General features: G+C 75.1%; 50 protein-coding genes and 1 riboswitch. Of the genes, 32 read left to right on the plus strand and 18 right to left on the minus strand.

The features are described from left to right. Window positions 1–336: 336 nt before the first annotated feature. From LPA27_RS01990 to LPA27_RS02000, 3 genes are read left to right on the plus strand one after another with little or no spacing between them, the layout of a single operon-like run. Window positions 337–2,727 carry a glycosyltransferase gene (locus LPA27_RS01990; protein WP_228941316.1) on the plus strand — a complete coding sequence of 797 codons (2,391 nt, stop codon included), beginning with the start codon at window positions 337–339 and terminating at the stop codon, window positions 2,725–2,727. Next, window positions 2,724–4,310 carry a flippase gene (locus LPA27_RS01995; RefSeq protein ID WP_228941317.1) on the plus strand — a complete coding sequence of 529 codons (1,587 nt, stop codon included), beginning with the start codon at window positions 2,724–2,726 and terminating at the stop codon, window positions 4,308–4,310. Before LPA27_RS01990 ends, LPA27_RS01995 begins: the two co-directional genes overlap by 4 nt. Further along, window positions 4,307–5,530 carry a phosphotransferase gene (locus tag LPA27_RS02000; protein ID WP_228941318.1) on the plus strand — a complete coding sequence of 408 codons (1,224 nt, stop codon included), beginning with the start codon at window positions 4,307–4,309 and terminating at the stop codon, window positions 5,528–5,530. Before LPA27_RS01995 ends, LPA27_RS02000 begins: the two co-directional genes overlap by 4 nt. Before the next feature lie 111 nt (window positions 5,531–5,641). Here the strand turns inward: LPA27_RS02000 and LPA27_RS02005 are convergent, their stop codons facing one another. After that, window positions 5,642–6,688, minus strand: a complete 1,047-nt coding sequence (locus LPA27_RS02005; protein WP_056862243.1) for a GNAT family N-acetyltransferase — start codon at window positions 6,686–6,688, stop codon at window positions 5,642–5,644. Between the two features lie 141 nt (window positions 6,689–6,829). Here LPA27_RS02005 and LPA27_RS02010 point away from each other — a divergent pair, with 141 nt between their 5' ends. The 4 genes from LPA27_RS02010 to LPA27_RS02025 all read left to right on the plus strand — a co-directional run bounded on the left by LPA27_RS02010 (window position 6,830) and on the right by LPA27_RS02025 (window position 11,478). Beyond that, window positions 6,830–7,858: a GNAT family N-acetyltransferase gene (locus LPA27_RS02010; RefSeq protein ID WP_228941319.1), complete on the plus strand. Its 1,029-nt coding sequence runs from the start codon at window positions 6,830–6,832 to the stop codon at window positions 7,856–7,858. A gap of 149 nt (window positions 7,859–8,007) precedes the next feature. After that, window positions 8,008–9,156, plus strand: a complete 1,149-nt coding sequence (locus LPA27_RS02015; protein WP_056904701.1) for an acyl-CoA dehydrogenase family protein — start codon at window positions 8,008–8,010, stop codon at window positions 9,154–9,156. A gap of 205 nt (window positions 9,157–9,361) precedes the next feature. Beyond that, window positions 9,362–10,927, plus strand: coding sequence for a S28 family serine protease (locus tag LPA27_RS02020; RefSeq protein WP_228941320.1), 1,566 nt, complete (start codon window positions 9,362–9,364; stop codon window positions 10,925–10,927). Beyond that, entirely contained in the window at window positions 10,924–11,478 is a 555-nt protein-coding gene (locus LPA27_RS02025; protein WP_228941321.1) for a GNAT family N-acetyltransferase, read from the plus strand. Before LPA27_RS02020 ends, LPA27_RS02025 begins: the two co-directional genes overlap by 4 nt. Window positions 11,479–11,958: 480 nt before the next feature. On the opposite strand, the gene LPA27_RS02030 is transcribed toward LPA27_RS02025, so the two are convergent. Beyond that, window positions 11,959–14,238 (minus strand): protein kinase domain-containing protein, encoded by a 2,280-nt coding sequence (locus LPA27_RS02030; RefSeq protein ID WP_228941322.1) that lies wholly within the window; start codon window positions 14,236–14,238, stop codon window positions 11,959–11,961. Between the two features lie 48 nt (window positions 14,239–14,286). On the opposite strand from LPA27_RS02030, the gene LPA27_RS02035 reads away from it, so the two are divergent. After that, window positions 14,287–14,757, plus strand: coding sequence for a DinB family protein (locus tag LPA27_RS02035; protein ID WP_228941323.1), 471 nt, complete (start codon window positions 14,287–14,289; stop codon window positions 14,755–14,757). 25 nt (window positions 14,758–14,782) lie between these two features. Here the strand turns inward: LPA27_RS02035 and LPA27_RS02040 are convergent, their stop codons facing one another. Further along, on the minus strand, window positions 14,783–16,963 hold the full coding sequence (locus LPA27_RS02040; protein WP_228941324.1) for a PAS domain-containing sensor histidine kinase: 2,181 nt from the start codon (window positions 16,961–16,963) through the stop codon (window positions 14,783–14,785). Between the two features lie 228 nt (window positions 16,964–17,191). After that, a complete protein-coding gene (locus tag LPA27_RS02045; protein WP_228941325.1) occupies window positions 17,192–17,575 on the minus strand; it encodes a helix-turn-helix domain-containing protein in 384 nt (127 codons plus the stop codon). Window positions 17,576–17,776: 201 nt separating this feature from the next. Between LPA27_RS02045 and LPA27_RS02050 the strand changes: the two genes are divergently transcribed. After that, window positions 17,777–18,328 carry a phosphate-starvation-inducible PsiE family protein gene (locus tag LPA27_RS02050; RefSeq protein WP_228941326.1) on the plus strand — a complete coding sequence of 184 codons (552 nt, stop codon included), beginning with the start codon at window positions 17,777–17,779 and terminating at the stop codon, window positions 18,326–18,328. A gap of 30 nt (window positions 18,329–18,358) precedes the next feature. Here the strand turns inward: LPA27_RS02050 and ychF are convergent, their stop codons facing one another. Continuing rightward, a complete protein-coding gene (gene ychF, locus LPA27_RS02055; RefSeq protein WP_193662169.1) occupies window positions 18,359–19,435 on the minus strand; it encodes a redox-regulated ATPase YchF in 1,077 nt (358 codons plus the stop codon). Between the two features lie 141 nt (window positions 19,436–19,576). Next, on the minus strand, window positions 19,577–20,077 hold the full coding sequence (locus LPA27_RS02060; RefSeq protein WP_056904709.1) for a pyridoxamine 5'-phosphate oxidase family protein: 501 nt from the start codon (window positions 20,075–20,077) through the stop codon (window positions 19,577–19,579). 220 nt (window positions 20,078–20,297) lie between these two features. Here LPA27_RS02060 and LPA27_RS02065 point away from each other — a divergent pair, with 220 nt between their 5' ends. From LPA27_RS02065 to LPA27_RS02095, 7 genes are all read left to right on the plus strand, one after another. Then, the gene (locus LPA27_RS02065; protein WP_228941327.1) at window positions 20,298–22,043 is read left to right on the plus strand and encodes a PHA/PHB synthase family protein; all 1,746 of its coding nucleotides are present in this window, start codon (window positions 20,298–20,300) and stop codon (window positions 22,041–22,043) included. Then, complete coding sequence (gene phaZ / locus LPA27_RS02070; protein ID WP_228941328.1) at window positions 22,040–22,939, plus strand: poly(3-hydroxyalkanoate) depolymerase; 900 nt, start codon at window positions 22,040–22,042, stop codon at window positions 22,937–22,939. Before LPA27_RS02065 ends, phaZ begins: the two co-directional genes overlap by 4 nt. Next, on the plus strand, window positions 22,936–24,258 hold the full coding sequence (locus LPA27_RS02075; protein WP_228941329.1) for an acyl-CoA dehydrogenase family protein: 1,323 nt from the start codon (window positions 22,936–22,938) through the stop codon (window positions 24,256–24,258). The genes phaZ and LPA27_RS02075 overlap by 4 nt, the downstream gene beginning before the upstream one ends. Window positions 24,259–24,421: 163 nt before the next feature. Further along, entirely contained in the window at window positions 24,422–25,636 is a 1,215-nt protein-coding gene (locus LPA27_RS02080) for a cysteine desulfurase-like protein (RefSeq protein ID WP_228941330.1), read from the plus strand. Window positions 25,637–25,765: 129 nt separating this feature from the next. After that, window positions 25,766–26,536 carry an exodeoxyribonuclease III gene (locus LPA27_RS02085; RefSeq protein WP_228941331.1) on the plus strand — a complete coding sequence of 257 codons (771 nt, stop codon included), beginning with the start codon at window positions 25,766–25,768 and terminating at the stop codon, window positions 26,534–26,536. A 462-nt stretch (window positions 26,537–26,998) separates the two neighbouring features. Then, complete coding sequence (locus tag LPA27_RS02090; protein ID WP_228941332.1) at window positions 26,999–28,075, plus strand: DNA recombination protein RmuC; 1,077 nt, start codon at window positions 26,999–27,001, stop codon at window positions 28,073–28,075. Between the two features lie 45 nt (window positions 28,076–28,120). After that, window positions 28,121–28,630 carry a DUF6542 domain-containing protein gene (locus tag LPA27_RS02095; RefSeq protein ID WP_228941333.1) on the plus strand — a complete coding sequence of 170 codons (510 nt, stop codon included), beginning with the start codon at window positions 28,121–28,123 and terminating at the stop codon, window positions 28,628–28,630. On the opposite strand, the gene LPA27_RS02100 is transcribed toward LPA27_RS02095, so the two are convergent. Beyond that, window positions 28,590–29,210 (minus strand): L-threonylcarbamoyladenylate synthase, encoded by a 621-nt coding sequence (locus tag LPA27_RS02100; protein ID WP_228941334.1) that lies wholly within the window; start codon window positions 29,208–29,210, stop codon window positions 28,590–28,592. The two genes, LPA27_RS02095 and LPA27_RS02100, sit on opposite strands and share 41 nt — an antisense overlap. 147 nt (window positions 29,211–29,357) lie before the next feature. Between LPA27_RS02100 and LPA27_RS02105 the strand changes: the two genes are divergently transcribed. After that, entirely contained in the window at window positions 29,358–30,413 is a 1,056-nt protein-coding gene (locus tag LPA27_RS02105; protein WP_228941335.1) for a glycosyltransferase family 2 protein, read from the plus strand. Between the two features lie 26 nt (window positions 30,414–30,439). After that, the gene (locus tag LPA27_RS02110) at window positions 30,440–30,919 is read left to right on the plus strand and encodes a GtrA family protein (protein WP_228941336.1); all 480 of its coding nucleotides are present in this window, start codon (window positions 30,440–30,442) and stop codon (window positions 30,917–30,919) included. Window position 30,920: 1 nt separating this feature from the next. Here LPA27_RS02110 and LPA27_RS02115 read toward each other — a convergent pair whose 3' ends face one another. Continuing rightward, window positions 30,921–31,973 (minus strand): phosphotransferase, encoded by a 1,053-nt coding sequence (locus tag LPA27_RS02115; protein ID WP_228941337.1) that lies wholly within the window; start codon window positions 31,971–31,973, stop codon window positions 30,921–30,923. A 41-nt stretch (window positions 31,974–32,014) separates the two neighbouring features. Next, window positions 32,015–33,019 carry a 4-hydroxy-3-methylbut-2-enyl diphosphate reductase gene (locus tag LPA27_RS02120; protein WP_056904715.1) on the minus strand — a complete coding sequence of 335 codons (1,005 nt, stop codon included), beginning with the start codon at window positions 33,017–33,019 and terminating at the stop codon, window positions 32,015–32,017. Window positions 33,020–33,167: 148 nt separating this feature from the next. Between LPA27_RS02120 and xseA the strand changes: the two genes are divergently transcribed. Both xseA and LPA27_RS02130 read left to right on the plus strand, forming a co-directional pair. After that, on the plus strand, window positions 33,168–34,433 hold the full coding sequence (gene xseA / locus LPA27_RS02125) for an exodeoxyribonuclease VII large subunit (RefSeq protein ID WP_228941338.1): 1,266 nt from the start codon (window positions 33,168–33,170) through the stop codon (window positions 34,431–34,433). Continuing rightward, window positions 34,426–34,644 (plus strand): exodeoxyribonuclease VII small subunit, encoded by a 219-nt coding sequence (locus tag LPA27_RS02130; RefSeq protein ID WP_056862222.1) that lies wholly within the window; start codon window positions 34,426–34,428, stop codon window positions 34,642–34,644. The genes xseA and LPA27_RS02130 overlap by 8 nt, the downstream gene beginning before the upstream one ends. A 37-nt stretch (window positions 34,645–34,681) precedes the next feature. Here the strand turns inward: LPA27_RS02130 and LPA27_RS02135 are convergent, their stop codons facing one another. Continuing rightward, on the minus strand, window positions 34,682–35,350 hold the full coding sequence (locus LPA27_RS02135; protein ID WP_228941339.1) for a DUF4245 family protein: 669 nt from the start codon (window positions 35,348–35,350) through the stop codon (window positions 34,682–34,684). Between the two features lie 59 nt (window positions 35,351–35,409). Here LPA27_RS02135 and LPA27_RS02140 point away from each other — a divergent pair, with 59 nt between their 5' ends. From LPA27_RS02140 to glpX, 6 genes are all read left to right on the plus strand, one after another. Further along, window positions 35,410–36,747 (plus strand): SLC13 family permease, encoded by a 1,338-nt coding sequence (locus tag LPA27_RS02140; RefSeq protein WP_228941340.1) that lies wholly within the window; start codon window positions 35,410–35,412, stop codon window positions 36,745–36,747. 222 nt (window positions 36,748–36,969) lie between these two features. Next, complete coding sequence (locus LPA27_RS02145; RefSeq protein WP_416383222.1) at window positions 36,970–37,386, plus strand: TOBE domain-containing protein; 417 nt, start codon at window positions 36,970–36,972, stop codon at window positions 37,384–37,386. Between the two features lie 67 nt (window positions 37,387–37,453). Further along, a complete protein-coding gene (gene modA, locus LPA27_RS02150) occupies window positions 37,454–38,290 on the plus strand; it encodes a molybdate ABC transporter substrate-binding protein (RefSeq protein ID WP_228941342.1) in 837 nt (278 codons plus the stop codon). Continuing rightward, entirely contained in the window at window positions 38,287–39,114 is an 828-nt protein-coding gene (locus LPA27_RS02155; protein ID WP_228941343.1) for an ABC transporter permease, read from the plus strand. The genes modA and LPA27_RS02155 overlap by 4 nt, the downstream gene beginning before the upstream one ends. Further along, window positions 39,096–40,145 (plus strand): ABC transporter ATP-binding protein, encoded by a 1,050-nt coding sequence (locus LPA27_RS02160; protein ID WP_228941344.1) that lies wholly within the window; start codon window positions 39,096–39,098, stop codon window positions 40,143–40,145. Before LPA27_RS02155 ends, LPA27_RS02160 begins: the two co-directional genes overlap by 19 nt. Beyond that, window positions 40,142–41,179 carry a class II fructose-bisphosphatase gene (glpX, locus tag LPA27_RS02165; RefSeq protein ID WP_056904721.1) on the plus strand — a complete coding sequence of 346 codons (1,038 nt, stop codon included), beginning with the start codon at window positions 40,142–40,144 and terminating at the stop codon, window positions 41,177–41,179. The genes LPA27_RS02160 and glpX overlap by 4 nt, the downstream gene beginning before the upstream one ends. Before the next feature lie 189 nt (window positions 41,180–41,368). Here the strand turns inward: glpX and LPA27_RS02170 are convergent, their stop codons facing one another. Continuing rightward, entirely contained in the window at window positions 41,369–42,223 is an 855-nt protein-coding gene (locus tag LPA27_RS02170) for an alpha/beta hydrolase (protein WP_228941345.1), read from the minus strand. Window positions 42,224–42,320: 97 nt separating this feature from the next. On the opposite strand from LPA27_RS02170, the gene LPA27_RS02175 reads away from it, so the two are divergent. The 5 genes from LPA27_RS02175 to LPA27_RS02195 all read left to right on the plus strand — a co-directional run bounded on the left by LPA27_RS02175 (window position 42,321) and on the right by LPA27_RS02195 (window position 47,797). Then, entirely contained in the window at window positions 42,321–43,271 is a 951-nt protein-coding gene (locus LPA27_RS02175; protein WP_228941346.1) for an alpha/beta fold hydrolase, read from the plus strand. 126 nt (window positions 43,272–43,397) lie between these two features. Continuing rightward, on the plus strand, window positions 43,398–44,774 hold the full coding sequence (locus LPA27_RS02180; RefSeq protein WP_228941347.1) for an extracellular solute-binding protein: 1,377 nt from the start codon (window positions 43,398–43,400) through the stop codon (window positions 44,772–44,774). Further along, window positions 44,771–45,745, plus strand: coding sequence for a carbohydrate ABC transporter permease (locus LPA27_RS02185; RefSeq protein ID WP_228941348.1), 975 nt, complete (start codon window positions 44,771–44,773; stop codon window positions 45,743–45,745). Before LPA27_RS02180 ends, LPA27_RS02185 begins: the two co-directional genes overlap by 4 nt. Before the next feature lie 5 nt (window positions 45,746–45,750). Next, entirely contained in the window at window positions 45,751–46,584 is an 834-nt protein-coding gene (locus LPA27_RS02190) for a carbohydrate ABC transporter permease (RefSeq protein ID WP_228941349.1), read from the plus strand. Window positions 46,585–46,591: 7 nt separating this feature from the next. Then, window positions 46,592–47,797 carry an ABC transporter ATP-binding protein gene (locus tag LPA27_RS02195; protein WP_056862212.1) on the plus strand — a complete coding sequence of 402 codons (1,206 nt, stop codon included), beginning with the start codon at window positions 46,592–46,594 and terminating at the stop codon, window positions 47,795–47,797. Between the two features lie 78 nt (window positions 47,798–47,875). Here LPA27_RS02195 and LPA27_RS02200 read toward each other — a convergent pair whose 3' ends face one another. From LPA27_RS02200 to thiS, 5 genes are all read right to left on the minus strand, one after another. After that, window positions 47,876–48,958: an ABC transporter ATP-binding protein gene (locus tag LPA27_RS02200; RefSeq protein ID WP_228941350.1), complete on the minus strand. Its 1,083-nt coding sequence runs from the start codon at window positions 48,956–48,958 to the stop codon at window positions 47,876–47,878. Window positions 48,959–49,056: 98 nt separating this feature from the next. Then, window positions 49,057–50,790: a phosphomethylpyrimidine synthase ThiC gene (gene thiC / locus LPA27_RS02205; protein WP_228941351.1), complete on the minus strand. Its 1,734-nt coding sequence runs from the start codon at window positions 50,788–50,790 to the stop codon at window positions 49,057–49,059. Window positions 50,791–50,961: 171 nt separating this feature from the next. Continuing rightward, complete coding sequence (locus LPA27_RS02210) at window positions 50,962–51,744, minus strand: thiamine phosphate synthase (protein ID WP_228941352.1); 783 nt, start codon at window positions 51,742–51,744, stop codon at window positions 50,962–50,964. Continuing rightward, entirely contained in the window at window positions 51,741–52,523 is a 783-nt protein-coding gene (locus tag LPA27_RS02215; RefSeq protein WP_228941353.1) for a thiazole synthase, read from the minus strand. Before LPA27_RS02215 ends, LPA27_RS02210 begins: the two co-directional genes overlap by 4 nt. Continuing rightward, window positions 52,520–53,995, minus strand: a complete 1,476-nt coding sequence (gene thiS / locus LPA27_RS02220) for a sulfur carrier protein ThiS (RefSeq protein ID WP_228941354.1) — start codon at window positions 53,993–53,995, stop codon at window positions 52,520–52,522. Before thiS ends, LPA27_RS02215 begins: the two co-directional genes overlap by 4 nt. Before the next feature lie 124 nt (window positions 53,996–54,119). Then, window positions 54,120–54,229, minus strand: a riboswitch (TPP riboswitch). Window positions 54,230–54,325: 96 nt separating this feature from the next. On the opposite strand from thiS, the gene LPA27_RS02225 reads away from it, so the two are divergent. Then, window positions 54,326–56,026 carry a fumarate hydratase gene (locus LPA27_RS02225; RefSeq protein ID WP_200918912.1) on the plus strand — a complete coding sequence of 567 codons (1,701 nt, stop codon included), beginning with the start codon at window positions 54,326–54,328 and terminating at the stop codon, window positions 56,024–56,026. 69 nt (window positions 56,027–56,095) lie between these two features. Here LPA27_RS02225 and LPA27_RS02230 read toward each other — a convergent pair whose 3' ends face one another. Together LPA27_RS02230 and LPA27_RS02235 are read right to left on the minus strand one after the other, a co-directional pair. Beyond that, a complete protein-coding gene (locus LPA27_RS02230) occupies window positions 56,096–56,404 on the minus strand; it encodes a hypothetical protein (RefSeq protein WP_056862204.1) in 309 nt (102 codons plus the stop codon). 125 nt (window positions 56,405–56,529) lie between these two features. Further along, on the minus strand, window positions 56,530–56,982 hold the full coding sequence (locus LPA27_RS02235; RefSeq protein WP_228941355.1) for a DoxX family protein: 453 nt from the start codon (window positions 56,980–56,982) through the stop codon (window positions 56,530–56,532). Window positions 56,983–56,998 lie beyond the last annotated feature (16 nt).

The raw sequence follows: 56,998 nt of genomic DNA on the forward strand, positions 1-56,998 counted from the left end.
TGGAAGTAGGTGGGGCTCCTGGTTGCCGTCGCAGCCGAAGCCGACCGTGCGGAAGCCGGGCCCGGAGGGTGTCCTCGCCCTTGAGGAAGCGGTGCGGTTCAGCAACCCACGCGACCTGGCCGGCGTCGTGCGACCCGTCGAGCCGCGGCGCCCGACGCCCCCCGCCCCCGACCTGCCGGCGAACGACCCCGGTGCCCGCCCCGAGCACGTCCGCGCCGGCAGCACCCGCGACACTGGAGCCGGTCAGGTCGACCTCGACCCGGCCCACCGCACGACCCGCACCCCCCTCCCGCCGCACCAGCCCACCCGCGCCCCGCGCAGCACGGAGGACTCCCGATGACCAGCACCAGCACCGGCCCGACCGACCCGCTCGGGTCCGACGCCGGGTCGCGCGGCGGGCCGTCCGCCGAGCCGGTCACCGGAGCGGCCGCCGAGCCGGCCGCCGGGCCGGCCGCGACGACTGGCGCCGCCGACCGTCCGGCCACTCCCCCGCTGCGGTGCGTGGTGGTGACGCCCTACGCGACCCTCGGCGGCTCGGAGCGCTGGCTGCTCGCGCTGCTCGACGGCGCTGCCGCCCGCCTCGACGCCGAGGTGTGGCTGCTCGAGGACGGACCGCTGCGCACCGAGCTCGAGCGGCGCGACGTCCCGACCCTGGTGCTGCCCACCGGCGCCGACGCCCGCTCGTTGGCCGCCCGCGGCGCCGACCTGGCGCGCCGCCTGCGCGCCGGCGACGCCGACGTGCTCCTCGCCAACGGCGTGAAGGCCGCGGCCGCCGCCGTGCCCGCCGCCCGGCTGGTGGGCGTGCCCGTGGTGTGGGCCAAGCACGACTTCTCCTTCGACTCCACCCTGGCCCGCCCCCTCGGTGCGCTCGCCGACGCCGTGCTCGCCACCTCGGCCGCCGTCGCCGCGGCCACGGGCCGTGACGACGTCGCCCTGGTGCCGCCGCCGCGCCCGGCCCGCGAGCCCGCCTCGCGGCTGGAGGCCCAGGCCTTCTGGTCGGCCGCGGGTGCGCCGGTGCCGGCCGACGCCCCGGCCGCCGGGCGCCGCACCCTCGCGATGCTGACCCGCCTGGTGGCCTACAAGGGCGTCGACACCGCCATCGCGGCGCTGGCCGAGCCCGCCGCCGCCGGCTGGGACCTCCTCGTCGTCGGACCCGACGACCCCTCCGAGCCCGGTGAGCGCGCCCGCCTCGAGGCCCTCGCCGCCGACCTCGGCGTGGCCGGACGGGTGCGGCTCGTGCCCGAGGTCGACGACGCGGGCCACTGGCTGGCCGCCGTCGACGCCGTCGCCGTGCTCACCCGCACCGCCGGGGCCTTCGGTCGCGAGGGCTACTCCCTCGTCGCGCTCGAGGCCCTCGCCGCCGGCGTGCCGCTGCTCGGGGGCCGCGGCAACCCCGAGGTCGAGCGGATGGCCACCGCCGCGGGCCGGGTCGTGGCCACCGGTGACCCCGCGACACCCGACGGGGCGCGGGCCGTCACCGACGTGGCCCGGGGCCTCGCCGAGCTGGGCGACCCCGACGTACGCCGCGCGACGCGGCTGGGCGCCGAGCGCCTCCACGCCGCCCACCCCGACGCCGCCACCTGCACCGCCCTCACCGTGGGCCTGCTGGCCGAGACCGCCGGACGCCCCGGCGCCGGCCTGGCCCCGGCCGAGCCGGTCACGGTGCTCACCTGCTTCAAGGACGAGGCCGGACACGTCGACGGCGTGGTCGCCCGCGTGGTCGAGCAGCTCGGCCCCGACGACGAGTACCTCCTCGTCGACGACCACTCCACCGACGGCACGAGCGAGGAGCTGGCCGCCTGGGCGCGCCGCGAGCCCCGCATCCGCGTGCTGCCCGGTCCCGGGGTCAACCTCTCCGCGGCGCGCAACCACGGCTTCGCCCACGCCACCCACGCGGTCGTCGCGTGCACCGACGCCGGCGTCGAGCCCGCCCCCGGGTGGCTCGACGCGCTGCGGACGCCCTTCGCGGAGCGGCTGCCCGCCGCGCCGAGCGGCGCAGCGGCAGCGGCCGACCAGGGCGGCCCCGCCAGCCCCCTCGGCCCCGACGCGGTGGCCCTCAGCGGCCGGGGCGTCGACCTCGTGGTCGGCGTCTACGAGGTCGACGGCGGCGACCCCTGGCGCGACGCCGCGCGGCTCGCGCTCTTCCCCGCGGTGGCCGAGGCACGACGGCGCACCCCGCTCGTGCGGATGGCCGGCACGCTGACCGGTCGCCGCTTCGACGCCGCCCGCCTCGACGGACGCTCCATGGCCTGCACCGTCGAGGCCTGGAAGCGGGCCGGCGGCTTCGACGAGTCCCTCTACTCCTCCGAGGACGCGGTCTTCGGCTCGGCGGTGCGCGCCGCCGGCGGGCGCAGCGTGCTCGCCCTCGACGCGTGCGTGACCTGGGCCCAGTCGGGCCGGATCGGCGAGACGGCCGCGATGTACCGCAAGTACGGCGAGTGGGGCGGGCGCGCCGGCTCCTGGCCGCTGGTCAGCCGCGACCTCGTGCGCGGCTCGGCCTACCTCGTCGCCCCCGTGCTCGCCGTGCGCGGCGGCGCCGCGACCCGCGCGCTGCTGGCCCTGGGGGCACTGGGCTACCTCGCGGTGCCGCTCAGCCGCGCCCGGGCCGAGCACGCCGACCCCGCCACGGTGGCCCTGATGCCCCTCGCGCTCGCCCTCAAGGACGTCGCCAAGGCCGTGGGCTGCGCCCGGGGCAGCCTCGGCCGGCTGCGAGGGGACCGCGCGTGACCTCACCGCACCCGCCGGCCCCCGCGAGCGGCCCGGCCGGCCCCGACGAGCCCCCGGCAGACACCTCGGGCGACACCCCGACCGACACCCCGGCCGAGACCCCGACCGACACCTCGGGTGACACCCCGTCACCGACCTCGGGCGTCGGCGAGCTCAGCCGCCGGGCGGCCCTCAACACCGCCGTGCGCAGCGTGGCCGAGATCCTCGGCAAGGTGGCGACCCTGGCCTGGACGGTCGCGGCCGCCCGCACCCTGAGCACCGAGGACTTCGGTGCCATCTCCTACGCCCTGACCCTCATGCTGCTGCTCAGCTCCGTCGCGGCGTGGGGCTTCGACGCCGGCCTGGTGCGCCGCGGCGCCGCCGAGCCCGACTCCCTGCCCCGGCTCTTCCGCGCCACCCAGGTCGAGAAGACCGGGCTCGGGCTGGTCGTCTTCTCCGTCGCCTCCCTGGTGGCGGTGCAGTCACGCGCCGACACCGGCACCTGGGTGGTGATCGTGCTCATGGTGCTGGCCGGCTTCCCCGAGATGTGGAGCCAGAGCGCCCGCGGTGCGGCCGCCGTGCGGCAGAGCGCCGCGGCGGTCTCCAGCGCCCTGGTCGTGCAGCGGCTGGTCACCGCCGTGGTCATCGTCGCCGCCCTGGCCCTCGGCCTCGGACCGGTCGGCGTGGCGTCGGGCTTCCTCGTCGGCACCCTCGCGGGCTGGGGCGCGCACGTGCTCGCCGTACGCCGCCTCGACCTGCACACCCGCACCCGCGAGCTGACCCGCGAGGACCTCGCCGCGGCGGCCTCGGGCACCTTCCTGCTCGGGGTCTCCAGCCTCGTGCTGATGCTGCTCTTCCGCCTCGACGCCGTGCTGCTGGCCGCGCTCAAGGGCGACGAGGCGGTGGCGGTCTACTCGGTGGCCTACCGGCTACTCGAGACGGTCCTCTTCGTCACCCACGCCATCAACCAGGCCGTGCTGCCCGTGCTCAGCTCGACCTCCTCGACCCTGCGCCGCCGCAACGCCTTCGAGCGGGGCGTGGCCGTGGCCGGCTTCGTCTACCTGCCCTTCGCCGTGGTCTGCGTCGTCGAGGGCGAGCGGGTGCTGCGGCTGCTCTTCGGGGCGCCCTACGGCGAGGCCGCGGCCCCCGTGCTGGCCTGGCTGGCGCCCGCGCCGATGCTCTTCGCGATCGCCTTCTTCGGCAACTCCCTCATGCTGGCCCAGCAGCGCAACCGGCTGCTGCTGGCCTCCTCCGTGCTCGCCCTGGTCGTCAACACCGGGCTCAACCTGGCCCTCATCCCGGCCTACAGCGGGGTCGGCGCCGCGATCGCCACCAGCGTGGCCTACCTCGCCCAGAGCCTGCTGGTCGTCTACGTCGTGCGCGACCTGGAGGACCGCCCCCGCCTGCTCCAGCCGCTGACCTCGGCCGCCCTGGGCGGCGTCGTGCTCCTCGGCGTGCTGCTGGCCCTCGACCTGCCCGTGGTGGTCGAGCTCGCCCTCGGCGGCGTGGTCTACCTCGCGGTGTGGGCGCTGGTCTCGCGGCGCCTGGCCCCCGACCAGTACGCCATGGTCGCCGGCGTCGCCCGGCGGGTCGCGCGCCGGTGAGCGGCCGCTACGCGCGGGTCCGCCGGCCGCGGCGGGCCCTGGTCTCGACCGACCTGCCCTGGCCGGCGCTCTTCCTCGGCGAGCAGCTCTCCCACGCCCTCAACCACGGCCTGCCCGCGCACCGGCGCAGCGGGCCGCTCGCCGCCGCGGTCGGACGCCGCGGCCTGCCCGCCCCCGCCGTCGCCTCCCTGGTCGCCCGGCTGCCGCACCGCCCCGCCCCGGCCACCGACGCCGTGCTCGACGCGGTGCGCGAGGCCTGGCCGACCCTCGTCGCGGCCGCCGGTGGCGCCGGTGGCGGCGGTGGCGACGGTGGCGACGGGGAGCCCCGCCCCGGACGTCTCGCCGGCGACGCGCCCGCGCGGCTGGCCGCGCTCGAGGTCGACCGCTCGGGGCGCCGCTTCGTCTTCGTCTTCACCGACGACCCCCACCCGCTGCTGGTGCTCAAGTCGCCCGACGCGACGGCCGACGGCGCCGTCGAGGCCGAGGCCCTCACCCGCGCCGCCGCGCTCGGTCTCGCGCCCCGCTGCCTGGGCCGCATCGCCGGGCTGGAGGCCCAGGAGGGGCTCGCGGGCCGGCCGCTGTGGGTGCGGCCACCCGGGCGTCCCGGCTGGAGCGGCGCCTACGCCGACGCCTACGCCTCGCTGGGCTCCGGCCTGGAGCGGCTCGCCTCCGCCACCGCGGTGCCCGGCGGGCCCGACCGGCTGCTCGCCGACGCCCAGCCCGCCCTGCCGCTGGTGCGCTCCCCCCGCACCCGCCTGCTGGTCGAGGCGGCGCTGCGCGACGTACGCCGCCTCACCCACCGCAGCCTCCAGCACCACGACCTCTCGGCGCAGAACTGGCTGGTGCGCGACGACGCGCTGGTCGGGCTCGTCGACTGGGACACCGCGATGCTCGACGGCGTGCCCGGCCACGACGCCCTGCACGCCGCGGTGTCGCTGCTCGAGCACGGCGTCGGCCTGCGCTCCCGCTCGCCCGAGCGGGTGCTGAGCACCTTCACCCGCGCCTGGCACGAGGAGCCGCTGCTCGCCCAGGCCCGGCGCGCCCACCGTGCCTGCCTGGTCGCCGCCACCGGCTCCGAGGCCCTCGCCGACCGTCTCGCCGAGCCGCTCCAGCTGGCCTTCTTCGCCCGCCGGCTGGGCTGGGTCGCCGTCGGCGACGGCCACGCCGCCCTCGACGTCGACACCGCCGAGCGCATGCTCGACCACGTCGCCCGCGGCTGAGGGTGCGCCGCCCGCGCCCCGTCTTACTGACCGTTGCGACCACTGGCTGACAGTCCTGACGGTCGGCCAGTGGTCGCAACGATCAGTAGGACGCCCGGCCGAGCGGGCCCCTCAGCGGGCGGCGGCCGGCTCCGACACCGCGGCCCGCTCCTCGGCGGCGACCTCGCGGTGGTGGCGGCGCACGAGGGCGGCGCGCACGGCCACCCGGCCCCGGGCGGTGCGGGCGTGGGCGATGCTCTCGATCATCGGCTCGCGGGTGGCGAAGCGACCCTTGTAGCCCTCGTCGCCGCGCAGGAAGCGGAACTCGCGCAGCCCCGACTCCAGGGCGGCGCGGATGATGCGCACCATGAGCACGAAGCCGACCGACTCGTGGTCGTGGTCGGGGTCGCGGCCCAGCTGGTAGCAGTACGACGCTCCCGCGAACTCGAAGACCAGCGCCGTGGCCACCGGTCGGCCCGCGATCTCCAGGAACCACAGCCGCAGCCAGCCCTGGGCCAGGGCGGCGCGGGCGAAGGCCGCGGTGAAGCCGCCCTGCCGCTCGTCGAGCAGCGGGCTCTCGCCCTCCCAGCGGCGCGCGTGCAGGTCGAAGAGCGTGGCCAGGTCGGCCTCGATGGTCTCCGCGGTGGCCAGCCGGTAGGTGACGTCGTGGGCGTCCTCCAGCTTGGCGGTCTTGCGGCGCATCTGGGCGCGCAGGTTGCGGCTGCGCGAGGCGAGGAAGGACTCCCAGTCGTCGTGCTCCACGAGGTCGACCACCGGGCTGACCTCGCTGCTGACCTGACGCCCGCCGAGCGGCTGCCACCACGGCTCGTCGAGCGGCATGTCCTGGAGCAGCACCACGTCGGCGCGGACCCGTCCGCCCTCGAGGGCCTCGCGCAGCAGCGCCTGGGCGCGCGGGCGGTGCTCGGGGGCGCAGACGGGGCCGAGCTGGTCGGCCGGGCCGTGGCCGATGAAGCGGGCCTGGCGCAGCACCCGGCCGGTGACCACCAGCGGCAGCACCACCGTGGGGTCGGCGAGGTCGTCGCACAGCACGTCGGCCTGCGCGCCGTCGCCGTAGAAGTCCCACCAGCACGACGCCCAGGTGTGGGTGGCGAAGAGGTTGCCGGCGTCGTGCGCCAGACGGTTCCACGCGGCCGGGGAGGGGCCGGCGGTCAGAGGCATGCGCGGAGTCTAGGGTCCGTGCGACCCCACCGTGGGTCGTTGCGCCTTTACCCGGACCACCGGGGTGAGGTGCGCCCCGCACGGGCGGCGGGCGCTCCACCCGCGGCCCGACCGGCCGCGGCTCCTGCCTAGGCTTGCCCGATGCGCACGGCAGCGGCACCCGACCTCGGCGCGGTGCGCCAGCTGCAGGGAGCGGCCACCTCGGTGGTGCAGGACGCCGAGTGGCTCGAGAGCTGCGCCGCCGTCTTCGCCGAGCCCCGCCGCACCCGCGTCGTCGCCGTCGACGGCGCGGTGGCCGTGCTCGCCCACGGCGGGCCCCGCGCCCCGTGGTGGGAGGTGCCCGGCGCGGTCGAGGTCACCGAGCCCGTCGACGTGCTCGCCGCCGACGCCGACGCCGCGGCCCGGCTCGCCGAGGCCCTCGCCGCGCAGGCGCTGCCGCTGATGCTGCGACGGGTGCCGCGCGACTCCCCCGTCGTCGACGCGCTCGAGCGGGCCTACGGACCCCGCGCCGTGCGGGTGCGGCGCGACGGGCCCGGCACGCCGTACGTCGACCTCGCGGGGCTGGACGCGCCCGACGCGGTGCTCAACCCCGGGCGCCGCTCCGACCTGCGCCGGGCCCGCCGCCGCGCCGAGGCCCTCGGGCCGGTCGGCGCGCAGGTGCACGCGCCCGGGCCCGGGGAGGTCGACGCACTGCTCGACGCCGCCCTGGCCGTGGAGCTGCGCAGCTGGAAGGGCCCGGCGGGCACCGCCCTGCTGCGCGACCCGGTGCGCGAGGGGTTCTACCGCCGCTACGCCCGGGCCGCGGCCGGCGCCGGCGTGCTGCGCGTGGCGCTGCTGCACGTGGGCGACGACCTCGCCGCGATGCAGCTGGCCGTGGAGCGCCACGGGGCGCTGTGGCTGCTGAAGATCGGCTACGACGAGGCCTTCGCCCGGGTCTCCCCGGGCCAGCTGCTCCTGGCCGAGGTGATCGGCTGGAGCCTGGGGCGCGGCCTGGACCGCGTCGAGATGCTCGGCCAGGAGGAGGCGTGGACACGGGTGTGGACCCCCCGCGTGCGTCCCCACGTGCAGCTCGGCCTCTTCCCGCGCTCAACGCGCGGACTGGCCGCGCTCGGGGTCGGCGTGGCCCAGCAGACCCGGCGTCGGGTCTCCGACCGGCTCGCCCGCGGCTGAGCCGCCGGGTCGTCGAAGGGCGCCGCGGGCGGTGTCGCGACGCGTGCGACACGGCGTCGGGCGAACCTCGGCGTACCTCTTGAACTGTGACAGTACCGCTGTCACAGTAGGGCGTGCAGGCACCGTCCCGACCCCCGAGAGGCCGCCCCATGAGCACCGCCAGCTCCATCTACGAGACCGAGCACGACGACTTCCGCGCCATGGTGCGCTCCTTCATGGAGAAGGAGGTCGTGCCCTTCCACGAGCAGTGGGAGAAGGACGGCCAGGTCAGCCGCGAGGTGTGGACCAAGGCCGGCGCGCAGGGCCTGCTCTGCTTCGACGTCGACGAGCAGTACGGCGGCATGGGCATCCAGGACTTCCGCTACAACATGATCGTCGCGGAGGAGATCTCCAAGGTCGGCGCGAGCGGGCTCGGCTTCCCCGTGCACACCGACATCATCGTGCCCTACATCTCCTCCCTCGGCACCGAGGAGCAGAAGCAGCGCTGGCTGCCCGGCCTGGTCAGCGGCGAGCTGATCTCCTCGGTCGCGATGACCGAGCCCGGCGCCGGCTCCGACCTGCAGGGCATCAAGACCTCCGCGGTCGACAAGGGCGACCACTACGTGCTCAACGGGTCGAAGACCTTCATCTCCAACGGCATCATGAGCGACCTGGTCATCGTCGTCGCCCGCACCGACCCCGACGCCGGCCACCAGGGCATCAGCCTGCTCGTCGTCGAGCGCGGCATGGAGGGCTTTGAGCGCGGCCGCAACCTCGACAAGATGGGCCTCAAGGCCCAGGACACCGCCGAGCTGTTCTTCGACAACGTCATCGTGCCGAAGGAGAACCTGCTGGGCGAGGAGGGCCAGGGGTTCATCTACCTCATGGTCAACCTGCCCCAGGAGCGGATCTCCATCGCCGCCATCGCCGTCGCCGCCTGCGAGCACGTGCTCGACCTGTGCCTGTCCTACGCCAAGGAGCGCGAGGCCTTCGGCCGCCCGATCGGGAAGTTCCAGCACAACCGCTTCCTGCTGGCCGAGATGGCCACCGAGGTCCACATCGCGCGCGTCTTCGTCAACGACTGCGTCATGCGGCTCAACGCCGGCGACGTCGACACCTCGCTGGCCTCGATGGCCAAGTGGTGGACCACCGAGCTGCAGAAGAAGCTGGTCGACCAGGGCGTGCAGCTGCACGGCGGCTACGGCTACATGATGGAGTACCCCATCGCCAAGGCCTACGTCGACAGCCGCATCCAGACCATCTACGGCGGCACCACCGAGATCCAGAAGGAGATCGTCGGCCGCTCCCTCGGCATCTGAGCCACGCACGCCGGCGACGGCGGTCGAGGAGCGAGCGCCAGCGAGCGGCCCGGTGGTCGAGGAGCGAGCGCCAGCGAGCGGCCCGGTGGTCGAGGAGCGAGCGCCAGCGAGTGTCTCGAGACCACCCACGCCGGCGACGGCCCCGTCACGACGGGGGTGTCGCCGGCGTCTGCTTGGGTGGAGCTCCACGTCTCGGAGGTCCCCCGTGTCCCTCGCTCCTCCCCGCGCCCCACGCCGCTCCCGGCGCCCCGGCGCCGCCCTCGGCGTCGGTCTCGTCGGTCCCGTCGCCGGTGTAGTCGCCGGTGTGGTCGTCTCCGGCCTGCTGCTCGGCGGTCTGCTGCCGGCCGGCCCGGGGGTCGCGGCCGCCCCGTCGACGGCCTCGGCGACGGCGGCCGACCGCCCGGCCCACGCGTCCGCCGAGGTCCGCCGGGCCCCGCGGCACAGCCTGGAGGAGCGGATCGACCGGCTGCCGCACGTCGTGGGCGTGAGCCGGCGCGGGCCGCGCGTGCTCGACGTACGGTTCCGCCAGCCGGTGGACCACACCGTGCGCGGCGGTCCGACCTTCGTGCAGCGGGTCGTGGTCACCCACCGCGGCGTGGGTAGGCCCACCGTCGTGACGACCAGCGGCTACTCGCTGCCCGGGCCCGACCCGACCGAGCCCACGCGCCTGGTCGACGGCAACCAGGTCGGCTTCGAGCACCGCTTCTTCGGGCGCTCGCGCCCCACCGACCTCAGCCCCGAGTCGTGGCGGACCTACCTCACCCTCGAGCAGGCCGCCGCCGACGAGCACCGCATCATCGCCTCGCTGCGCCGGCTCTACCCGCGCCCGTGGCTGAGCACGGGCGTCTCCAAGGGCGGCATGGCCGCGGTCTACCACCGCAGGTCCTACCCCGACGACGTCGCCGGCACGATCCCCTACAGCGCCCCCGACGACGTCGTCGACACCGACGACGCCTACAGCGACTTCCTGGACCGGGTCGGCACGAGCGCGGCCTGCCGCGACCGGCTCGTGGCCCTGCAGCGGGCGGTGCTGGTGCAGCGCGAGGCGCTGGCGCCCCGGTTGGCCGACCTCGGCCCCACGAAGATCCTGGGCGGGCCCGACCGGGCGCTGGAGTTCCTCGCCACCGACCTCGCCTTCGGCTTCTGGGCCTACCGCGGGCAGGAGGCCTGCCCGACGCTGCCGCGCGACCCGGGGGCGCTGGCACCTCGACGGCTGTGGACCGAGGTCACCGACGTCTCGCCCGCCCTCGCCTACGTCGACCCCGTCCTGCGCACCTACGCGCCCTACTACGTGCAGGCCGCCACGCAGCTCGGCTCGCCGCAGCTCGACGAGACGGCGCTGGCCGACCTGCTGCGCCACCCCGGCGCCAACACCGCCGCCGAGCTCGTGCCGCGTCGACTGCGCCCGCTCGCGCTCGACCCCGACGTCATGCCGGCCGTCGACGCCTGGGTGCGCGAGGAGGCAGAGCGCGTGCTCTTCGTCGACGGCGGGGTCGACCCCTGGCACGCCGAGCCCTTCAGCTGCGGTGACGACCCGGCGGCGGCCAGGGCCCGCGCCTGCCTCACCACGGTCGTGCCCGGCGGCACCCACGGCGCCCCGATCGCCGACCTCCCCGACGCCGAGCGTGACCGGCTGGTGCGCACGATCCGCCGGTGGGCCGGCCTGGCGACCTCGAGTGCCGACCTCGCCCCGCGGGGCTGGGCCGTCGCCGAGGACGGCCCCACCCCTGCCCGTCTGAGGGGTCTCGCCCCGGCGCGGGTCCTGCGGTGAGCACCGGCCCCGAGCTGCGGGTGGCCGCCACCGACGAGCTGGGCGCCGCGGAGCTGACCGCGCTGCGCGCGCTGTGGCACGACGCCTTCGACGGCGACTTCGCCGACACCGACGCCGACCACGCACTCGGCGGCGTGCACGTGCTGGCCCACCTCGACGGGGTCCTGGTCGGCCACGCCAGCGTGGTGCCCCGCAGCATCCTGGTCGGCGAGCGCGACGCGCTCACCGTGTGGGACGCGGGCTACGTCGAGGCCGTCTGCACGCTGGGGCCGGTCCGCGGCCGCGGCGTGGGGCGCGCCGTGATACGCGCCCTGCAGGAGGAGCTGGTCGCCCGCCACGACCTGGGCGTGCTGAGCACCGGGGTGCCGCTGTTCTACGAGTCGCTGGGGTGGCGCTCCTGGCGCGGCCCGTCGTACGTCGTGCGCACGGGCGGGCGCGAGCGCACCCCCGAGGACGACGACGGCCTCATGGTGCTCGTCGTCGACCCCGACCGCCCGCTCGACCTCACCGCGCCCATCGCCTGCGAGGAACGCCCCGGCGACGACTGGTGACGGCATCCGCGCGCGGCGGCCTGCCGTCGTCTGCGCAAGTAGCGCAATTGCGCGCGCCCGACCGCGGCCCCGGCCCCGGCCCCGGCCCCGGCGGAGGTTTGCGCGGTCCGTGCCAGGTGTGGGGCCCGGCGTCTGCGCAAGCAGCGCAATTGCGCGCGACCGACCACGGCCCCCGCAGAGGTTTGCACGGTCCGTGCCAGGTGTGGGGCCCGGCGTCTGCGCAAGCAGCGCAATTGCGCGCGCCCGACCACGGCCCCCGCGGAGGTTTGCACGGTCCGTGCCAGGCGCGGGGCCCGGCGTCTGCGCAAGCAGCGCACTTGCGCGCGACCGACCACGGCCCCCGCAGAGGTTTGCACGGTCCGTGCCAGGTGTGGGGCCCGGCGTCTGCCCGAGCAGCGCAGTTGCGCGCGCAGGACCACGGCCACCGCACGAGTGGGCGCTGTCTACGAGCGCCGGGGCCGCGGGCGGTCGGGGGCCGGGTCAGCCGACGACGGCGTCGCCGACGATCAGCCAGGTGCCGTCGGTGGGCTGCAGGGTGAGTCGGCGCACCTCGCTCTGCTGGCCGCCCCCGGAGGAGTAGGTCAGCGACACGTCGACGGTGCGGCCCGAGCCAGACGTGCCCGTCACGGTGACGGCGTCGATGCTCGACCAGAAGGACGCGTAGTCGTCGTAGCTGCCGACCCGGGCCTGCAGCTGCGGCGACAGGGCCGGCCAGGTCTGGGACGGGTCGCCGGGCAGGGCTGCGTAGTAGGACTGCACGAAGGCGGCCGGGCTGCTGCTCGGGGCCTGGTCCGCGGGCGTCGGCGTCGGGGTCGGCGTCGGCGTGGGAGTCGGGGTCGGAGTCGGCGTGGGGGTCGGCGTGGGCGTCGGGGTCGGCGTGGGGGTCGGAGTCGGAGTCGGCGTGGCCGAGCGGTCCCGCCCGTTGCCGCTGCCGGCGCCGTTGCCGGTGCGGGCGGAGGCCTGCTCGGCGCGCCCGGCCTCGTCGACGCCGTCGTCGCCGACGACCAGTGCGACCGCTCCGCCGGCCAGGGCCAGCACGAGGAGCACGACGGCGGCGAGGAGCCACGGCGCCCGACGCCGCCGCGAGCCGTCGTCCGAGGCCCCGGCCGGGGTCGGCGCCGGCACCGGGACGGGCACCGGGGCCACGGCGGGCACGGTCCTCGTGGCAATCACCTGGGTCGCGATCACCTGTGTGGCGTCGGCCCGAGCGGCGCCGGCGGGCACGGCGCGACCGGCGGCCAGCGCGCGCAGCGACTCCGCCGCCTCGGGCATGCTCGGGCGACGGGTGGGGTCGGGGTCCATCATCTGCTCGATCACGGGGCCCAGGGCCTGCGCGCGCTGCGGCGGCGGGGGCGGGCCGTCGGCGATGCGGGCCAGCACCTCGAGCGCGCTGCCCTCGCCGTAGGCACGGCGGCCCTCGACCGCGGCGTAGAGCGTGGCGCCCAGGGCCCAGACGTCGGCGGCGGGCGTGGGGTCGCCGCCGCGCGCCAGCTCGGGCGCGAAGTAGGCGGGGGTGCCGAGCACCAGACCGGTGCCGGTGAGCTGGTCATCGCCGGCGGTGCGGGCGATGCCGAAGTCGGAGATCTTGGCCGTGCCGTCGGAGGTCACCAGCACGTTGCCGGGCTTGACGTCGCGGTGCATCGTGCCGCGGGCGTGGGCCGCGGCGATGCCGTCGGCCACCTGGGCGCCGATCGCCGCCGCACGCCGGGGCGTCAGCGGACCGTCCTGGTCGACGACCTCGGTGAGGTTGCGCGACGCGACGTACTCCATCACCAGCCACACCTCCCCGCCGTCCTCGACCGCGTCGAGCACCGAGACGACGTTGCGGTGGTTGAGCGCGGCGGCCGAACGGGCCTCCCTCAGCGCCCGGGCGCCGTCGACCGCGACGCCCGGCAGCGCTCCCGCCCTCTTCACCGCGACGTCGCGGCCCAGGGTCTCGTCGTGGCACAGCCAGACCGCGCCCATCCCTCCACGGCCGATCTCGCGCACGATCCGGTAGCGGCCTGCGATGGGGTCCGGCGTCATCTGGCTCCTCCGTCGGGCCCGCGGCCCGGGGTCTGTCGGCGCGGCAGGGGTCTCCCCGACGCGTGGTCGGCCACCCAGTGCACCACAGGCCGCCAAGCACGACGACCACCCCTGAGGGTGCCGCCTTACGGTGTACGTCACATCGTCGGGGGCCTCAGCCTCCCACCCAGTACGCCGGCGGGTCCTCCCCGACCCGGCGTCGACGGCCTCGCGCAACAGGTCGGCGTGGCCGGTGTGGCGGCCGTACTCCTCCAGCAGGTCGCACAACAGCCGGCGCAGGCTGGCGTGCCGCCCCGCGTCGTCGGCCATCGCCACCTCCTGCTCGAGCCCGCCGGCGGCCAGAGCCGCGGCCAGGCGGACGCGCGAGCGCGCGACGGCGCCGTCGTAGAGCGCGTAGAGCACCGCGGGCGGCTCGTCGGCGGCGGACGTGAAGGACCAGTCGTCGCCGGGCGGCGCGGTCATCCCTGCGAAGTAGGCGTCCCAGGTCGGACCCAGCGGGTCGTCGGACAGGCGGCAGGCGAAGACGTCGTCCTCCACCAGGGCCAGGTGCTTGAGCAGGCCCCCCAGCGTCATGGCCGAGACGCCCAGCCGGGCGGACAGCCCGGCGGCGTCGAGACCCTCGGCCTTCCAGCGGAAGGTCGCCCGCAGCCGGTCGAGCGACCCGACCAGGTGGTCGACCTCGTCGCCGGCCAGCGGGATCTCCCAGGGCATCGCGGCAGCGTCGTGTCGGTCCATGGCCACACGCTAGGCCCGGGCGCCGACGTCCGTCGCTAGCCTGCCGTCATGGCCCCCTCCCCCCACGACGAGCGGGCGCTGCTCGCCGACGCCCTCGACCGCCAGCGCGAGGAGGTCGCGACCATCCTCGACGGGCTCGACGACACGGCGGCCCGCGCGCGCCTCGTGCCCTCCGCGACCACGCCGCTGGGCCTGGTGAAGCACCTGACCTTCGTGGAGCGGGTCTGGTTCCACTCGCGCGTCGCCGGCGTGCCCCGCGCCGAGCTCGGCCTCCCCGACACCGTCGACGAGAGCTTCGTGATCGACGAGGAGGACACCGTCGCCTCGGTGCGCGCGACCTACCTCGCCGCCTGCGAGCGCTCGCGCGAGATCGCGGCCGGCCGCGACCTCGACGAGACCTACTCCTCCCACCACGGCGAGACCAGCCTGCGGGCGGTGCACCTGCACCTGCTCACCGAGCTGGCCCGCCACGCCGGGCACGGCGACATCCTGGTGGAGCTGCTGCGCTCCCAGCGCTGAGCCGCCCGAGCAGCAGGCGCCCGTGTCACGCGGGGAGGACCGCCAGGCCCTCCCCGCCCCCGCCCCCGCCCCCGGCCGGCTCGGACGCCGGGGCCGCGAGCGGCACCGCCGACGACAGCACCGAGGGCATCACCAGGGGCAGCACCACGGTGACCGTGGTGCCGACGCCCGGCGCCGAGTCGACGCCGACCCGACCTCCGTGCAGCTCCACGATGGCCTGCACGATCGACAGCCCCAGACCCGTGCCCTGGATGGCGCGGAGGTTGGCCTCGGCCGAGCGGAAGAAGCGGGTGAAGAGCTGGGCCTGCTCCTCCTGCGCGATCCCGATGCCCGTGTCGCTGACGACCACCACGTGCTCGTCGGCCCCCGGCTCGACCGCCACGGTGACGGCGCCCCCGTCGGGGGTGAACTTCAGCGCGTTGCTCACCAGGTTGGTCACCGCCCGCTCCAGCTTGCCCGCGTCGCCGCCGAGCAGGACCGGGCCGGGCGGCAGGTGGAGCGCCACGTCGAGCGAGCGCTCGGGCACGCAGTCCACGACCGCCGCCGCGGCGCGCGCCACGACGTCGCGCAGGTCGAGGGACTCGACCTGGAGCCGCACGGTCGCCTCCTCGACGCTGGAGAGCATCAGCAGGTCCTCCACGAGCGCCGACAGCCGGCGCGAGTTGCTGCTGATCCGGGTGAGCACGGCGCGCTGCGGCCCGGTGAGCTCGCCGACGTCGCCGTCCTCCAGCACCTCGGCGAAGCCCAGGATGCTGGTGATGGGGGTGCGCAGCTCGTGGCTGACGGTGGCGACCAGCTCGGTCTTGGTGCGCTCCAGGGAGCTGAGCCGCTCCACCGCCTCGCGCTCGGCCTCGAGGGTGGCCAGCAGCGAGCGGTGGGCGCGCTCGCGGTCGGTGACGTCCTCGGCCGTGGCGAGGTAGCCGGTCAGTCCGCCCACCGAGTCGGGCACCGCGGTCAGCGTCATCCGCAGGATGCGCTCCTCCTCGCCGCGCCGCACGCGCCAGTGGGCGTCGCGCACCCCCTGGGCCACCGAGGCCCGGCAGATGTCGGCGAAGACCGGCGCCGCGCCCACGGCGTCGGCGTGGCGGCGCAGCTCCGCCTCGGTGAAGAGGGCGTCGGGCCGGCAGCCCACGACCTCGTCGGCGCGGCGGCCGAAGACCGCGGCGGCGCCGGGGTTGAAGAGCGTGACCGTGCCGTCGGCCGCCGTCGCCACCACGGCGGTGCCGGTGGCGGCGTCGACGAGCCGGATCATCGTCTCCCGCTCCTGCTCGGCGCAGGCGGTCGCCACCCGCTGCTGGGTGACCATCACCGAGAGCGGGAGCAGGATCAGCCCGCAGTCGAGCAGGAAGAGCTGGAGGACCCCCAGCGACACCTCCGGCGGCAGGTCGAGCAGCGCACCTGCCGCGGCGACCGGCCCGAGGCCTGCCGTGGTCAGGGTCGTGCTGACCACCGCCACCACCACGAGCACCACCATCGACTCGCGCAGGCTGCCGCGGAAGGCGTGCCAGGTGAACATCGGCATCACCGCGAAGATCAGCTGCGGCAGGTCGGTGGGCACGAAGACCGCCACCGTCGTGCCGACGGTAAGCGCGAGCTGCACCGCCCTCTCACCCGTCGAGGCCAGTGCCTGGAACTCCAGCTTGTCGAGGAAGAGCGGCACCAGCACGACCGCGGCCGCGGCGTGGGCGCCCGCCGCGGCCAGCGCCACGCGCCACGTGCTCTCGACCGGCCCCCCGGTGAGCAGCAGCGTCGCGACCCAGCCCGCCCCGGCGACGGCGGAGCCGACGGCGATGGCCCCGATCATGCGCGAGACGTCGCCCTGGTCGCGCAGCCGTGCGCGCCCGTCGGGGCGGCGGGCGACGAGCAGGGTCTCGGTGACCACGGCCCCGAGCACCGTCGAAACGGCGAGCCCGAGCGAGACCCGCCCGCCCGCGCCGTCGAGCAGGTGGGCGAGCACCAGGAGGCCGAGCAACGCACCGACGACGTGCGGCCTGCGTCGCGGCGGCGTCGTGAGGTAGAGCCCGGCGGCCAGCCCGGCCGGGGGCCAGACGGTCGGGGTCAGGCTCCCGGCCGCCACGGTCTGCATCCCCGCGAGGGCCCCGAGGAGCACCGCGAGGAGCAGCAGGACCCGGCGCGGCGTGCCGTGGGTGACCGGGCCGGCGGGTGCGAGGCGCGCCCGAGAGCGTCGCGCACTGGTCGTGGACATGGTGCCTCCGTGTGCTCGCCCTGCCGCGTCGCTCAGGGGGGTCGACGCACTCAGCGTCCGCGGTCACCGGTGGAGCCCGTACGGCGCCACCCCGCGGGGGCTCCCCCTCCGATCGGCCGGTCGGGCCGCGGGGCGATCAGCCGGGTGGCGCGCGCCGTGCACCCGCTGGCGCACCCGCTGGCGCACCCCGCGGCCCACCCCGCGGCGCGGGCGGCTCGTGGGCCCGGGCTAGGTCGTCGGCCCGGCTCCCGGCGTACAGCCCTGGCGCGGTGTGCGGACGATCCCCCTGACCCGTCGTGACCGGGCCCAGGCGAGCACGCTGTCGCGCCGCAGCGAGGGCCCCCGCCCGGTGCGCTGCTCGACGTGGCCCGCGGCCACCGCCTCCCACAGCGCGTGCTCGGTGCAGTCGGCCAAGTCGGCGGCCTCCCGCCACGACACCCACCCCCGCCGCTCGGCGGCGTCGGCGCGCACGTGGGCGGCGTCGAAGACCCACCGTCCGTCGCGCTGCTCGGCGGGGATCCTCCCCCGCCGCGCCAGCCACACCGCCTGGCTCCGCGTCAGGCCGAGCACCTCGGCCGCCTGCCTGCTGTCGATCCACTCCCGAGAAAGCACCCGAGAATGATTCCGCGCCACGGGCGCCGGACCGCACCGCAGCAGCGCCGGATCGCGGCGGGTCCTGCACCACCTGGCGCGCCCGGTCGAGGAGGACGCGGCGGGCTCCGCGCCCGCCGCGCGGGCACCGCGGGCCCGGCGCCGTCGGACCTCCGCGCGGCGCTGGCGACGCCGCCGCCGCCGGGCTGCCATCATCAGCCGATGAGCACACGATCCAAGGACGCTCCGTCGAGCGAGGAACGCCGCGCGGAGGTCATCGACCGCGCCATCGGCTGGCTGGAGGACCTCCTCTACGTCGTCATCGCCGTCGTCCTCGCCCTCTGCGCCACGGCCCTGGTGGTCGACCTGGCCCGCGGGGTGCCCGACCTCTTCTCCACCGGTGGTCAGGCACCCGTGCTCGAGGTGCTCGACGCCGTCCTGCTGGTCTTCATCGTCGTGGAGCTGCTCTTCGCCGTGCGCGCGACGGTCGCCCGCCGCGAGCTGGTCGCGGAGCCCTTCCTGATCGTGGGCATCATCGCCTCGATCAAGGAGATCGTGGTCGTGTCGGTCAAGGCCGCCGACGCCACCGGCAAGGGCGACGTCTTCCGCGACGACGTGACCCTCATCGGCGTGCTCGGCGTGCTGACCCTGCTGCTCGCAGCCGCGGCCTACCTGCTGCGGCGCAAGGAGCGCGAGCCCGACGAGGGCCGCGAGGACGACGACGCCGTGGCCGACAGCACCGCCTCGCCCGACAGCGAGCAGCGCGCGTCCTGACCCGGGACGACGAGCGCCGGGTCACTCGGGTCAGACGTTGAAGCGGAACTCCACCACGTCGCCGTCGGCCATGACGTAGTCCTTGCCCTCCATGCGCACCTTGCCGGCCTCCTTGGCCTTCTGCATGGTGCCGAGCTCCATGAGGTCGTCGAAGGAGACGATCTCGGCCTTGATGAAGCCGCGCTGGAAGTCGGTGTGGATCACGCCGGCGGCCTCGGGGGCGGTGGCGCCCTTCGGGATCGTCCAGGCCCGGGTCTCCTTGGGGCCGGCGGTGAGGTAGGTCTGCAGGCCGAGGGTGTCGAAGCCGACGCGGGCGAGCACGTCGAGGCCGGGCTCCTCGACGCCCATCTCCTCGAGCATGGCGCGGGCCTCGTCGTCGTCGCCGAGCTCGACGAGCTCGGACTCGAACTTGGCGTCGAGGAAGATCGCCTCGCTGGGGGCGACCAGGGCGCGCATGCGGTCCTTGAGCTCCTCGTCGGCCAGCTCGTCGGCGTCGCAGTTGAAGACGTAGATGAAGGGCTTGGCGGTCAGCAGCGACAGCTCGCGCACGAGTGCGCGGTCGACCTTCGTGTCGATGACCGGGGTGCCGGCCTCGAGGTGGCCGAGGGCCTCCTTGGCGGCCTCCAGGTTGGCGGTGACGGCCTTGTTGCCGCGCGCCTCCTTCTCCAGGCGCGGGATGGCCTTCTCCACCGTCTGCAGGTCGGCCAGGATCAGCTCGGTCTGGATGGTGGAGATGTCGTTGCCGGGGTTGACCTCACCGTCGACGTGGGTGACGTCCTCGTCGCGGAAGACGCGGGTGACCTGGCAGATCGCGGCCGACTCGCGGATGTGGGAGAGGAACTTGTTGCCCAGGCCCTCGCCCTCCGAGGCGCCGCGCACGATGCCGGCGATGTCGACGAACTCCACCGTCGCGGGCAGCACCTTGGCCGAGGAGAAGACCTCGGCCAGCCGGGCCAGGCGCCCGTCGGGCACCCCCACCACGCCGACGTTGGGCTCGATGGTGGCGAAGGGGTAGTTCGCCGCGAGGACGTCGTTCTTCGTCAGGGCGTTGAAGAGGGTCGACTTGCCCGCGTTGGGGAGACCGACGATGCCGATGGTGAGTGCCACGGGCGGAAACTCTACGGGCGGGCGCCGACCCGGCCGCAATCGCGCCCGGGCCGGGCCGTCGCGCCCCCCGGCCGAGCCGGGGCGGACCCGGGGCCGGCCCGGCGCAGGCCCGGCGCGGGCCCGGCGCAGCTCAGAGCCGGGTCAGCGCAGGTCGACCTGCTCGTTGTCGCCCTCGATGCGCGAGCCGGTGAGCTTGGCCTTGACCAGGTTGGTCAGCGAGATGATCGTGCTGCCGCCCGGCGCCGACCAGTACTCCGCGGAGTCGGGGGTGACCTCGACGAGCACGTTCTCCGGGTTCTCCGGGCCGCCCTCGAGCCAGGAGTCGGTGAAGCTGCTCCACAGCTCCTTCAGCTTGGTCTCGTCGTTGACGACCGAGGCGGTGCCGGCCACCGAGACCCAGGAGCCGTTGTTGGAGTAGGACACGTTGACCCGGGAGTCGGCCACGAGGGCCTGGACCTTGTCGGAGCCGCGCTCGGCGATGAAGTAGAGGGTGCCGTCGAAGTCGACGTCCTGGGTGGCCATGGGCTTGCTGAGCAGCTTGCCGCTGGGGTCGAGATAGGTCAGCATCGCGACCTTCGAGTCCTTCAGCAGCTCGACGACGCGCTGCTCCTGCTCGCTCGTGCTCTGGTCGTGGGCGCTCATGGTGCCTCCTGGGGATCGTGGGGCGGGCAGGTCCTGCCCGCCCCTCGAACGTACGTCGCCCCCGCGGCCCGCACCCTCACCCCGACGGGCCCCGCCCGGCCCGCCCGCCCGGCCCGCCGACCGCCCATCCGACCGGGTGGTCCCGTCCGGTGTGGCACCAGTCACACTGGGCGCAGCAGGGCCGGCGTACGTCGGCCACGCCCAGCCGCTCGGAGGCACGATGACCGATCTCAGCGCACGACCCGCCCGCGAGGCCGACCAGAGGATGCGCGAGGCCGGCGCCGCCGACGCCCCGGGCCCCGGCGAGCTCGCGACGCCCCTCGACCTGCTGCTCGCCGACGCCACCCGCGGCCCGCTGCGGCGGCTGCTGCCGGGCATGTCGGGGGTGCGCTTCGGGGTCGGGCTGGCCCGTCACCCGCGTCGGGTGGTCGGCCGTGTCGCCGGCCTGGGCGCCGAGCTGGCCAAGGTGCAGGTGGGCCGCTCCGAGCTGGCCCCGCACCCCAAGGACCGCCGCTTCAGCGACGAGGCGTGGGAGAAGAACCCCTTCTTCCGCCGCACCCTGCAGAGCTACCTCGCCACGGGCGCGGCGCTGCGCGGCCTGGTCGCCGACGCGGGCCTCGACCACGGCGACGGCCAGCGGATGGGCTTCGTGGTCGACAACCTCGTGGAGGCCTCGGCGCCCACCAACAACCCCGCGCTCAACCCGAAGGTGCTCAAGCGGGTCATCGACACCGGCGGCGGCAACCTCGTGGCCGGCGGGCGCCGCTTCGTGCGCGACTTCGCCACCGCGCCGCGGGTGCCGTCGATGGTCGAGGCCGACGCCTTCGAGGTGGGCGAGGACATCGCGGTGACGCCCGGCGAGGTGGTGCTGCGCACCGACGTCTTCGAGCTGATCCAGTACACCCCGCAGACCACCAAGGTGCGCTCGGTGCCGCTGCTGATCGTGCCGCCGACGATCAACAAGTACTACGTCATCGACCTCGCCCCCGACCGCAGCCTGGTCGAGCACCTCGTGCGCGCCGGCCAGCAGGTCTACTGCATCTCCTGGCGCAACCCCGACGCCCGCCACGCCGACTGGGGCCTCGACACCTACGGCCAGGCCATCGTCGAGGCGATGGGCGCCGCCCAGGACATCGCCCGCCAGGAGCAGGTCGCGATCCTCGGCATCTGCTCCGGCGGCATGCTCGCCTCGATGGTGATGGCCCACCTGGCCGCCACCGGCGACCTCGACCGGGTCGCGGCCTTCAGCCTCGCCGTGACCGTGCTCGACCAGTTCGAGGCCGGGCTGCCCAGCGCGCTGCTCTCGCACAAGGGCGCCGCCGCCTCGACCCGCGCCTCGCGGGAGAAGGGCTACCTCGACGGCGCCGCGCTGGCCGAGATCTTCGCCTGGCTGCGGCCCAACGACCTGATCTGGAACTACTGGGTCAACAACTACCTGATGGGCCACGCCCCCAAGGCCTTCGACATCCTCTACTGGAACGCCGACCCCGTGCGGATGACCGCCGCCATGCACCGCGACTTCATGGACCTCGCGATCCGCAACGCGCTGACCGAGCCCGACGGCTCCACCATGCTCGGCTCGCCGGTCGACCTGGCCAAGGTCTACACCGACGCCTACGTCGTGGCCGGCATCGCCGACCACCTGTGCAAGTGGGAGTCGTGCTACCGCACCACCCAGCTCTTCGGCGGCGAGACCCGCTTCGTGCTCTCCACCAGCGGCCACATCGCCGCCATGGTCAACCCGCCCGGCAACGAGAAGGCCAGCTTCCAGACCGCCGAGGACAACCCCGACACGGCCGAGGCCTGGCTGGCCGGGGCCCGCAAGGTGCGCGGCAGCTGGTGGGAGGACTACGCCGCCTGGCTGGCCGAGCGCACCGGCCCGGAGCGCAACCGGCCCCGCCGGCACGGCTCGGCCCGCTACGAGCCCGTGGGGGCCGCGCCCGGCGCCTACGTCCACGACCGGTGAGCCCCACGATGGCGACCCGGGGCCCCGGCGGGCCCGGCGGCCCGCGCGCCGACGACCGCGGCCCGGCCGCCCCCGACCGGATCCGCACCCTCGCCGTACGCCGCATCCCGGTGCGGGTCTCCGTGCGCCCGGGCACCGGCGCGCTGACCGGCGAGCCGCCGCTGCTGCTGTGCAACGGCATCGGGGCCAGCCTGGAGGCGCTCCAGCCGCTGGTGGACTCCCTCGACCCGCGGCGCGGGGTGGTGCGCTTCGACGTGCCCGGCGTCGGGGGGTCGCCGGCGCCGCCGGTGCCCTACACGATGGCCGGCATCGCCTCCTGGCTCACCGCGCTCATGGACCGCTTGGGCCACCGGCGCTTCGACGTGCTCGGTCTCTCCTGGGGCGGCGGGCTGGCGCAGCAGCTGGCCTTCCAGTCGCCGCGACGGGTGCGCCGCGTCGTGCTCGTGGCCACCGGCACCGGCTCGCTCATGGTGCCCGCCCACCCGCGGGTGCTCTCGCGGATGCTGACCCCCAAGCGCCACCGCGACGCGGGCTACGCCGCCTCCATCGCCGGCGACATCTACGGCGGCACCATGCGCACCGACCCCGCCCGCGGCGCCGCCCTGCTGCACGAGGCCACCCGCAGCGGCCCCCGCCGCGGCTACTACCTCCAGCTGCTCGCCGGCGCGGGCTGGTCGAGCCTGCCCGCGCTCCCCCTCCTGCGCCAGCGGGTGCTGGTGATGGCCGGCGACGACGACCCGATCATCCCGCTGGTCAACGCCCGCGTCATCGCCCGCCTCGTGCCGCGCTCGCAGCTGCACGTCTACCGTGGCGGCCACCTGGGGATCCTCACCGAGAGCGACGAGCTGGCCCCGCTGATCGACCACTTCCTCGACGACCAGGAGCCCGACCGATGAGCACCCCTCCCCCCACCTCCGACACCGCGACCGGCACCGCCACCGCCACCGCCACCGCCACCGAGCACGCGGCCGAGGCCGCGGCCCGCCCCGACGGCGACCTCAGCGGCGCCCCCCGCACCACCGGCCTGGAGGGCGTGGAGCTCACCGACTCCCCCTTCTCGGACTTCCTCGGCTTCGAGCTGCTGCTCGAGGACGACGACCGCGAGCTGCTCGGCCGGGTGCGCGCCTTCATGAACCGCGAGGTCGAGCCGGTCATCAACGAGCACTGGACGCGCGGGGAGTTCCCCCACGAGCTGGTGGCGGGCATCGCCGACCTCGGCATCGCCGGCCTGGCCTACGACGCCCCGGGCTGCCCTGCCCGCGGCGCACTGGTCGACGGCCTCGTGGCCATGGAGCTGAGTCGCGTCGACCCCTCCATCGGCACCTTCATGGGCGTGCACGGCGGGCTGGCCATGGGCTCGATCGCGCTGTGCGGCTCCCCCGAGCAGCAGCAGCGGTGGCTGCCCGCGATGGCGCGCCTGGAGCTCATCGGCGCCTTCGGCCTCACCGAGCCCGAGACCGGCTCGGCCATCTCCCAGGGGCTGTCCACCACGGCGCGCCGCGACGGCGACGCCTGGGTGCTCAACGGCGAGAAGAAGTGGATCGGCAACGCCTCCTTCGCCGACCTCGTGGTCGTCTGGGCCCGCGACGAGGACGACGGCCAGGTCAAGGGCTTCGTGGTCGAGAAGGACACCGAGGGCATGACCTTCGACGTGCAGCGCGACAAGATCGCCCTGCGCGTGGTGCAGAACGCCGAGATCCACCTGCGCGACGTGCGGGTGCCGGAGGAGAACCGGCTGCAGGGGGCCCACTCCTTCCACGACACCTCCCAGGTGCTGCGGGTGACCCGCATGGGCGTGGCCTGGCAGGCCGCCGGCTGCGCGCGCGGCGCCTACGAGCACGCGCTGCGCTACACCAAGGCCCGCGAGCAGTTCGGCCGCCCGATCGCGTCCTTCCAGATGGTGCAGGACCTGCTGGTCAAGATGCTCTCCAACGTCACCGCCTCCACCGCGATGAACGTGCGCGCCTCGCAGCTGCAGGTCGCCGGCCTGCTGCGCGACGAGCACGCCTCGCTGTGCAAGGTCCACAGCACCGTGCGGATGCGCGAGACCGTCGGCTGGGCGCGCGAGGTGCTCGGCGGCAACGGGATCCTGCTGGAGCACCACGTGGGCCGCTTCGTCGCCGACGCCGAGGCCATCTACTCCTACGAGGGCACCCGCGAGATCAACACCCTCATCGTCGGGCGCGCCATCACCGGCGAGAGCGCCTTCGTCTGAGGTACCTACCGCGCCGGCCGTTCGAGCGGAGGCGTCGCACGAGCGGGTCGAGCCCGGGCGGGTCGCGCACCCGGGTCGCGCAGCCGGGTCGCGCAGCCGGGTCCCGCGGGCGCGTCGGGGCCGTCCGGCCGACCGCGCGCAGGTGGTGCGTAGGTTCGGCCCCATGAGCCACGCACCCGTCCTGCGACCGATCCGCGACGACTTCCCGGCGCTGTCGCTGGGGGTGGCCCACTTCGACGGGCCGGGCGGTTCGCAGGTGCCGCGCGCGGTGGCCGACGCCGTCGCGGGCGCGATGACCGCGGGCCTGGGACAGCGTGGGAGCGGCACCGCCACGGAGCGTCGTACGCAGGCGGTGGTGGCCGACGCCCGGGCCGCCGCCGGCGACCTGCTCGGCGCCGACCCGGCCGGCGTCGTCTTCGGCCGCTCGATGACCCAGCTGACCTTCGACCTGGCCCGCACGCTCGCCCGCGGGTGGGCGCCCGGCGACGAGGTGGTGGTCAGCCGCCTCGACCACGACGCCAACGTCAGGCCGTGGGTGGTCGCCGCCGAGCGCGCCGGCGCCATCGTGCGCTGGCTCGACCTCGACCCCGTCACCGGCGAGCTCGACGACCCCGCCACCGCCATCGGCCCCCGCACCCGGCTGGTCGCGGTCACCGCGGCGTCCAACCTGATCGGCACCCGCCCCGACGTCGCCGCCGTCACCCGGGCCGCCCGCGAGGTCGGGGCGCTGTCGTACGTCGACGCCGTCCACCTGGTGCCCCACGCGGCCGTCGACGCGACCGCCCTCGGCGCCGACGTCGTCGTCTGCTCGCCCTACAAGCTCTTCGGTCCGCACCTCGGCGTGCTCGCCGCGCCGCCCGCGCTGCTGGAGCGTCTGCACCCCGACAAGCTGCTCCCCTCGACCGACGCCGTGCCGGAGCGCTTCGAGCTCGGCACGCTGCCCTACGAGCTGCTGGCCGGCGTCACCGCGGCCGTCGACTACGTCGCCGGCCTCGCCGAGGCCTCCTCGGTGCCCGCCGAGCTGACCCGGCGCGAGCGGGTCGTGGCCTCGATGGGCGCCGTCGAGCGCCACGAGGAGACGCTGCTGGCCCGGCTGCTCGACGGCCTCGCCGCGCTGCCCGGCGTCACGCTCGTCGGCTCCCCGGCCCACCGCACGCCCACCGTGCTCTTCTCCGTCGCCGGCCACCCCGGCCCCCAGGTGCACGCCCACCTCGGGGCGCTCGGCGTCAACGCCCCCGCCGGCAACTTCTACGCCCTCGAGACCTCCCGGCGCCTCGGGCTCGGCGACGACGGGGCCGTGCGCGCCGGGCTCGCGGCCTACAGCAGCGACGACGACGTCGACCGGCTGCTGGCCGGGGTCTCCGCGCTGGTGCGCTGACCGGCTGGGGCGCCGACCGGCCGGAGCGCCGACGCGTCGGCGTACCCGACCCGGGCCCGCCGGACCGGGGCCCACCCGGGCGCCCACCCGGGCACCCACGGCGTCGGTGGCGGCGCCTAGGTTGTCGGGGTGCGCCTCGCGACCTGGAACGTCAACTCCCTCCGCTCCCGCATCGAGCGCGTCGAGGCCTTCGTGCAGCGCCACGACGTCGACGTGCTGGCCCTGCAGGAGACCAAGGCCCGCGAGGAGCAGCTGCCGCTCCTGGGGCTGCAGTCGCTGGGCTACGAGGTGGCATCGGTCGGCTACAGCCAGTGGAACGGCGTGGCCCTGCTCAGCCGCGTCGGTCTCGAGGACGTGCAGGTCGGCTTCGAGGGCATGCCGGGCTACGGCGATCCCGTGGCGCCCGAGGCCCGCGCGATCGGCGCCGTCTGCGGCGGGGTGCGGGTGTGGTCGCTCTACGTGCCCAACGGCCGCAAGCCCGACGACCCGCACTACGTCTACAAGCTCGACTGGCTGGCGCGGCTGCGCGAGGCCTCCCGCTCCTGGCTGGGCGAGGACACCGCGCTGGTCGGCGACTGGAACATCGCGCCGCTCGACTCCGACGTCTTCGACATCGAGCAGTTCCGCCGCTCCACCCACGTCACCCCGCCCGAGCGCGCGGCCTTCCAGGGCTTCCTCGACGACGGCTACGCCGAGGTCACCCGCGAGCACGCCCCCGGCTACACCTACTGGGACTACTACCGCCAGCGCTTCGAGCGCGACCGCGGCCTGAAGATCGACTTCGTGCTCGGATCCCCCGGCCTGGCCGCCCGCACCACCGGCGCCTTCATCGACCGCGACGAGCGCGCCGGCACCGGCGCCTCCGACCACGCCCCCGTCGTCGTCGACCTCGCCGACTGAGCCCCACCCGCCCCGGCCGGCCCCGCCCGCGAGCCGCCCCTTGAGCCCCTCCTGTCACACCGGTCGGCCCGGACCCTCACCTGTCGGCCCGTGCGTCGGCCGACCGGTGCGGGTTTCACCAGCCGGCTGGTGAAACCCGCGACCGCCCCGCCGCGTGACGCGCCGCGGTGGTCGCCGTACCGGAGGCTCCCGCCGGAAGTGGCGGCAGACGACGCCCCCGGGCCCGGCCGAGCTGTCGTACGCCGCCACGTCCCGCACCCCACCGCGCCCCCCGGGGGACGCCGAGCGCCGAGCCCCACCCGTCACCTCAGCCCCACCGGTCGGCCCGGACCCGCACCTGTCGGCCCACGCGTCGGCCGACAGGTGCGGGTTTCGCCAGTCGGCCGGTGAAACCCGCGACCGCCCGCGACCACCCCAGCCCGCCCCCACCCCACTGTCGGTGGCGTGCCGCATGCTGCGGGCATGGAGATCACGGCGGTGCTGGGGGTGCTCGGGGCGGGGCTGGTGCTGGGGCTGGGCCTCGGGGTGGCCCTGGGGGTGCTGTGGGCCCGGTCGCGGCCCGAGCACGTGGGCGCGCTGGGCCAGGGGCTGGTGGAGCAGGCCGAGGTGATGCGGGGGCTCGACCGGCTCAGCGACCAGCTGGTCGACCTGGAGCACCAGCGCGCGACGTGGCAGGGCCAGCTGCGCGAGCAGGTGGCCGACGTGCGCCACTCCACCGACGTGCTGCGCCGCGAGACCCAGTCGCTGTCCACGGCGCTGCGCAAGCCGCAGGTGCGCGGGCGCTGGGGCGAGCTGCACCTGCGCCGCGCCGTCGAGCTCGCCGGCCTGGTCGACCGGTGCGACTTCAGCGAGCAGCACCGCCTCGACGACGGCGCCCGGCGCCCCGACCTGGTGGTGCACCTGGTGGGCGAGCGCCACGTCGTCATCGACGCGAAGGTCCCGCTCGACGCCTACCTCGACGCCACCTCCACCGACGACCAGACCGAGCACGCCGCCCACCTCCAGCGCCACGCCCGCCAGCTGCGGGCCCACGTGGCGCTGCTGTCGTCGAAGGCCTACTGGCGCTCGCTGCCCGAGACCCCGGAGTTCGTGGTGCTCTTCGTGCCGGCCGAGTCGTTCCTGGCCGCCGCGCTCGAGGCCGACCCCGGGCTCATCGAGCACGCCGCCGAGCGGCAGGTCGTGCTGGCCACCCCGACCACCCTCATCGCGCTGCTGCGCACCGTGGCCCACGGCTGGAGCCACGAGGTGCTCGCCGAGCGGGCCGCCGAGATCCACCGCCTCGGGCGCGACCTGCACTCCCGGGTCGCCACGCTGGGCGGCCACCTCGACCACGTCGGCCGCTCCCTCAACGCCGCGGTCGGCCACTACAACTCCGCGGTCGGCTCGCTGGAGTCGCGCGTGCTCGTCACCACCCGCCGCTTCGCCGACCTGGGCGTCACCGACGACCCGCTGCCGACGCCGCGCACCGTGGAGCTGCGCGCCGTCGACCGGCGCGCCGCCCCCGAGGAGCCCGACGGGCGCCCTAGCGTGGCGTGGTGACCGGTCGCTCCCGGCCCGTCACCGAGGCAGTGAGGTGATCAGGCGATGACGTCGCACACCCTGTGGGAGGAAGGCCGCGCTCCCGCGCACGAGATGGTCGCGCTCGGCGTGGCCGTGCTGCTCACCGCCTCCGCCGTCGAGCTGCTGGTCGGCGCGGCCGTGATCGGCTGGCTCTTCGACCTCGCCTTCGTCGCGCTCGCCCTCGCGCTGGCCCTGCTGGTGCGCCCCCGCGACTTCTTCAGCGTCGGCGTCCTGCCGCCCCTGCTCATGGTCGGCGTCTTCGCGATGCTCGGCGCCACCCGTCCCGGCGCGCTGGCCGACCCCGGCGACGGCGTGGTGCAGGTCGTCGTCACCGGGCTGGCCGACCACAGCCTCGCCCTCGTCGTGGGCTACGCCCTGTGCCTGCTGGCCCTCGCCGCGCGCAACCAGGTACGCCGCACCGGCGCACCCCTCCCCGGCTGGGCCACCGCGTGGCTGGAACAGCGCGCGGGCGGTCCGGGCGGCCGCGGCGACCTCAGGCGAAGCGGTCCGGGTCCCCGGCACCCCGCCGGGTGACCTCGGGAGCCCCCTCGGACCAGTCCACCACCGTGGTCGACTCCGCCGGGGTCTCCCCCGCCTCGATGACCAGGTCGACCTGGTGGTCGAGCTCCTCCTTGACGTCCCAGCCGCTCGTGCGGGGCTCGGACTCCCCGGGCAGGATCAGCGAGCTGCTCAGCAGCGGCTCCCCGAGCTCGGCGAGCAGCGCCTGCACCAGCACGTGGTCGGGGATGCGCACGCCGACGGTCTTCTTCTTGGGGTGCAGCAGCCGTCGCGGCACCTCGGGGGTGCCCGGCAGGATGAAGGTGTAGGGCCCCGGCGTCGCTGCGCGGATGGCGCGGAAGGCCGAGTTGTCGACGTGCACCATCTGGCCCAGCTGGGAGAAGTCGCGGCACACCAGCGTGAAGTGGTGCCGCTCGTCGAGGCCGCGGATCCGCAGGATCCGGTCGCGCCCCTCGCGGTTGCCCAGCTGGGCCCCCAGCGCGTAGCCGGAGTCGGTCGGGTAGGCGATCAGCGCGTCGTCGCGCAGCGCCTCCACCACCTGGGCCAGGAGCCGGGGCTGGGGGTTGTCCGGGTGCATGTCCACGTACCTCGCCACCGCTCGAGACTACGCCGCCCCGGCCCACAGCATCCGCGCACCACTCACGGCGGGTCCGGGGGCGGCTCACAGCCCACGCAGAGGTGACCCGGGCTGACTGGGACCAGACCACCCCCAGCCCCGACCCGCCTGCGAAGGGACCCGGCCATGCCCGCCCGCACCAGCCCCCGCGCCCTGCCCGTCCGCACCCCCGACACCCCGCGTCCGAAGGTGACCTACGTGCTGCCGGTCTACGACGAGGCCGACAACGTCGCGCCCTTCCACGCCGCTCTCACCGAGGCGACCGCCGTCCGCGACGACCTCGACTGGGAGTTCCTCTACGTCAACGACGGCAGCCGCGACGAGTCGCTGGCCCGGCTGCTCGTGCTGCGCCGCCACGACCCGCGCGTCGGCGTGCTCGACCTCGCCCGCAACTGCGGACACCAGATCGCGGTCACCGCGGGCCTCGACGCCGCCGGTGACGCCGACGCGGTCATCGTCATGGACACCGACCTCCAGGACCCGCCCCGGGTCAGCCTGGAGATGGTCGGGCTGTGGGAGGACGGGGCCGACGTCGTCTACGCCCAGCGCCGCTCGCGGCGCGACACCCTCTTCAAGCGCACCACGGCCTGGGCGTTCTACCGCGTGCTCGACCGGCTGGCCTCGGTCGACATCCCCCGCGACGTCGGCGACTTCCGGCTCATGGACCGCCGCGTCGTGGCCGAGGTGGCCCGCTACCGCGAGCAGGACCGCTTCCTGCGCGGCATCGTCGCCCACGTCGGCTTCCGCCAGGAGGCGCTGCTCTTCGACCGCGACGAGCGCCACGCCGGCACCAGCGGCTACCCGCTGGGGCGCATGCTGGCCTTCGCCGCCAACGGCATCCTCGGCTTCTCCACCGCCCCGCTGCGCATGATCACGCGGCTCGGCTTCGCGCTCTCGGCGCTCAGCGTCGTCATGGCGGCCTACGTCGCCTCGGTGCGGCTGCTGCGCCCCGAGGACTCGGTGCCCGGCTGGGCCTTCCTCGGGGTGGGGATGTTCCTGCTCGCCGGGCTGCAGCTGGTGATGATGGGCGTCATCGGCAGCTACGTCGGGCGCACCTACACCCAGGTGCAGGGTCGCCCGCTCTACTCGTTGGCCCTCACCGCCCGCGGCGAGCACTCCGGCGTACGCTCGCTGCCGCAGACCCAGCCCGACCTCCGTACCCAGCACGGGAGCGTGTCCTGACCTCCTCTCACCCGGCCCCGCAGCCCGTGCCGCCGCGCGATCCCGCGAGCGGGCCCCCGAGCGCCACCCCGAGCGCCACCCCGAGCGCGCCGTCGCGACGCGAGCGTCTGCGCACGCTGCACGAGAGCACGCTGGTGCGCTTCGTGGCGGTCGGCGCGGTCAACACCGGCATCGACGTCGGACTCTTCTGGCTGCTCCACGACGCCCTGGGCATCGTGCTGGCCAACGTGGTCTCGACCGCCGCGGGCATGACCTTCAGCTTCGTGGTCAACGGCCTGCTGACCTTCCGCGCCGAGCGGCTGCGGCTCGGCGACGCCGTGCGCTTCGTGGCGAGCACCGGCACCGTGCTCTTCCTCGTGCAGCCGCTGGTCATCTACGCCCTGCTCGCGGTGCTCGGCGACGACGCGGTGCTGCTGGCCAAGCTCGGCGCGATCTGCGTCGTCATCGTGCTCAACTTCTGCGCCTACCGCTTCGTCGTCTGGCCCCGCCGCCGCACCCGCGCCTGACTCAGCCGGGCCCCACGACCGGCCCCACGACCGGCCCCACGTCCGGCCCCACGTCCGGCCCCACGTCCGGCCCCACGTCGACCACCACGTCGACCACCGCGTCCAGCACCGCGGCGGCCATCGCCCGGCGAGCGGCGCAGCGGGCGGGCATCGTGCGCCCGTAGTAGGGGAAGGTGATGAGCGCCAGCAGCAGCGCCCAGCCCTGGCCGACCCGCCACGTCGCCTCGTCGACGTCGAGCAGCTCGCGCAGCAGGGCGCGACCGGGGGCGTCGAGCACCTCCCACGCCACGACCAGGTCCACGGCCCGCCGGCCGACCCCGAGCCCGCCGAGGTCGAGCACGGCGGCGAGGCGGCCCTCGCGCACGAGCAGGTTCTCGGCCAGCAGGTCACCGTGCAGCCAGCCCTCCGCGACCGGCCCGGCGGCATCGAGCGCCGCCTCCGCCACCAGCGCGCTCTCCCAGACGAGGAGCACGCGGTCGAGGTCGAGGCCGAGGTCGGACCACCCGGGCAGGGCGGCGCACACGGCCGCCGTCTCGCGCAGGTCGTCGTCGAGGTCGCCCAGCCGGCCGCCGCGGTAGCCCCGCAGCGCCGGGTCGGCCACGGCCTGCGCCGGCACCGGGGCGTCCCGCAGCCCCCGCAGGACCGCGGCCAGGTCGCGCGCCAGCGGCCCCGACGACCCGGCGTACGCCGCGAGCGCCGGCACCGCCGACGGGGTGCCCTCGATCCACCGCGTCACCGACCAGGCCTCGGGGTAGCCCTCCCCGGGCCGCCCGCTCGCCACCACCTCGGGCACGACGACCCCGGGCGGCAGCGCTGCCGCGACCAGCGGCCCCCAGCGCCGCTCGGTCTCCAGCGCGCGCGACCCGCCGGGCTGGCGGGGCAGGCGCACCAGCAGGTCGTCACCGAGGCGGAACAGCCGGTTGGAGGAGCCCGCCGCCTGCCCGCCGCCGCCGAGCGCCCGCAGCGGCAGGTCGGCGAGGTGCGGGTGCTGGGTCGCGAGCAGCCGGCGCACCAGGGGCTCGTCGACCGCGAGCTCGTCGTCGTGCAGCCTCACCCGAGCACCCTCCCGCGCCGTCCGGGGTCCCGTCCGAGGGGCTACTGCGCGCGGGCCGCGGCCTTCATGTCGCGGCGCAGCTCCTTGGGCAGGGAGAAGATGAGCGACTCCTCAGCGCTGTGGACGGCCTTGGCGTCGGGGTAGCCGCGCTCGGCGAGGTAGGCGAGGACTCCCTGCACGAGGCTCTCGGGCACGCTCGCGCCGGAGGTGACGCTGACGGTGCGCACGCCGTCGAGCCAGGCCTCGTCGATCTCGGAGGCGTCGTCGACGCGGTAGGAGGCCTTGGCGCCGGCCTCGAGGGCCACCTCGACCAGGCGCACGGAGTTGGAGGAGTTGCCGGAGCCCACCACGATCAGCAGGTCGCAGCCGTGGGCGATCTCCTTGACCGCGAGCTGACGGTTCTGGGTGGCGTAGCAGATGTCGTCGCTCGGCGGGTCGAGCAGCTCGGGGAAGCGCTCGCGGATCGCGGCGACCGTCTCGAGGGTCTCGTCGACCGAGAGCGTGGTCTGGGAGAGCCAGGCCACGCGGGAGGGGTCGCGCACGACGATGCCGGCGACGTCGGCGGGGCTCTCGACGAGCTGGATGTGCTCGGGGGCCTCGCCCGCGGTGCCCTCGACCTCCTCGTGGCCGGCGTGGCCGATGAGGAGGATGTCGTAGTCGTCGGCGGCGAAGCGCTTGGCCTCGTGGTGGACCTTGGTGACCAGCGGGCAGGTGGCGTCGATGGTCTTGAGGGTGCGCTCCTCGGCCTGGCGGTGCACCTCGGGCGAGACGCCGTGGGCGGAGAAGACGACCGTGGCGCCCTCGGGCACCTCGACCAGCTCCTCGACGAAGATCGCGCCCCGCGCCTCGAGGTCGGCCACGACGTGCTTGTTGTGCACGATCTGCTTGCGCACGTAGACCGGGGCGCCGTAGAGGTCGAGCGCCTGCTCCACGGTGACGACCGCCCGGTCGACGCCCGCGCAGTAGCCCCGCGGCGCCGCCAGCAGGACGGCCTTCTCGGCCTCGTCGGGCGACAGGATCGGGGGCATCCCCATGTCGGTGCTCATGGCCCCATCCTAGGCGGGCCGCGGGGAGCCTCCCGGCGGGCCGCCGGGAGGGGTCGGCGCCGTACCCCGGGCCCTGTCCCGTGCTGTCCCCCGTGCTGCGCCCCGTGCTGTCCGTCGTGGTGTCCCCACCGTCGCCTAGGGTCCTCGCATGGCCATGGAGACCTCCGCGCAGTCGCCGGCCCCGGTGCGCCAGGTCGCCAACGCCATCGCCGGCTGGATCGACCGGCTGGGCGCGATCTGGGTCGAGGGCCAGATCGCCCAGGTCAACCGTCGCCCCGGCGTCCAGACCGTCTTCATGACCCTGCGCGACGCCGTGGCCGACCTGTCGGTGACCGTGACCTGCTCGCGCACCCTCTTCGACGGGCTCAACCCTCCCCTGGTCGAGGGCGCGAGCGTCGTCGTGCACGCCAAGCCGTCCTACTACGCCAACCGCGGCACGATCTCGCTCTACGCCCGCGAGATCCGCATGGTCGGCCTGGGCGAGCTGCTGGCGCGCCTCGAGCGGCGCCGCCAGCTGCTGGCCGCCGAGGGCCTCTTCGCCGCCGAGCTCAAGCGCCCCGCGCCCTTCCTGCCCACCCGCGTGGGCCTCGTCACGGCGCCCGGCTCGGCCGCCGAGCGAGACGTGGTCGACAACGCGCGTCGCCGCTGGCCGGCGGTGGAGTTCGAGACGGCCTACGCCGCGATGCAGGGTCCCCGGTGCGCCAGCGAGGTGATCGAGGCGCTGGGCCGCCTCGAGCGCCACGCCGACGTCGACGTGGTCGTCGTCGCGCGTGGCGGCGGCGCGGTCGAGGACCTGCTGCCCTTCTCCGACGAGGCCCTGCTGCGCGCGGTGCACGCGATGCGCACCCCCGTGGTCTCCGCGATCGGCCACGAGCCCGACTCCCCGCTGCTCGACCTGGTCGCCGACGTGCGCGCCTCCACGCCCACCGACGCCGCCAAGCTGATCGTGCCCGACGTGGCCGAGGAGGCCCGCGGCGTGGCCTGGGCCCGCGACCGGGTGCGCTCCACCCTCGACGCCTGGCTGCGCCGGGAGGCCGAGGGGCTCGCCGCGCTGCGCTCGCGCCCGGCGCTGGCCGACCCCCGCACCCTGCTCGACGCCCGCTCCGCCGAGCTCGACGCCCTGCTCGAGCGGGCCCGCCGCACGCTGGGCCACCGCCTCGACCGCGCCGCCGACGACGTGGGCCACCAGCGCGCCCGCGCCCGCGCCCTCTCCCCGCTGGAGACCCTGCGCCGCGGCTACGCCGTCCTGCAGGACGCCGAGGGCCGCGTCGTCACCTCCGTCGACGACCTGGCCGCCGGAGGCGCCGGGGTCACCGGGGCCGCGGGCGTCGAGGTCTCCGTGCGCGTCGCCGACGGCCGCATCCACGCCACCACCACCCGCACCACCCGCCTCGAGGAGCCCACCGATGCCTGAGCAGCCGCAGACCCCGTCCTACGAGGCCGCCCGCGAGGAGCTCGTGGAGGTCGTGCGCCGCCTCGAGGCGGGCGGCACGACCCTGGAGGAGTCACTCGCCCTGTGGGAGCGCGGCGAGCACCTGGCCCGGGTCTGCCAGGACTGGCTCGACGGCGCGCGCCAGCGACTCGACGCCGTGGTGGCCGCCGACCGCGAGGGCTCCGAGGACTGAGGCGCGACCTCGGGGGCCGGTGCCCCGGCAGACCACGTCAGGCGCCCGAGCCGCGCTCGGGCAGGGTCTCCACGGTGAGCTCGCCCAGCAGCTCCTGCAGCTCCTCGGGCGTCGCCGAGCCGTAGACGACCACGGTGCGCTCGTCGTCGCCGCTGCCGGTGGTCGCGACGTAGGCCGTGTCGCCGCCCTCGTCGGTGAAGGTCTGCCAGCTCGTGGCGACGTCGGAGTCGGGGGTGGCCAGCGCCTCGCCCTCGACCGCCTCGGGGTCGACCAGCTCCTCGACGAGGTCGTCGACGTCCTCGGCCTCCTCGTGCAGACCGGCGAAGCTCTCCTCGGGGGTCAGCAGCGCGAGCTCGAAGACCGGCTGCTCGCCGGGGGTGTAGGTGACGTCGTTGACCATCCAGCCCTCGGGCACCGCGGCGGGGTAGACGATCTCGCTGCCGGCGCCCTGCACCGGGCGCACGACCTCGCTGAGGTAGTCGACGCTGGTCGGCTCGAACTCCGGGGTGTCGCGGAAGGCGCCGCGGAAGAGCACGATGCCGATCACCGCCGCGACCAGCACGATCATCGAGCCGATGAGACCGCCGGTGGTGCGCTGGTAGCGACCCGGCTTGCCCTGGGGCTGACCGGCGCCCTGGCCGGGGGTCTGTCCGGGTGCCTGGCCCTCGGGCGCGGGCTGCGACGGGGTGCCGGGGGTCTCGCTCACGTGTCCATGCTGGCAGACCGCCGGTACGACGGCGCCCCGTGGGCTGCCATGCTCGCCGGGTGCAGATCCAGGAGGCCCTCGCCGGGAGCCTCGCCGACGTCGTGGCCGTGGTCGCGCTCCTCGCGCTGCTGGTCACCGCCTACGCCCACCCCCGCCCGCTCGTCGAGGCCGCCGTGGCGGTCGTCGCCGGGCTGGCCGCGCTGGCCACGGGTCGGCTCGGGCTCGACGCGGTGGGCAGCACGCTGGGCCACCTGACCCCGGTGGTGGTGTTCCTCGCGGCCGTGCTCGTCGTGGCCGAGGTGTGCTCCCGCGCGGGACTCTTCACCGCCGCTGCCGCCGTCGTACGCCGCACCGACCGCGGCGACCCGCGCCGCCTGCTGCTCGGCGCCTTCGTGCTCGCCGCGGCCGTCACCTGCGTGCTCAGCCTCGACGCCACCGTCGTGCTCGTCACCCCCGTCGTGGTGGCCGCCGCCCAAGGCGCCGGCTGGTCCTCGCGGCCGGTGGCCTGGGCCTGCCTGCGCATGGCCAACTCGGCCTCGCTGCTGCTGCCGGTCTCCAACCTCACCAACCTGCTGGCGATGCGCGACCTCGACCTCACCTTCGCCGGCTTCGCCCTCGCGATGGCCCCCGTGCTCGTCGTGGTGCTGGTCGTGGAGTGGGTCGCGCTGCGCGTGCTGTTCCGCCGCGAGCTGAGCCCGGCCACGGCCGGCAGGCCCGGGGCGGGCGCGCTCGGCGAGGCCGGGGCGGGTGCGGTCGGCGAGGCCGGTGCGGACGAGGACGGCGGCGCGGCCGCGCTCGCGCCGCCCTGGGAGCGCGTGCCGCTGGTCGTCGTGGCGCTCATGCTCGCGGGCTTCGCGGTCGGCTCCCCGCTGGGCGTCGAGCCGGGCTGGGTCGCCGCGGTGGCCGCGGTGGTGCTGGTGGGCTGGGCCGCCCGCCGCGGGCTGCTGACGTGGCCCGAGGCCGGACGCGCCACCCACCCGTCGTTCGCGCTCTTCGTGCTCGGCCTCGGGGTCGTCGTGGCGACCCTGACCACCGGCCCGCTCGGCGACGCGGTGGGACGCCTGCTGCCCGACCCCTCCGGCGCGCCGTCGTGGACCGACCTGCTGGTCGTCGCGCTCGTCGCCACGGTGCTGGCCAACCTCGTGACCAACCTCAGCGCGACGCTGCTGGTCGTGCCGCTCGTGGCCCCCCTCGGCACCGACGCCGTGCTCGCCGCCCTGCTGGGCCTCAACATCGGCTCCGGACTGACCTACACCGGCTCGCTGGCCAACCTGCTCTGGCGCCGCGGCCTGGGCCACAGCACGGCCGCACCGTCGATGCGCACCTTCCACGCGTGGTCGCTGACCACCACCCCGGTCGTGCTCCTCGCCGCGGTCACCGCCCTCACCCTGACCTGACCCCGACCCGACCCGAGCCGACCTGGCGCGGCCCCTCGTGACCGCCGCATCGCGGCACCTGTCGGCCCGCACCCGCACCTGTCGGCCGACGCGTGGGCCGACAGGTGCGGGTATCACCAGCCGACCGGCGAAACCCGCCGCCGCAGTCAGTCACCGCAGAAGCGGCTCCGGAACCGAGTTCCGTCCGCTGACGCGGACACTTGGAGGACAGATCGGCCGCGGATGAGGCAGGATGCATGCGTGACGACGTACCGGATCGCCGAGGCCGCCGAGCTGCTCGGGGTCAGCGACGACACGCTGCGCCGGTGGGTCGACTCCGGCCGGGTGGCGGCGACGCGACCCGACGGGCCGGCGGTCATCGCCGGCGCCGACCTCGCCGGCCTGGCCGAGACCCTGGTCGACGAGCCCGACCGCGAGCGCACCCGCGCCTCGGCGGTGAGCGCGCGCAACCGCCTCGTGGGCATCGTCACCCGCGTCAGGAAGGACACCGTCATGGCGCAGGTCGACCTCGTCTGCGGGCCCTACCGGCTGGTGTCGCTGATGAGCGCCGAGGCCGCCGACGAGCTGGGTCTCGAGCGCGGCGTGCGCGCCATCGCCTCGGTGAAGTCCACCAACGTCGTCGTCGAGCGGCCCACGTGAGCCGCGCGCGCCCGACCCGCCACGCCGCCCCTCCCACGCCCCCCGCAGCCCCGACCAGGAGCCAGCCATGACCAGCCCCGCCAGCCCCGCCAGCCGCGGCACCACACGCCGCACCCGCACCAGCCGCCGCCTCGCCGCGACGGCCGCCACGGTCGCGCTCGTCCTCCCTCTGGCCGCCTGCGGCACTGACGCCGACGGCAGCGGCGACACCGGCGGCGCGGGGGACGGCGCGGGCGACACCACGATCACCGTGCTGGCCGCCGCCTCGCTCACCGAGACCTTCACGACCCTGGCCGAGCAGTTCGAGGCCGACCACGAGGGCGTCGAGGTGGAGCTGGCCTTCGACTCCTCCGCCACCCTCGCCGGGCAGGCCGTCGAGGGGGCTCCGGCCGACGTCCTCGCCACCGCCGACTCCCGCACCATGGACACCGCCGCCGACGTGCTGGCCGCCGATCCGCAGGTCTTCGCCACCAACACCCTGGTCATGGCGGTGCCGGCCGGCAACCCGGCCGACCTGTCGGGCTTCGAGGACGTCGCCGACGGCGACGCCACCTACGTCGTGTGCGTCGACACCGCCCCGTGCGGTGCGATCTGGGCGGCCATCGCGGCCGAGGAGGGGGTGACCTCCCAGCCGGCCAGCCTCGAGGTCGACGTCAAGGCGGTGCTGGCCAAGGTGACCGACGACGAGGCCGACGCCGGCTTCGTCTACGAGACCGACGCGGTCGCGGCCGGCGACCAGGTCGAGACCTTCGAGGTGCCGGGCGCCGAGGACCAGGTCACCGACTACCCCATCGCCCCGCTCGACCAGGCCGGCGACCCGGAGCTCGCCCAGGAGTTCGTCGACCTGGTGCTCTCCGAGGCCGGCCGGCAGGTGCTGGCCGACGCAGGCTTCGGGCAGCCGTGACCCCACCCCCCGACGCGGAGGCGACCACGCGCTCCGGCTCCCACCTCGGCCGACCGCCGCTGGTGCTCGTCGTGCCCGGCGCGGTGGCCGCGGCGCTGCTCGTCGTGCCCCTCGTGACCCTCGTGCTCGACACCCCCTGGGGCGACTTCCTCGACCAGCTCGGCTCGGCGCCGGTGCTCGCGGCGCTGCGGATCACCGCGCTGACCTCCGCGGTCACCGTGCTCGCCTGCCTCGTGCTGGGCACCCCCCTGGCGTGGCTGCTGGCGCGGGTCGACTTCGCCGGCCGCTCGGTGCTGCGCGCGGCGGTGGCCGTGCCGCTCGTGCTGCCACCGGTGGTGGCCGGCGTCGCGCTCGTGACCGCGCTGGGCCGCAACGGCGTCGTGGGCTCCCTGCTGCGCGAGACCACCGGCCTCACCGTGCCCTTCACCACGACCGCCGTGGTCATCGCCCACACCTTCGTGGCCATGCCCTTCTACGTGCTGAGCGTGGAGGGCGCGCTGCGCACGGCCGGCGAGCGGTACGACGTCGTCGCGGCCACCCTGGGTGCGACCCGCTGGCACGCCTTCCGCCGGGTGACCCTGCCGCTGGCGATGCCGGGCGTGGTGGCCGGCGCCGTGCTGGCCTGGGCCCGCTCGCTGGGCGAGTTCGGCGCCACGATCACCTTCGCCGGCAACTTCCCCGGCACCACCCAGACCATGCCGTCGCTGATCTACACCCAGCTCCAGGCCGACCCCGCCGTGGCCCGCACGCTGAGCATGATCCTGCTGCTGGTCTCCGTCGGCGTGCTCGCCGGCCTGCGCAACCGATGGCTGACGACCTCGTGACCGGCTCCGAGGAGGCCCTGAGCGGGCCCGGCAGCGCCACCGGACCGGGCCTGCACGCCCGGGTCAGGGTGCCCGGTCGCCTCGACGCCGAGGTCACCGCCGCCGCAGGGTCGGTGGTCGCGGTCATCGGGCCCAACGGCGCGGGCAAGTCCACCCTGCTCGGCGCCCTCGCCGGCACGACCGCGATGGCGGGAGAGGTCGAGGTCGGCGGGCGCAGCTGGACCGCCCCGCCGCTGGCCGTGCGCCACCGCCGCGTCGGGCTCGTCTTCCAGGACCAGTCGCTCTTCCCCCACCTCAGCGCGCTGGAGAACGTCGCCTTCGGCCTGCGCGCCCGCGGCCGGGCCCGCACCCCCGCGCGGGCCCACGCGCAGGAGTGGCTGGACCGGCTCGGGGTCGGCGAGCTCGCCGCGCGCCGGCCCCGCCAGCTCTCGGGGGGCCAGGCGCAGCGGGTCGCGATCGCCCGGGCCCTGGCGACCGAGCCCGAGCTGCTGCTGCTCGACGAGCCCTTCTCCGGCCTCGACGTCGGCGTGGCCACCGCGCTGCGCATCGAACTGGCCCGCCACCTCGCCGACTTCGCGGGGGTGGCGCTGCTGGTCACCCACCACGCCCTCGACGCGCTCACCCTCGCCGACGAGGTGCTGGTGCTCGACGAGGGCCGCGTCGCGCAGACCGGCACCCCCCGCGACGTGGCGGCCCACCCGCTCACCGACCACGTCGCTCGCCTGGTCGGGCTCAACGTCGTCGCCGACGCCGACACCAACCGGTCCTTCCCGCCCAGCGCCGTCACGGTCTCGCTGCGCGCGCCCGAGGGGTCGGCGCGCAACCGGTGGCGCGCCTCGGTGCTGAGCGTGGTGCCGCACGGTGACGCCGTACGCCTGCTCGCGCGCACCGATGGCGCGCAGGAGCTGATCGCCGACGTGACGCCCGAGGCCGCGGTCGAGCTCGGGCTCGACCCGGGCCGCGAGGTCTGGCTGACGGTGAAGGAGACGTCGGTGAGGACCTATCCCCGGACCGCTAGCATGCGCCCATGACCCGCCCCACGCCGCACCCCGCCGAGCCGGAGGCCCTCCGGGTCGCCCCGATGTCGCCCGACCGCAACCTGGCCCTCGAGCTGGTGCGCGTGACGGAGGCGGCCGCGATGGCCGCCGGACGCTGGGTGGGGCGGGGTGACAAGAACGGCGCCGACGAGGTCGCGGTCAACGCGATGCGCGTGATGATCTCGACCATCGGCATGAACGGCACCGTCGTCATCGGCGAGGGCGAGAAGGACAACGCCCCCATGCTCTACAACGGCGAGTCCGTGGGCGACGGCACCGGCCCGGAGTGCGACGTCGCCGTCGACCCCATCGACGGCACCACGCTGACCGCCAAGGGCATGAGCAACGCCGTGGCCGTGCTCGCGGTCTCGCCGCGCGGCTCGATGTACGACCCCTCCGCGGTCTTCTACATGGAGAAGCTGGTCGCCGGCCCCGAGGCCGCCGACGTCGTCGACATCCGCAACCCCGTCTCGGAGAACATCCGCGCCGTGGCCAAGGCCAAGGGCGCCAGCCCCTCCGACGTCACCGTGGTGCTCCTCGACCGTCCGCGCCACGCCGACCTGGCCGAGGAGATCCGCGCCACCGGCGCGCGGATCCAGTTCATCGTCGACGGCGACGTCGCGGGCGCGATCTCCGCGGCCCGACCCGACAGCGGCGTCGACCTGCTGCTCGGCATCGGCGGCACGCCGGAGGGCATCATCGCCGCCACCGCGCTCAAGTGCATGGGCGGCGTCATCCAGGGCCGGCTGTGGCCCACCGACGACGACGAGCGCCAGCGCGCCCTCGACGCCGGCCACGACCTCGACCGCGTGCTGTCGACCGACGACCTGGTCACCGGCGACGACTGCTTCTTCGTGGCCACCGGCATCACCGACGGCGACCTGATGCGCGGCGTGCGCTACCGCGCCGGTGGCGCCACCACCGAGTCGCTGGTGATGCGCTCGCGCAGCGGCACCGTGCGCACCATCACCGCCGAGCACCGGCTGCAGAAGCTGAGCGCCTTCTCCTCCATCGACTTCGGGGGCTGAGCACCGCGGCTGCGGCTACGAGCGTCATGCGAGACGTGGATGCGCCTCCACCCTCCGCATGACGTCCCACCCGCGGCCGACCCGCGGCCCGCGCACGCCGCTCGGCCCACGGCAGACGTCATGCGAGACGTGGATGCGCCTCCACCCTCCGCATGACGTCCCACCCGCGGCCCACCCGCGGCGGAGGTCTCAGGCGATCTCGGCCGCCTGCAGCTCGCCGGCGGCACCGGCGCGGTGGCGGTGCAGGGCGGCGACGACCTCGGCGGCCACGCGCGGGGCGACGGCCATGCCGAGGTGGGAGGCGCGCACCTCGACGGCGTGCGCCTCGGGGTCGACGCAGGCCTGCCAGTCCACGACCCCGTCGCGGCGGGAGTAGATCGCGGTGAAGCCCACGCCCGCGGGCATCGGCGAGCGGCTCTCCTCGAAGCTCTCCCGCGCACAGGCCCCGGCCACGCACTCCTCCGACATCAGCCCGGGCACGCCGGCGCGACTGAGCCGCACGAGGGTCTCGACGCCGGCGCTCAGCGCGCGGTGGTGGGCGCCGGGCGCCAGCATCGGGCTACCCATGGTGACGATGCCCGAGACCAGGTCGGGGCGGCGTACGGCGACGCCGCGCGCCAGCATGCCGCCGAGGCTGTGCCCGACGATCTGCACGCGGCTCTCGCGACGGATGGCGATCGACTCCAGGCGCGCCTCGAGGCGGGTCGCCGCGGCCAGGGTGCAGCCGATGTTGACGTGGATCATCGAGCGGTAGGTGCGGAAGCCCTGGTGGCGCAGCGAGGAGCGCATCCACTGCAGCGACCCGTCGCCGGCCATGAAGCCGGGCACGAGCAGCACCGGGTCGGCGTCGCGGCCCCCCGCCCGCGTGGCGTAGGGCCGGCCCAGGCGCTCGCGCCGCTCGCCCACCGACCGCACGACGTGGCGACCGGCCTCCCCGACCACGCGGCCCTCCCGCAGCATCGCCACGAGGGGCGGGCGGCGGAAGCCGTCGGGCAGCAGGAAGGAGCCGAGGGGGTCCAGCGAACCGGGGGTCGCGTCGTTCATGCCCCGACGTTACGCCCACGTAACGCCGGTATGTGACCCCACTCACCCCATCGGGTCCGTTCGGGGGGCGGTATGGCCCATGCGGTTCACTGGGGCCATGGCCTCCCGGACGCCCCAGCAGGACGACCGCACCGACGACGCCCACGACGTGGCCGTCTCCGAGGAGCTCCTCGCTCCGGTGCGCCCCGACCTCGAGCTGTGCTACCAGACCTTCGGCGACCCCGACGACGAGCCGCTGCTGCTCGTGATGGGCCTCGGCGGCCCGATGACCTGGTGGGACGCCGAGCTGTGCCGCATGCTCGCGCGCCGGGGCTTCTACGTCGTGCGCTACGACAACCGCGACACCGGCCGCTCCAGCCGGATGCCCGGGCGGGTCGGGCGCACCGCCCTGGTGCGGGCCTTCGCCGGCACCAAGGTGCGCGCTCCCTACTCCATGACCGACCTGGCCGGCGACGCCGTCGCGCTGCTCGACCACCTCGGGGTGCGGTCGGCCCACCTGGCCGGGGTCTCGATGGGCGGCATGATCGTGCAGACCGTCGCGATCGCCGAGCCCTCCCGGGTCAGGTCGGTGGCCAGCATCATGTCGACCACCGGCAAGCGCACGGTCGGCTGGCAGCACCCCTCCCTCCTGCCGGCGCTGATCGCCCGGGCCGGCGCCGGCCGCGAGGCCTACGTGCGCTCCAGCGAGAAGATGTGGCAGCTCATCGGCTCCCCCGCCTACCCCCAGACCGAGGAGGAGCGCCGCGCCCGCGCCGAGGAGACCTTCGACCGGGGCGTCAGCGCCCACGGCGTGATGCGCCAGATGCTCGCCATCCTCACCCAGCCCGACCGTGCCCCGCGCCTGCGCGCGGTGACGGCGCCCGCGGTCGTCGTGCACGGCCTGGCCGACAAGATGGTCCACGTCTCCGGCGGCCGCGCCACCGCCCGCGCCCTGCCCGGCGCGGAGCTGCTGCTGGTCGACGGCATGGGCCACGACATGCCCCCCGCCCTCTTCGAGACCTTCGTCGCCGCGATCCGACGTACGGCGGACCGCGCCCGGCCGGCCTGACCCGGCCCGCCGGCCCGGCCCGCCGCGGCCACCGGTGCCCGCTCACCCCTCGCGGTGGGAGGGGTGGACATCCGCACCGGGGAGGACTAGACGTGTGGGACCACCCCGGACCGGAGAGGCTCCCCCATGCATCGAAGCGCCCCACCCTCCACCAGCGCGGGGGGCGGTGACACTCCCCTCCCCGCGCCCCCGCACCGCTCCCGGCTCCCCCGTGCGGCCCGACGGCCGCGCCGCGCGACCGCGGGCCTGGCCGGCCTGGCGCTGGCCTCGAGCCTGCTGGCCGCCTGCGGCAGCGACGGCAAGCCGGTGCTGAACTGGTACATCAACCCCGACGGCCAGGCCACGCTCACCCAGCTCGCCGCCGACTGCAGCACCGACGACTACGACATCGAGATCCAGCTGCTGCCCACCGGCGCCACCGACCAGCGCACGCAGCTGGCCCGGCGCCTCGCGGCCTCCGACTCCGAGACCAACCTGATGAGCCTCGACCCGGTCTTCGTGCCGGAGTTCGCCAACGCCGGGTGGATCGCGGAGTGGCCCGAGGGGCTGGCCTCGCAGGTCGTCGACGACGACGTGCTCTCCGGCCCCGCCGAGACCGTGCGCTGGGACGACGGCGTCTACGCCGCGCCGCAGTGGGCCAACACCCAGGTGCTCTGGTACCGCAAGTCGCTGGCAGATGCCGCCGGCCTCGACATGAGCCGGCCGGTCACTTGGTCGCAGGTCATCGAGGCCGCCGCCGACCAGGGCGGCACCGTCGGCGTGCAGGCCGACCGCTACGAGGCCTACATGGTGTGGATCAACTCGCTGGTCGCCGGCGCCGGGGGCGACATCGTCTCCGACACCGAGGCCGGCAGCGAGGCCCAGGTCGACATCGACTCCGAGGCCGGCCGGGCCGCCGCCACGGTCGTGCAGGAGCTCGCCGAGTCGGGCGCCGCCCAGCCCGACCTGTCGGTCTCCCGCGAGGGCACCAGCCTGCCCTTCATGTTCGACGGGCCGGGTGAGTTCATGACCAACTGGACCTTCGTCTACAAGAACTACGAGCCCACCGAGGGCGGCGCCTTCACCCAGGAGCAGTTCGACGACCTGGGCTGGGCGCGCTACCCCCAGACCGTCGAGGGCGAGGAGTCCCGGCCCCCGGTCGGCGGCATCGACATCGCGGTCGGGGAGTTCACCGAGAACAAGGACTGGGCCTTCGAGGCCGCGCAGTGCGTGTCCTCCCCCGAGGCCCAGCAGCAGCTGGCCGTCACCGACGGCCTGATGCCCTCGCGGCAGTCGGTCTACGACGCCCAGGAGCTCGTCGACGCCTTCGACCCCAGCCTGCTGACCCTCTTCCAGGAGAGCCTCGAGGCCGGCGCCCCGCGGCCCAAGAGCGCCTACTACAACCTCATCTCGGGTGCGATCCAGGCCTCGTGGCACTCCCCCACCGAGGTCGACCCCGACACCACGCCCGCCGAGTCGGCGGACTACCTGCGTGAGGTCCTGCGCTCGGAGGCCCTGCTGTGAGCGCCGTGGCGCCCCCGGCCCGGGGCGAGGAGCGCGAGGCCACCGACAACCGCCGCGACAAGCGCAAGGACAAGCGCCCGGAGCTCTCCGACCGGGCCCGTCACGAGCAGCGCCTCGGCCAGCGGCTGGTCGCCCCGGCCGTGGTCATCATGCTGCTGGTCACGGCGTTCCCGATCCTGCGCGCGCTCTACCTGTCGTTCTACACCTACTCGCTGACCTCGCCCGAGGACCGCGCGTTCATCGGGATCGACAACTACGTCACGGCCCTGACCGACGGCCTGTTCTGGCGCGACATCGGCGTGACCGTCCTCTACATGGTGGTCACGGTCGCCATCGAGCTGGTGATCGGCTTCGCCTTCGCGATGGTCATGCACCGCGTGGTCTTCGCCCGCGGCATCATCCGGACCTCGATCCTGATCCCCTACGGCATCATCACCGTGGTCTCCGGCTTCGCCTGGCAGTTCGCGTTCACCTACCAGAACGGCTTCATCAACGGCTGGCTGCCGGGGATCAGCGACTCCTTCAACTGGTTCGGCGAGACCACGCCCGCGGTCATCGCGATCATGGTCTCGGAGATCTGGAAGACCACGCCCTTCATGTCGCTGCTGCTGCTGGCCGGCCTGGCGCAGGTCAGCGACGACATGATCGAGGCGGCCAAGGTCGACGGGGCCACCTGGTGGCAGCGGCTGTGGCGGGTGATCCTGCCCAACATGCGTGCGGCGATCATGGTCGCGGTGCTCTTCCGCGCCCTCGACGCCTACCGGATCTTCGACAACATCTTCGTCATGACCAGCGGTGCCGTGGGCACCGAGTCGATCTCGTTCCTGGTCTACCGCCAGACCATCGAGCAGTTCCAGCTCGGCATGGGCTCGGCCCTGTCGGTGCTGCTGTTCCTCTCGGTGCTGCTGGTGGCCTTCCTGATCGTCAAGCTGTTCCGGGTCGACCTGGCCAAGGCACGAGGAGAGGGGTGAGCGGCATGAAGCAGAAGATCGGACTCGTGGTCGGCGTCGGCCTGATCCTCGTGTGGTGCCTGCTGCCGGTGGTGTGGATCGTCTCGCTGTCCTTCAAGGACGCCGTCGCGGTCACCAACGGCAGCCCGGGCTTCTTCCCGGCCGACGGCGCGTTCGCCGGCCTCGACAACTACCGCGACGCCTGGGCCAACGACCAGTTCCGTCGCGCGATCGTCAACTCCCTGGGCATCAGCCTGATCTCGACCACGCTGTCGGTGATCCTGGCGACGCTGGCCGCCTACGCCATCGCCCGCCTGGAGTTCCGCGGCAAGAAGCTGGTGCTGACCACGGCACTGGCCATCGCGATGTTCCCGGTGGTCTCGCTGGTCAGCCCGCTGTTCGACATGTGGCGCGCGATCGGGCTCTACGACACCTGGCCCGGCCTGATCATCCCCTACATGTCCTTCACGCTGCCGCTGGCGATCTGGACCCTGTCGGCCTTCTTCCGCGAGATCCCGTGGGAGATGGAGCAGGCGGCCCAGGTCGACGGCGCCACGTCGTGGCAGGCCTTCCGCAAGGTGATCGTGCCGCTCGCGGCGCCCGGGGTCTTCACCGCGGCGATCCTGACGTTCTTCTTCGCCTGGAACGACTTCGTCTTCGGCATCACCCTGACCTCGACGGAGGCGGCCCGGCCCATCCCGGCGTCGCTGTCCTTCTTCGTCGGCGCCGACCCGTTCAACCGGCCGGCCTCGCTGCTGGCCGCGGGAGCCGTCATAGCGACGATCCCGATCGTCATCATCGTCCTGATTTTCCAGCGCAAGATCGTGGCCGGGCTGACGTCCGGCGCGGTGAAGGGGTGACCTCGTCGTGGCTTCCATCCAGATGAAGAACATCGTCAAGAAGTACGGCGACGGCTTCCCGGCCGTGAACGACGTGTCGATCGACATCGCCGACGGGGAGTTCGTCATCCTCGTGGGCCCCTCGGGCTGCGGGAAGTCGACGCTGCTGCGGATGATCGTGGGTCTGGAGGACATCACCTCCGGCGACATGGTCATCGGCGAGAAGCGGGTCAACGACCTGGCCCCGCGCGACCGCAACCTGGCCATGGTCTTCCAGAACTACGCCCTCTACCCCCACCTCAGCGTCTACGAGAACATCGCGTTCCCGCTGCGCCTGGCCGGGGCCAAGGACGAGGAGGTCGACGCCAAGGTGCGCGAGGCCTCGAAGACCCTCGAGCTCGACGAGCACCTCGAGCGCAAGCCGGCCAACCTCTCGGGCGGCCAGCGCCAGCGGGTGGCGATGGGGCGCGCGATCGTGCGCGACGCCGACGCCTTCCTCTTCGACGAGCCGCTGTCGAACCTCGACGCCAAGCTGCGCGGACAGATGCGCAGCGAGATCGCGCGGCTGCAGAAGAAGCTGGGCATCACCACCGTCTACGTCACCCACGACCAGACCGAGGCGATGACCCTGGGCGACCGCGTCGCGGTGCTCAAGCGCGGCCTGCTCCAGCAGCTGGCCAGCCCGCGCGAGCTCTACGGCAACCCGTGCAACCTCTTCGTGGCCGGCTTCATCGGCTCCCCGCCGATGAACTTCCTGCCCGCCGAGGTCGACGGCACCACCGTCACGCTGCCCTTCGGCAGCGTGCAGATCTCGGCCGAGAAGGCCGAGCGGGTCGCCGGCAAGGGCCTGCTCATCGCGGGCATCCGCCCCGAGGCCTTCGAGGACGCCTCCGTGGTCGACGCCGGGCGCGAGGGCTCCACCTTCCGCGCGACCGTCGAGGTCGTGGAGTGGCTGGGCAACGAGGCCTACGCCTACATCCCCTTCGAGGCCCCGCCGGAGGTGCAGCAGCAGCTGCAGCAGCTCGAGCGCGACCTCGACGGGGAGTCGCTGCGCACCCAGCTGGTGGTCGGGCTCGACGGCTCCAGCCGGATCGCGGAGGGCGACGAGGCCGAGATCTGGGTCGACACCTCCAAGATGCACCTCTTCGACCCGAGCACGGGTGAGAACCTCACCATCGACCACGACCACGCCGGCGAGGTGCCCGCCCGGGCCCTCGAGCCCACCCCGGGCTGAGCCGACCCGCACGACGCGAGACCGGCGCGCCCCCCGCGGGGGACGCGCCGGTCTCGTCGTACGTCGGGGGCCTGCGGCTCAGGCGGAGAGCCGCTCCCCGGTGTCGGTGTCGAAGACGTGCACGTGCTGGGGGTCGGTCGTGACGTAGATCGTCTCGCCCTTGTGCACGTGGTCGCGGCCGTTGACGCGCACGATGATGTTGTTGGGCGTGCCCTCCACCCCGCTGGTGCCGTAGACGAAGGCGTCGGCGCCGAGCTCCTCGACGACCGTCACCCGCACGGGCAGGCCGCCCTCGCCCTCGTCGACGATGCGCCACGACTCGGGGCGCACGCCGACCGTGACGTTGCCGCGCATGACCTGGGCGGCGGTCGGGTCGACCGGCACCTGGTAGTCGCCGATCTGCGCCTTGCCCTCGACGGCGGTGGCCTCCAGCAGGTTCATCTGCGGGGAGCCGATGAAGCCGGCGACGAAGAGGTTGGCGGGCCGGTCGTAGAGCGCCAGGGGCGTGTCGACCTGCTGGATGTAGCCGTCCTTCATCACCGCGACGCGGTCGCCCATGGTCATGGCCTCGACCTGGTCGTGGGTGACGTAGACGGTCGTGACGCCGAGGTCGGCCTGCAGCCGGGCGATGTCGGTGCGGGTCTGCACGCGCATCTTGGCGTCGAGGTTCGACAGCGGCTCGTCCATGCAGAAGACCTGCGGCTGGCGCACGATCGCACGACCCATGGCCACGCGCTGGCGCTGACCGCCGGAGAGCGCCTTGGGCTTGCGCTCGAGGTACTCCTCGAGGCCGAGGATGGCGGCGGCCTCCTTGACGCGCTTGTCGCGCTCGGCGGTGGGGACCTTGGCCATCTTGAGCGCGAAGCCCATGTTCTCGGCCACGGTCATGTGGGGGTAGAGCGCGTAGTTCTGGAACACCATCGCGATGTCGCGGTCCTTGGGCGGCATCGTGGTGATGTCGCGGTCGCCGATGCGGATGGTGCCGGAGTTGACCTCCTCCAGCCCGGCGAGCATGCGGAGGGTGGTGGACTTGCCGCACCCCGACGGGCCGACGAGGACCATGAACTCCCCGTCGCGCACCTCCAGGTCGATGCCGGGCACCGCGGGCTTGTCCGCCCCGGGGTACCAGCGCTGTGCCTTCTCGAACGTCACTGAGGCCATGATGACCAGCTCCCTTCACCGGCAGGTACGTGCCGGACGATCCGTTGTGAAGTGACTCGGGTCACCCTAGGGCAGCGCAAGCGGTTGCGCGAGGCAGGTCACACGTCGTGGACGCGGCCCTCCCCGGTCGGGCCCGCCCCGGGCTCGACGTAGACCGTGCCGCCGAGCTCGACGAACTGCGCCGACATCCGCGCCATGCCGGCGGCCGGGTCGAGGTCGGGGTCGGCCTGGGCGTCGGGGGTGCCGAAGCGGTCGCGCACGTCCTGGCTGATCCGCATGGAGCAGAACTTCGGCCCGCACATCGAGCAGAAGTGGGCGGTCTTGGCGTTCTCCGCCGGCAGGGTCTCGTCGTGGAAGGCCTGCGCGGTGCGGGGGTCGAGGGAGAGCGCGAACTGGTCGTGCCAGCGGAACTCGAAGCGCGCCCGCGACAGCGCGTCGTCCCAGTCGCGCGCGCCGGGGTGGCCCTTGGCGACGTCGGCGGCGTGGGCGGCGAGCTTGTAGGTGATGACGCCGGTCTTCACGTCGTCGCGGTCGGGCAGGCCGAGGTGCTCCTTGGGCGTGACGTAGCAGAGCATGGCGGTGCCGTGCATGGCGATGGCCGCGGCGCCGATGGCGCTGGTGATGTGGTCGTAGCCGGGCGCGACGTCGGTGGCGAGGGGGCCGAGGGTGTAGAAGGGCGCGCCGTGGCACCACTCCTGCTGCAGGCGCACGTTCTCCTCCACCAGGTGCAGCGGCACGTGGCCGGGCCCCTCCACCATCACCTGCACGTCGTGCTCCCAGGCGCGGGTGGTGAGCTCGGCCAGCGTGCGCAGCTCGGCCAGCTGGGCCTCGTCGTTGGCGTCGGCGACCGACCCGGGGCGCAGGCCGTCGCCAAGGCTGATGCTCACGTCGTAGGCGGCGAGGATCTCGCAGAGCTCCTCGAAGCGGGTGAAGAGGAAGTTCTCCTCGTGGTGGGCCAGGCACCAGCCGGCCATGATGGAGCCGCCGCGGCTGACGATGCCGGTGACGCGGCGCGCGGTGAGCGGCACGTGGCGCAGCAGCACCCCGGCGTGCACGGTCATGTAGTCGACGCCCTGCTCGCACTGCTCGACGACGGTGTCGCGGTAGACCTCCCAGGTCAGCCGGTCGGCCTCGCCGCCGACCTTCTCCAGCGCCTGGTAGATCGGCACGGTGCCGATCGGCACCGGCGAGCTGCGCACGATCCACTCCCGCGTGGTGTGGATGTCGTCACCGGTCGAGAGGTCCATCACCGTGTCGGCGCCCCAGGTGGTGGCCCAGGTGAGCTTCTCGACCTCCTCGGCGATCGAGCTGGTGACCGCGGAGTTGCCGATGTTGGCGTTGACCTTCACCAGGAAGCGGCGCCCGATGACCATCGGCTCGGCCTCGGGGTGGTTGACGTTGAGCGGGATGATCGCGCGGCCCGCGGCGACCTCGCTGCGCACCAGCTCGACGTCGCAGCCCTCGCGCGCCGCGACGTACTCCATCTCCCGGGTCACCTCGCCCCGGCGCGCGTAGTGCAGCTGCGTCACCCGTGCCCCGGGCACGGCGCGGCGGGGCTGCGCCTGCGGGCCGCGCCACGCGTCGGTGGCCGCGCCGCGCCGCACCGCGCCCCGTCCGTCGTCGAGCAGCTGCGGGGTGCGCCCGGCGTAGGTCTCGGTGTCGCCGCGCGCCGCGATCCACTCGGCGCGCAGCCGCGGGAGGCCGACCTCGGGGTCGCAGCCGGGCCCGGCCGTGCAGTAGCGGTCGAAGGTCTCGCCGTTGGTCAGCGCCACGCGGGTCACCGGCGTGCCGGCCTCGGTCAGCACACGGGTGTGGGCGGGGTGGGTGGTCATGGTGGGCTCCTCGGGTCAGGTCTGGTCAGGTCGGGTCAGGTCAGGTCAGGGCTGGTCAGGTCAGGGCTGGTCAGGGCTGGGCCGGGTCGGGGTCGGGGTCGGGTCGGGGTCGGGTCGGGGGCCGCGCGCTGCCACGCACGGTCCGCTCGTCCACCGCTCCGTCGTGACGGGTCAGCAGGGGGGCCGGCGGGCCGGCAGAGCGGCTGACGGGGCGTCACAGCTCGCGCTCGGGCGGGTGGGACGTGGGCGGCCGGGGGCGGGAGGTGGGCCCCCGGGTGGCTGGGAGGCGGGCGGCTGGGAGGCGGGCGGCCGGGAGGCGGGCGGGGGCAGCCGGGCCAGCAGGGCGGCCACCTCGGCGGCGGGGTCGCGGGCGCGCATGACGCCCCCCATCACGGCCACCCCGTGGGCGCCGGCGGCGAGTGCGGCGGCCACGTCGTCGCGGCCGATCCCGCCGAGGGCGAGCACCGGCACGCCGGCGTCCGCTGCCTCGGCGTACGCGGTCCGCGGCAGCGGCGGGAGGTGGCCGGGCTTGCTCGGCGAGACGCCGAAGGGCGACAGCACGACGTACGCCGCGCCCTCGGCCGCCGCCGCGCGGACCTCCCCCACCGCGTGGCAGGAGCGGCCCACCACCGGGCCGGCCGCCGACGCCGCCCAGCGGTCGGGTCGCTGGTGGGCGGCCAGGTGCACGCCGTGGGCGGCGGGGTCGGGCAGCCGCGAGGAGATCACCACCAGGCCGGGCAGCCGGGCGAGGGCGGCCAGGAGCGCGTGGCGCGCACGCGGGTGCAGGTCGGGCTCGCGCACGACCACCGCGCGCAGGCCGGCCTCCACGCACTCCGCGACGGTGCCCACCAGGCTCCGGCCCAGGCTCAGCTGAGAGCGGTCGGTGAGCAGCAGCAGGCGCGGCAGTCCGCCGGGTCCGGGCCACGGCGAGGGGCGGGTCGGCCGGGCGCTCACGCCCCTGCCCCGATCCGGCCGTCGACGGGGCTGGAGGCCCGGGCCCTGCGCCGGCGGGGCACCCGCCCGGCGTGCCGCGCGGCGTGACCGGCCTCGACGGCCAGCCGCAGGGCGCGCGCCATGCGCACGGGGTCCTCGGCGCGGGTCACGGCGGTCGCGGCGAGGACGGCGTCGCAGCCCAGCTCGAGCGCGAGCGCGGCGTCGCTGGCGGTGCCGACGCCCGCGTCGAGCACGACCGGCACGTCGACGGCGGCGACCAGGGCCTCGATGGCACGAGGGTTGAGCACGCCCAGCCCCGAGCCGATGGGCGAGCCCAGCGGCATCACCGCGGCGCAGCCGAGGTCGGCCAGCCGGCGCGCCACGACGGCGTCGTCGGTGGTGTAGGGCAGCACGGTGAAGCCGGAGCGCACCAGCGTCCCGGCGGCCTCGAGCAGCTCGACGGGGTCGGGCATCAGCGTGGCCTCGTCGCCGACGACCTCGAGCTTGACCCAGTCGGTGCCGAGCGCCTCGCGGGCCAGCTCCGCGGTGAGCACGGCCTCGCGGGCGGTGGTGCAGCCGGCGGTGTTGGGCAGCACCCGCACGCCGGCGCGGTCGAGCACGTCAAGCACCCCGCCGGGGCCCCGGGCGCCGGTGCGCCGCATGCTCACCGTGACCAGGCCGGGGCGGGCGGCCGCCAGCACGGCGGGCAGCAACGCCACCGAGGGCAGACCGCCGGTGCCGAGCAGGAGCCGGGAGGCGAGCGCGACGCCACCGACCACGAGGTCGTCGTCGGCGCTCATCCGCCCTGCACCGCCGTCACGACCTCGACCACGTCGCCGTCGGCGAGGCGCCGGTCCGCCAGCTGCGCACGGGGCACGACGACGCCGTTGAGGGCGACCGCGCAGCCGCGCCCGGCGCCGGTGGGGGCCAGCAGCTCGGCCAGCGTGGTGGTGTCGTCGAGGCTGCGCGCCTCGCCGTTGAGCACGACGTGGGTCATGGGCGGTCTCCGTCCGGGTGGAGGTGTGCTGGGGCGGTCGGGTGGGGGTGTGCCGGGGCGGTCGGGTGGCGGTGCGGTGGCGCGGGCGGCGGATCGAGGCGGCGCCGATCGAGGCGGCGCGGGTCGAGGCGGCGCGGGTCGAGGCGGCGCGGGTCGAGGCGGCGCGGGTCGAGGGCGGCGCGGGTCGAGGGCGGGCTCGACGTGGCCGTGGTCGAGGTGATCGGCCACCAGCGCGGCCACGAGCGGGGCGAGCAGCACGCCGTGGCGGAAGAGACCGACGGCCAGCACGGTGTCGCCGTCGGTGCCCGTGTCGCCGTCGGTGCCCGTGTCGCCGTCGGTGCCCGTGTCGCGGGCTCCCTGCGTCTCGTGTCCGCCGGTGCCCGCGTCGTGGCCGCCGTCGGCCCGACCCGCGGACCAGCGCGGCCCGGCCGGCCCCACGAGCGGCAGGTTGTCGGCCGTGGCCGGACGGTCGCGGGCGGTCGCCTCGAGCAGCTCGGCGCGGTCGAGCCCGGGCAGCAGCCGGCAGGCGGCCTCGAGCAGGCGGCGCACCCCGCCGGCGGTGACCACCGGGGGCGCGTCGTGCTCCTCGCTGGTCGCGCCGACGACCACCTCGCCGTCGGCGCGGGGCACGACGTAGACGGGCTCGCCGTGGACCCACCCGCGCACCGTGCGCTCGGGCGGGTCGTCGCTGCGCAGCCGCAGGATCTCCCCGCGCACGCCGCGCACCAGTCCGGTCGCGGCGGTCCCGGTCGCGACCACCGTGCGGTCGACCGGGGCCGCCGACGGGGCCGGGAGGAGCCGGGCGCGGTGCCGGTCGAGCAGGGCGGCCACGACCTCGCGCGGGGCGACGCTGCCCTCGTCGGGCAGCAGGGCGGCTCCGGCGACGCCGGCGCCGAGGCGCGGCTCGAGGCTGCGGGCGGCCCGTCCGCCCACGACGTCGACGGGCCGGCCCAGGCGGGCCAGCAGCGCGGCCTGGCGCTCGACCAGCTGGAGGTCGGCGTCGTCACGACCGACGAGGAGCGTGCCGCCCGTGCGCAGCGCGACGCCCCAGCGGCGGGCGGCGGCCGGCCACAGCGCGAGGCTGCGCAGGCCCAGGTCGAGCAGCGCCTCCTCGCCGTGCCACACCTCGGCGGTGGGCGCGAGCATCCCCGCGGCGGCGTAGGACGCACCGCCACCGGGGTCCGGGTCGACGACCTCGACCTCGTGGCCGCGCCGCACCAGCTCGTCGGCGCAGGCCAGGCCGACGACCCCCGCGCCGAGCACCCGCACGCGCACGGGTCAGCCCCTCCGGGCCGAGCGGGGCGGAGCCCCGGCGCACCCCCTTGTCGGGGGACTCGACGGAGCGCTCGACGGAGCGCTCGACGGCGGGCTCGGACGACGGGTGGTGGGACGTGACGACAGCACGGCTGCTCCTCGCTTCCTTCGCCGGCATGACCCGGATCAGGTTCGACGGTCGGAGCGGCTCAGCTCCCTCTCAGCTCGCTGCCGCGAGCTCCCGTGGTGGACGCCGTCGACCGTAGCAGCCGCTCCGGGCGCCTTCCAGGGGTCGACCGCGGAGCGGGGTCCTGCCCCACGGGGGCGCGCCCAGGCGTAGCCTTGCGGCCCGTGGCCAGCGAACCCGACTTCCGGTACTCCGACCTCCTCCCCACCGGCAAGGACGACACGCCCTACCGGTTGGTGACCGACGAGGGGGTCTCCACCTTCGAGGCCGGCGGGCGCACCTTCCTCCAGGTCGAGCCGGAGGCGATCCGGCGGCTGACCGCCGAGGCGATGCACGACATCAGCCACTACCTGCGCCCGGCCCACCTGGCCCAGCTGCGGAAGATCATCGACGACCCCGAGGCCTCCGGCAACGACCGCTTCGTGGCGCTCGACCTGCTCAAGAACGTCAACATCTCCGCCGGCGGCGTCCTGCCGATGTGCCAGGACACCGGCACCGCCATCGTCATGGGCAAGAAGTCCGAGGGCGTGCTCACCGGCGCCGACGACGGCGAGGCCATCAGCCGGGGCGTCTTCGACGCCTACACCCGGCTCAACCTGCGCTACTCCCAGCTGGCCCCGCTGACCACCTACGAGGAGAAGAACACCGGCAGCAACCTGCCGGCCCAGATCGAGCTCTACTCCACGCCCGCCGCCGACGGATCGCCGGAGTACAAGTTCCTCTTCATGGCCAAGGGCGGTGGGTCGGCCAACAAGTCGTTCCTCTTCCAGGAGACCAAGGCGATCCTCAACCCGAAGCGGATGCTGGAGTTCCTCGACGAGAAGATCCGCTCCCTCGGCACCGCCGCGTGCCCGCCGTACCACCTCGCCGTGGTCATCGGCGGCACGAGCGCGGAGTTCGCGCTCAAGACCGCCAAGTACGCCTCGGCGCACTACCTCGACAACCTGCCCACCGAGGGCTCGATGAGCGCCCACGGCTTCCGCGACCTCGAGCTGGAGGAGCAGGTCTTCGAGCTGACCCAGTCCTTCGGGATCGGCGCGCAGTTCGGCGGCAAGTACTTCTGCCACGACGTGCGGGTCGTGCGCCTGCCGCGCCACGGCGCCTCGTGCCCGGTCGCGATCGCCGTCTCCTGCTCGGCCGACCGCCAGGCGCTGGGCAAGATCACCGCCGAGGGCGTCTTCCTCGAGCAGCTGGAGACCGACCCCGCGCAGTACCTCCCCGAGCCGGAGGTGCAGGACCTCGTCGGCGCCGGCGACGTCGTGCGCATCGACCTGACCCGCCCGATGGACGAGATCCTCGCCGAGCTCACCCGCCACCCGGTCAAGACCCGCCTCTCGCTCACCGGCCCGCTGGTGGTCGCCCGCGACATCGCGCACGCCAAGATCCAGGAGCGCCTCGACGCCGGCGAGGAGATGCCGCAGTACCTCCAGGACCACCCGGTCTACTACGCCGGCCCCGCCAAGACCCCCGACGGCATGGCGTCCGGCTCCTTCGGCCCCACCACCGCCGGGCGGATGGACTCCTACGTGCGGTCCTTCCAGGCCGCCGGCGGCTCGAAGGTGATGCTGGCCAAGGGCAACCGCTCGAAGCAGGTCACCGAGTCGTGCGAGGCCCACGGCGGCTTCTACCTCGGCTCCATCGGCGGACCCGCCGCCCGGCTGGCCCAGGACTGCATCACCTCGGTGGAGGTGCTGGAGTACGCCGAGCTCGGCATGGAGGCGGTGTGGAAGATCGAGGTCGAGGACTTCCCGGCCTTCATCGTCGTCGATGACAAGGGCAACGACTTCTTCACCGACCCCTCCGGCGCCGTCACCGTGCCGCTGAGCGCCCTGGGCGCCGGCCTGCGGGTGCGCTCGCAGGAGTAGCCCGACCCCGCGACGCACGACGCCCCCGCACCGGTCCGGTCCGGGGGCGTCGTGCGTCGCGGGGTCCGGTCAGGTACGTCGGGCGCCGGCGTTGGGGTTTGCGTTGGGCCCCGCAGGACCCTCGTCGACGGATCCGCTCTCGGCGTCGGGGGCGCCGGCGACGGCCTGGTCGGGCATGATCGGGTCGCCCGCGTCCTCGAGGTTGCCGACCTCGGAGAGCTGGCCGTCCTGGTCGCCGGGACCGGGGCGCTCGTGGGCGTTGTCCTTCTCCGCGGCGCGCTCCGGGTCGTGCTCGGTGTAGAGCTTCGAGCCGGCGGCGTCGGGCTTCGGCGTCGCGTGCTGGGATCCCTGGCCGGTGCCGGCCTCGTGGTCGCTCATCGGTCCTCCTCGCGGTCGGCGGGTCCGACCGTCTCGAACGTACTGCGCCGCCGGCCCGGCCCCGAGCCCACCGGGGGTCCCGGGGCCGATCCGGTCCCAAAGGGTGGGCGGGCCGGGTGGGCCGGTCAGGCCGCGACGGGCTCGCGGCGCGCTCCCCGGCCGGCGAGCACGTGGTCGAGGGCGAGTCGCCCCGGCACGACGCCGAGCACGAGCGCGCCGAGCCCCAGCGCGGCCACGAGCTCCCAGCCGCCCTCGGCGGCGAAGAGACCGCTGCCGCGGTGCACGAACCACCACGCGCCGGCCATCGTGGCCGCCACCAGCAGGCCGGCGACCGGCGTGAGCAGCCCGAGCACGAGCAGGACGCCGCCGCCGAGCTCGGCCACGACCGCGAAGACGGCCGCGGCCGTGGGGGCGGGGATGCCCAGCTGGGCGAAGCCGTCGGCCGTGGCGCCCACGCCCTGGTCGACGAGCTTCTGCCAGCCGTGGGCGAGGAGCACGGCGCCGAGCAGCAGGCGGGCGAGCAGGAGCACGACGTCCTGCGCGGCGGGGGGCAGACGGTTCCCGAGAACGGTCGACACGGGGGTTCCTCCAGGG

Origin of the sequence: Nocardioides sp. Leaf374 (assembly GCF_916862475.1) — a bacterium.
Lineage (GTDB): Bacteria > Actinomycetota > Actinomycetes > Propionibacteriales > Nocardioidaceae > Nocardioides > Nocardioides kribbensis.

Coding starts and splice junctions, on each gene's coding strand:
- LPA27_RS01990 (WP_228941316.1), top strand. CDS start 337: ATGACCAGCACCAGCACCGGCCCGACCGACCCGCTCGGGTCCGACGCC.
- LPA27_RS02005 (WP_056862243.1), bottom strand. CDS start 6,688: ATGCCTCTGACCGCCGGCCCCTCCCCGGCCGCGTGGAACCGTCTGGCG.
- LPA27_RS02010 (WP_228941319.1), top strand. CDS start 6,830: ATGCGCACGGCAGCGGCACCCGACCTCGGCGCGGTGCGCCAGCTGCAG.
- LPA27_RS02015 (WP_056904701.1), top strand. CDS start 8,008: ATGAGCACCGCCAGCTCCATCTACGAGACCGAGCACGACGACTTCCGC.
- LPA27_RS02030 (WP_228941322.1), bottom strand. CDS start 14,238: ATGGACCGACACGACGCTGCCGCGATGCCCTGGGAGATCCCGCTGGCC.
- LPA27_RS02035 (WP_228941323.1), top strand. CDS start 14,287: ATGGCCCCCTCCCCCCACGACGAGCGGGCGCTGCTCGCCGACGCCCTC.
- LPA27_RS02040 (WP_228941324.1), bottom strand. CDS start 16,963: ATGTCCACGACCAGTGCGCGACGCTCTCGGGCGCGCCTCGCACCCGCC.
- LPA27_RS02050 (WP_228941326.1), top strand. CDS start 17,777: ATGAGCACACGATCCAAGGACGCTCCGTCGAGCGAGGAACGCCGCGCG.
- LPA27_RS02060 (WP_056904709.1), bottom strand. CDS start 20,077: ATGAGCGCCCACGACCAGAGCACGAGCGAGCAGGAGCAGCGCGTCGTC.
- LPA27_RS02065 (WP_228941327.1), top strand. CDS start 20,298: ATGACCGATCTCAGCGCACGACCCGCCCGCGAGGCCGACCAGAGGATG.
- LPA27_RS02075 (WP_228941329.1), top strand. CDS start 22,936: ATGAGCACCCCTCCCCCCACCTCCGACACCGCGACCGGCACCGCCACC.
- LPA27_RS02080 (WP_228941330.1), top strand. CDS start 24,422: ATGAGCCACGCACCCGTCCTGCGACCGATCCGCGACGACTTCCCGGCG.
- LPA27_RS02090 (WP_228941332.1), top strand. CDS start 26,999: ATGGAGATCACGGCGGTGCTGGGGGTGCTCGGGGCGGGGCTGGTGCTG.
- LPA27_RS02095 (WP_228941333.1), top strand. CDS start 28,121: ATGACGTCGCACACCCTGTGGGAGGAAGGCCGCGCTCCCGCGCACGAG.
- LPA27_RS02105 (WP_228941335.1), top strand. CDS start 29,358: ATGCCCGCCCGCACCAGCCCCCGCGCCCTGCCCGTCCGCACCCCCGAC.
- LPA27_RS02120 (WP_056904715.1), bottom strand. CDS start 33,019: ATGAGCACCGACATGGGGATGCCCCCGATCCTGTCGCCCGACGAGGCC.
- xseA (WP_228941338.1), top strand. CDS start 33,168: ATGGCCATGGAGACCTCCGCGCAGTCGCCGGCCCCGGTGCGCCAGGTC.
- LPA27_RS02130 (WP_056862222.1), top strand. CDS start 34,426: ATGCCTGAGCAGCCGCAGACCCCGTCCTACGAGGCCGCCCGCGAGGAG.
- LPA27_RS02145 (WP_416383222.1), top strand. CDS start 36,970: ATGAGGCAGGATGCATGCGTGACGACGTACCGGATCGCCGAGGCCGCC.
- modA (WP_228941342.1), top strand. CDS start 37,454: ATGACCAGCCCCGCCAGCCCCGCCAGCCGCGGCACCACACGCCGCACC.
- LPA27_RS02160 (WP_228941344.1), top strand. CDS start 39,096: ATGGCTGACGACCTCGTGACCGGCTCCGAGGAGGCCCTGAGCGGGCCC.
- glpX (WP_056904721.1), top strand. CDS start 40,142: ATGACCCGCCCCACGCCGCACCCCGCCGAGCCGGAGGCCCTCCGGGTC.
- LPA27_RS02170 (WP_228941345.1), bottom strand. CDS start 42,223: ATGAACGACGCGACCCCCGGTTCGCTGGACCCCCTCGGCTCCTTCCTG.
- LPA27_RS02175 (WP_228941346.1), top strand. CDS start 42,321: ATGGCCTCCCGGACGCCCCAGCAGGACGACCGCACCGACGACGCCCAC.
- LPA27_RS02180 (WP_228941347.1), top strand. CDS start 43,398: ATGCATCGAAGCGCCCCACCCTCCACCAGCGCGGGGGGCGGTGACACT.
- LPA27_RS02190 (WP_228941349.1), top strand. CDS start 45,751: ATGAAGCAGAAGATCGGACTCGTGGTCGGCGTCGGCCTGATCCTCGTG.
- LPA27_RS02200 (WP_228941350.1), bottom strand. CDS start 48,958: ATGGCCTCAGTGACGTTCGAGAAGGCACAGCGCTGGTACCCCGGGGCG.
- thiC (WP_228941351.1), bottom strand. CDS start 50,790: ATGACCACCCACCCCGCCCACACCCGTGTGCTGACCGAGGCCGGCACG.
- LPA27_RS02215 (WP_228941353.1), bottom strand. CDS start 52,523: ATGAGCGCCGACGACGACCTCGTGGTCGGTGGCGTCGCGCTCGCCTCC.
- LPA27_RS02230 (WP_056862204.1), bottom strand. CDS start 56,404: ATGAGCGACCACGAGGCCGGCACCGGCCAGGGATCCCAGCACGCGACG.